Origin of the sequence: Leptospira licerasiae serovar Varillal str. VAR 010, from assembly GCF_000244755.1 — a bacterium.
Taxonomy (GTDB): Bacteria; Spirochaetota; Leptospiria; order Leptospirales; family Leptospiraceae; genus Leptospira_B; species Leptospira_B licerasiae.
Window position 1 is genome coordinate 320686 of record NZ_AHOO02000011.1, and the last position, 55793, is coordinate 376478.

The 55793-nt window shown below is 41.2% G+C and carries 59 protein-coding genes (2 of these 59 only partly in view); 33 read left to right on the forward strand and 26 right to left on the reverse strand.

Features of this window, described 5'->3' with window-relative positions; translation table 11 throughout:
- Window positions 1-324, reverse strand: the 5' end (the start) of a protein-coding gene (locus tag LEP1GSC185_RS13970; protein WP_008593832.1) for a jacalin-like lectin. The gene continues 1092 nt to the left of window position 1, outside the view; the window shows 324 of its 1416 coding nt (coding positions 1-324); it begins with the start codon at window positions 322-324; its stop codon lies beyond the left edge, outside the window.
- A gap of 90 nt (window positions 325-414) precedes the next feature.
- A complete protein-coding gene (locus LEP1GSC185_RS13975; RefSeq protein ID WP_008593898.1) occupies window positions 415-1326 on the reverse strand; it encodes an aldo/keto reductase in 912 nt (303 codons plus the stop codon).
- Between the two features lie 117 nt (window positions 1327-1443).
- On the opposite strand from LEP1GSC185_RS13975, the gene LEP1GSC185_RS13980 reads away from it, so the two are divergent.
- The 3 genes from LEP1GSC185_RS13980 (at window position 1444) to LEP1GSC185_RS13990 (ending at window position 4164) form a co-directional block, all read left to right on the forward strand.
- Window positions 1444-2571: a TauD/TfdA family dioxygenase gene (locus LEP1GSC185_RS13980; RefSeq protein WP_008593552.1), complete on the forward strand. Its 1128-nt coding sequence runs from the start codon at window positions 1444-1446 to the stop codon at window positions 2569-2571.
- A gap of 66 nt (window positions 2572-2637) precedes the next feature.
- Window positions 2638-3537, forward strand: coding sequence for a bile acid:sodium symporter family protein (locus LEP1GSC185_RS13985; RefSeq protein WP_008595035.1), 900 nt, complete (start codon window positions 2638-2640; stop codon window positions 3535-3537).
- A gap of 15 nt (window positions 3538-3552) precedes the next feature.
- Window positions 3553-4164, forward strand: coding sequence for a 2-hydroxychromene-2-carboxylate isomerase (locus tag LEP1GSC185_RS13990; RefSeq protein ID WP_008595693.1), 612 nt, complete (start codon window positions 3553-3555; stop codon window positions 4162-4164).
- On the opposite strand, the gene ygiD is transcribed toward LEP1GSC185_RS13990, so the two are convergent.
- From ygiD to trhO, 3 genes are all read right to left on the reverse strand, one after another.
- Window positions 4161-5036, reverse strand: a complete 876-nt coding sequence (gene ygiD / locus LEP1GSC185_RS13995; protein ID WP_008594249.1) for a 4,5-DOPA-extradiol-dioxygenase — start codon at window positions 5034-5036, stop codon at window positions 4161-4163. The two genes, LEP1GSC185_RS13990 and ygiD, sit on opposite strands and share 4 nt — an antisense overlap.
- Window positions 5037-5038: 2 nt before the next feature.
- Entirely contained in the window at window positions 5039-5479 is a 441-nt protein-coding gene (locus tag LEP1GSC185_RS14000) for a nuclear transport factor 2 family protein (protein WP_008595490.1), read from the reverse strand.
- 95 nt (window positions 5480-5574) lie between these two features.
- A complete protein-coding gene (gene trhO, locus LEP1GSC185_RS14005) occupies window positions 5575-6624 on the reverse strand; it encodes an oxygen-dependent tRNA uridine(34) hydroxylase TrhO (protein WP_008594397.1) in 1050 nt (349 codons plus the stop codon).
- A 137-nt stretch (window positions 6625-6761) separates the two neighbouring features.
- Here trhO and LEP1GSC185_RS14010 point away from each other — a divergent pair, with 137 nt between their 5' ends.
- From LEP1GSC185_RS14010 to LEP1GSC185_RS14020, 3 genes are all read left to right on the forward strand, one after another.
- A complete protein-coding gene (locus LEP1GSC185_RS14010; RefSeq protein ID WP_008593861.1) occupies window positions 6762-7520 on the forward strand; it encodes a DNA alkylation repair protein in 759 nt (252 codons plus the stop codon).
- Between the two features lie 179 nt (window positions 7521-7699).
- Entirely contained in the window at window positions 7700-9238 is a 1539-nt protein-coding gene (locus tag LEP1GSC185_RS14015) for a DEAD/DEAH box helicase (RefSeq protein ID WP_008594951.1), read from the forward strand.
- Between the two features lie 111 nt (window positions 9239-9349).
- On the forward strand, window positions 9350-10702 hold the full coding sequence (locus tag LEP1GSC185_RS14020) for a DNA recombination protein RmuC (protein ID WP_008594356.1): 1353 nt from the start codon (window positions 9350-9352) through the stop codon (window positions 10700-10702).
- Window positions 10703-10711: 9 nt separating this feature from the next.
- On the opposite strand, the gene LEP1GSC185_RS14025 is transcribed toward LEP1GSC185_RS14020, so the two are convergent.
- Complete coding sequence (locus tag LEP1GSC185_RS14025; protein ID WP_008595472.1) at window positions 10712-12793, reverse strand: adenylate/guanylate cyclase domain-containing protein; 2082 nt, start codon at window positions 12791-12793, stop codon at window positions 10712-10714.
- 105 nt (window positions 12794-12898) lie between these two features.
- Between LEP1GSC185_RS14025 and LEP1GSC185_RS14030 the strand changes: the two genes are divergently transcribed.
- Complete coding sequence (locus LEP1GSC185_RS14030; protein WP_008593984.1) at window positions 12899-13867, forward strand: LIC12353 family lipoprotein; 969 nt, start codon at window positions 12899-12901, stop codon at window positions 13865-13867.
- A 64-nt stretch (window positions 13868-13931) separates the two neighbouring features.
- On the opposite strand, the gene LEP1GSC185_RS14035 is transcribed toward LEP1GSC185_RS14030, so the two are convergent.
- The 6 genes from LEP1GSC185_RS14035 to LEP1GSC185_RS14060 form a co-directional block, all read right to left on the reverse strand.
- A complete protein-coding gene (locus LEP1GSC185_RS14035) occupies window positions 13932-14381 on the reverse strand; it encodes a MarR family winged helix-turn-helix transcriptional regulator (protein WP_008594049.1) in 450 nt (149 codons plus the stop codon).
- On the reverse strand, window positions 14350-14796 hold the full coding sequence (locus tag LEP1GSC185_RS14040) for an EVE domain-containing protein (protein ID WP_008594963.1): 447 nt from the start codon (window positions 14794-14796) through the stop codon (window positions 14350-14352). Before LEP1GSC185_RS14040 ends, LEP1GSC185_RS14035 begins: the two co-directional genes overlap by 32 nt.
- Complete coding sequence (locus LEP1GSC185_RS14045; protein ID WP_008593531.1) at window positions 14793-15218, reverse strand: SRPBCC family protein; 426 nt, start codon at window positions 15216-15218, stop codon at window positions 14793-14795. The genes LEP1GSC185_RS14040 and LEP1GSC185_RS14045 overlap by 4 nt, the downstream gene beginning before the upstream one ends.
- A 162-nt stretch (window positions 15219-15380) precedes the next feature.
- Window positions 15381-16301 (reverse strand): esterase/lipase family protein, encoded by a 921-nt coding sequence (locus tag LEP1GSC185_RS14050; RefSeq protein WP_008594555.1) that lies wholly within the window; start codon window positions 16299-16301, stop codon window positions 15381-15383.
- A 439-nt stretch (window positions 16302-16740) separates the two neighbouring features.
- Window positions 16741-18555 (reverse strand): translational GTPase TypA, encoded by a 1815-nt coding sequence (gene typA / locus LEP1GSC185_RS14055; protein WP_008594584.1) that lies wholly within the window; start codon window positions 18553-18555, stop codon window positions 16741-16743.
- A gap of 126 nt (window positions 18556-18681) precedes the next feature.
- Window positions 18682-19539, reverse strand: coding sequence for a pirin family protein (locus LEP1GSC185_RS14060; protein WP_008594882.1), 858 nt, complete (start codon window positions 19537-19539; stop codon window positions 18682-18684).
- 176 nt (window positions 19540-19715) lie between these two features.
- Between LEP1GSC185_RS14060 and rplU the strand changes: the two genes are divergently transcribed.
- The 10 genes from rplU to rsfS all read left to right on the forward strand — a co-directional run bounded on the left by rplU (window position 19716) and on the right by rsfS (window position 26680).
- Window positions 19716-20027 (forward strand): 50S ribosomal protein L21, encoded by a 312-nt coding sequence (gene rplU / locus LEP1GSC185_RS14065; protein WP_008593635.1) that lies wholly within the window; start codon window positions 19716-19718, stop codon window positions 20025-20027.
- Entirely contained in the window at window positions 20024-20344 is a 321-nt protein-coding gene (locus LEP1GSC185_RS14070) for a ribosomal-processing cysteine protease Prp (protein WP_008594538.1), read from the forward strand. Before rplU ends, LEP1GSC185_RS14070 begins: the two co-directional genes overlap by 4 nt.
- 2 nt (window positions 20345-20346) lie before the next feature.
- Window positions 20347-20601 (forward strand): 50S ribosomal protein L27, encoded by a 255-nt coding sequence (rpmA, locus tag LEP1GSC185_RS14075; protein WP_008595779.1) that lies wholly within the window; start codon window positions 20347-20349, stop codon window positions 20599-20601.
- A gap of 97 nt (window positions 20602-20698) precedes the next feature.
- Complete coding sequence (obgE, locus tag LEP1GSC185_RS14080; RefSeq protein ID WP_008594103.1) at window positions 20699-21763, forward strand: GTPase ObgE; 1065 nt, start codon at window positions 20699-20701, stop codon at window positions 21761-21763.
- Window positions 21744-22610, forward strand: coding sequence for a glutamate 5-kinase (proB, locus tag LEP1GSC185_RS14085; RefSeq protein ID WP_024864020.1), 867 nt, complete (start codon window positions 21744-21746; stop codon window positions 22608-22610). Before obgE ends, proB begins: the two co-directional genes overlap by 20 nt.
- Entirely contained in the window at window positions 22607-23869 is a 1263-nt protein-coding gene (locus tag LEP1GSC185_RS14090; protein ID WP_008595073.1) for a glutamate-5-semialdehyde dehydrogenase, read from the forward strand. The genes proB and LEP1GSC185_RS14090 overlap by 4 nt, the downstream gene beginning before the upstream one ends.
- Before the next feature lie 17 nt (window positions 23870-23886).
- Window positions 23887-24495: a nicotinate-nicotinamide nucleotide adenylyltransferase gene (locus LEP1GSC185_RS14095; RefSeq protein ID WP_008593613.1), complete on the forward strand. Its 609-nt coding sequence runs from the start codon at window positions 23887-23889 to the stop codon at window positions 24493-24495.
- Between the two features lie 20 nt (window positions 24496-24515).
- The gene (yqeK, locus tag LEP1GSC185_RS14100; RefSeq protein WP_008594775.1) at window positions 24516-25109 is read left to right on the forward strand and encodes a bis(5'-nucleosyl)-tetraphosphatase (symmetrical) YqeK; all 594 of its coding nucleotides are present in this window, start codon (window positions 24516-24518) and stop codon (window positions 25107-25109) included.
- A gap of 42 nt (window positions 25110-25151) precedes the next feature.
- On the forward strand, window positions 25152-26300 hold the full coding sequence (locus tag LEP1GSC185_RS14105; RefSeq protein ID WP_008594606.1) for an LCP family protein: 1149 nt from the start codon (window positions 25152-25154) through the stop codon (window positions 26298-26300).
- A 2-nt stretch (window positions 26301-26302) separates the two neighbouring features.
- Window positions 26303-26680, forward strand: a complete 378-nt coding sequence (gene rsfS, locus LEP1GSC185_RS14110) for a ribosome silencing factor (RefSeq protein ID WP_010515855.1) — start codon at window positions 26303-26305, stop codon at window positions 26678-26680.
- Here the strand turns inward: rsfS and LEP1GSC185_RS14115 are convergent.
- The gene (locus LEP1GSC185_RS14115) at window positions 26677-28764 is read right to left on the reverse strand and encodes a thioredoxin domain-containing protein (RefSeq protein ID WP_008595736.1); all 2088 of its coding nucleotides are present in this window, start codon (window positions 28762-28764) and stop codon (window positions 26677-26679) included. The genes rsfS and LEP1GSC185_RS14115 overlap by 4 nt on opposite strands.
- Window positions 28765-28859: 95 nt before the next feature.
- On the opposite strand from LEP1GSC185_RS14115, the gene LEP1GSC185_RS14120 reads away from it, so the two are divergent.
- On the forward strand, window positions 28860-30503 hold the full coding sequence (locus LEP1GSC185_RS14120; RefSeq protein WP_008596883.1) for a TolC family protein: 1644 nt from the start codon (window positions 28860-28862) through the stop codon (window positions 30501-30503).
- A gap of 12 nt (window positions 30504-30515) precedes the next feature.
- Here the strand turns inward: LEP1GSC185_RS14120 and LEP1GSC185_RS14125 are convergent, their stop codons facing one another.
- Entirely contained in the window at window positions 30516-31454 is a 939-nt protein-coding gene (locus tag LEP1GSC185_RS14125; protein WP_008594023.1) for a cytochrome-c peroxidase, read from the reverse strand.
- 154 nt (window positions 31455-31608) lie between these two features.
- Here LEP1GSC185_RS14125 and LEP1GSC185_RS14130 point away from each other — a divergent pair, with 154 nt between their 5' ends.
- The 4 genes from LEP1GSC185_RS14130 (at window position 31609) to LEP1GSC185_RS14145 (ending at window position 35639) form a co-directional block, all read left to right on the forward strand.
- Window positions 31609-32796: an NAD(P)/FAD-dependent oxidoreductase gene (locus LEP1GSC185_RS14130; RefSeq protein ID WP_008594589.1), complete on the forward strand. Its 1188-nt coding sequence runs from the start codon at window positions 31609-31611 to the stop codon at window positions 32794-32796.
- The gene (sigJ, locus tag LEP1GSC185_RS14135) at window positions 32793-33788 is read left to right on the forward strand and encodes an RNA polymerase sigma factor SigJ (RefSeq protein ID WP_008595362.1); all 996 of its coding nucleotides are present in this window, start codon (window positions 32793-32795) and stop codon (window positions 33786-33788) included. The genes LEP1GSC185_RS14130 and sigJ overlap by 4 nt, the downstream gene beginning before the upstream one ends.
- 263 nt (window positions 33789-34051) lie before the next feature.
- Window positions 34052-34888 (forward strand): alpha/beta fold hydrolase, encoded by an 837-nt coding sequence (locus LEP1GSC185_RS14140; protein WP_008593743.1) that lies wholly within the window; start codon window positions 34052-34054, stop codon window positions 34886-34888.
- Between the two features lie 160 nt (window positions 34889-35048).
- Window positions 35049-35639, forward strand: a complete 591-nt coding sequence (locus LEP1GSC185_RS14145; protein ID WP_008594062.1) for a Crp/Fnr family transcriptional regulator — start codon at window positions 35049-35051, stop codon at window positions 35637-35639.
- Window positions 35640-35694: 55 nt separating this feature from the next.
- On the opposite strand, the gene LEP1GSC185_RS14150 is transcribed toward LEP1GSC185_RS14145, so the two are convergent.
- From LEP1GSC185_RS14150 to LEP1GSC185_RS14160, 3 genes are all read right to left on the reverse strand, one after another.
- Window positions 35695-36858, reverse strand: coding sequence for an acyl-CoA dehydrogenase family protein (locus LEP1GSC185_RS14150; protein WP_008595031.1), 1164 nt, complete (start codon window positions 36856-36858; stop codon window positions 35695-35697).
- A 201-nt stretch (window positions 36859-37059) separates the two neighbouring features.
- On the reverse strand, window positions 37060-38589 hold the full coding sequence (locus LEP1GSC185_RS14155) for an FAD-dependent monooxygenase (protein ID WP_008593774.1): 1530 nt from the start codon (window positions 38587-38589) through the stop codon (window positions 37060-37062).
- Window positions 38586-39140 (reverse strand): TetR/AcrR family transcriptional regulator, encoded by a 555-nt coding sequence (locus LEP1GSC185_RS14160; RefSeq protein WP_008595128.1) that lies wholly within the window; start codon window positions 39138-39140, stop codon window positions 38586-38588. The genes LEP1GSC185_RS14155 and LEP1GSC185_RS14160 overlap by 4 nt, the downstream gene beginning before the upstream one ends.
- Window positions 39141-39614: 474 nt before the next feature.
- On the opposite strand from LEP1GSC185_RS14160, the gene LEP1GSC185_RS14165 reads away from it, so the two are divergent.
- Window positions 39615-40010 (forward strand): DUF1761 family protein, encoded by a 396-nt coding sequence (locus LEP1GSC185_RS14165; RefSeq protein ID WP_008595131.1) that lies wholly within the window; start codon window positions 39615-39617, stop codon window positions 40008-40010.
- Window positions 40007-40423: a hypothetical protein gene (locus LEP1GSC185_RS14170; RefSeq protein WP_008594757.1), complete on the forward strand. Its 417-nt coding sequence runs from the start codon at window positions 40007-40009 to the stop codon at window positions 40421-40423. The genes LEP1GSC185_RS14165 and LEP1GSC185_RS14170 overlap by 4 nt, the downstream gene beginning before the upstream one ends.
- On the opposite strand, the gene LEP1GSC185_RS14175 is transcribed toward LEP1GSC185_RS14170, so the two are convergent.
- The 4 genes from LEP1GSC185_RS14175 to LEP1GSC185_RS14190 all read right to left on the reverse strand — a co-directional run bounded on the left by LEP1GSC185_RS14175 (window position 40416) and on the right by LEP1GSC185_RS14190 (window position 44162).
- Window positions 40416-41357 carry an MBL fold metallo-hydrolase gene (locus LEP1GSC185_RS14175; RefSeq protein WP_008593702.1) on the reverse strand — a complete coding sequence of 314 codons (942 nt, stop codon included), beginning with the start codon at window positions 41355-41357 and terminating at the stop codon, window positions 40416-40418. The genes LEP1GSC185_RS14170 and LEP1GSC185_RS14175 overlap by 8 nt on opposite strands.
- 65 nt (window positions 41358-41422) lie before the next feature.
- Window positions 41423-42595 (reverse strand): CaiB/BaiF CoA transferase family protein, encoded by a 1173-nt coding sequence (locus LEP1GSC185_RS14180; RefSeq protein ID WP_008594685.1) that lies wholly within the window; start codon window positions 42593-42595, stop codon window positions 41423-41425.
- Window positions 42596-42720: 125 nt separating this feature from the next.
- Window positions 42721-43596 carry a polysaccharide deacetylase family protein gene (locus LEP1GSC185_RS14185; protein ID WP_008596898.1) on the reverse strand — a complete coding sequence of 292 codons (876 nt, stop codon included), beginning with the start codon at window positions 43594-43596 and terminating at the stop codon, window positions 42721-42723.
- A 188-nt stretch (window positions 43597-43784) separates the two neighbouring features.
- Entirely contained in the window at window positions 43785-44162 is a 378-nt protein-coding gene (locus tag LEP1GSC185_RS14190; protein ID WP_008597044.1) for a DMT family transporter, read from the reverse strand.
- A gap of 144 nt (window positions 44163-44306) precedes the next feature.
- On the opposite strand from LEP1GSC185_RS14190, the gene LEP1GSC185_RS14195 reads away from it, so the two are divergent.
- Both LEP1GSC185_RS14195 and LEP1GSC185_RS14200 read left to right on the forward strand, forming a co-directional pair.
- The gene (locus LEP1GSC185_RS14195) at window positions 44307-45134 is read left to right on the forward strand and encodes an alpha/beta fold hydrolase (RefSeq protein WP_008594262.1); all 828 of its coding nucleotides are present in this window, start codon (window positions 44307-44309) and stop codon (window positions 45132-45134) included.
- Window positions 45135-45149: 15 nt separating this feature from the next.
- A complete protein-coding gene (locus LEP1GSC185_RS14200) occupies window positions 45150-45935 on the forward strand; it encodes a helix-turn-helix domain-containing protein (protein WP_008595474.1) in 786 nt (261 codons plus the stop codon).
- A 70-nt stretch (window positions 45936-46005) separates the two neighbouring features.
- Here the strand turns inward: LEP1GSC185_RS14200 and LEP1GSC185_RS14205 are convergent, their stop codons facing one another.
- A complete protein-coding gene (locus tag LEP1GSC185_RS14205; RefSeq protein WP_008594075.1) occupies window positions 46006-46542 on the reverse strand; it encodes an Mpo1 family 2-hydroxy fatty acid dioxygenase in 537 nt (178 codons plus the stop codon).
- 154 nt (window positions 46543-46696) lie between these two features.
- Between LEP1GSC185_RS14205 and LEP1GSC185_RS14210 the strand changes: the two genes are divergently transcribed.
- The 6 genes from LEP1GSC185_RS14210 to LEP1GSC185_RS14235 are packed head-to-tail and all read left to right on the forward strand — an operon-like array spanning window position 46697 to window position 51281.
- Window positions 46697-46876, forward strand: a complete 180-nt coding sequence (locus LEP1GSC185_RS14210; RefSeq protein WP_008595271.1) for a tautomerase family protein — start codon at window positions 46697-46699, stop codon at window positions 46874-46876.
- Window positions 46877-46878: 2 nt separating this feature from the next.
- Window positions 46879-47703, forward strand: coding sequence for a YdcF family protein (locus LEP1GSC185_RS14215; RefSeq protein WP_008593894.1), 825 nt, complete (start codon window positions 46879-46881; stop codon window positions 47701-47703).
- Between the two features lie 8 nt (window positions 47704-47711).
- Window positions 47712-48110 carry a cytochrome c maturation protein CcmE domain-containing protein gene (locus LEP1GSC185_RS14220; protein WP_008594375.1) on the forward strand — a complete coding sequence of 133 codons (399 nt, stop codon included), beginning with the start codon at window positions 47712-47714 and terminating at the stop codon, window positions 48108-48110.
- Window positions 48107-50290: a heme lyase CcmF/NrfE family subunit gene (locus LEP1GSC185_RS14225; protein ID WP_008595454.1), complete on the forward strand. Its 2184-nt coding sequence runs from the start codon at window positions 48107-48109 to the stop codon at window positions 50288-50290. The genes LEP1GSC185_RS14220 and LEP1GSC185_RS14225 overlap by 4 nt, the downstream gene beginning before the upstream one ends.
- 20 nt (window positions 50291-50310) lie before the next feature.
- Window positions 50311-50871: a cytochrome c-type biogenesis protein CcmH gene (locus LEP1GSC185_RS14230; protein WP_232298516.1), complete on the forward strand. Its 561-nt coding sequence runs from the start codon at window positions 50311-50313 to the stop codon at window positions 50869-50871.
- Complete coding sequence (locus LEP1GSC185_RS14235; RefSeq protein WP_008594936.1) at window positions 50871-51281, forward strand: zinc ribbon domain-containing protein; 411 nt, start codon at window positions 50871-50873, stop codon at window positions 51279-51281. The genes LEP1GSC185_RS14230 and LEP1GSC185_RS14235 overlap by 1 nt, the downstream gene beginning before the upstream one ends.
- 8 nt (window positions 51282-51289) lie before the next feature.
- Here the strand turns inward: LEP1GSC185_RS14235 and hisE are convergent, their stop codons facing one another.
- On the reverse strand, window positions 51290-51568 hold the full coding sequence (gene hisE, locus LEP1GSC185_RS14240; RefSeq protein WP_008593771.1) for a phosphoribosyl-ATP diphosphatase: 279 nt from the start codon (window positions 51566-51568) through the stop codon (window positions 51290-51292).
- Between the two features lie 120 nt (window positions 51569-51688).
- On the opposite strand from hisE, the gene LEP1GSC185_RS14245 reads away from it, so the two are divergent.
- Window positions 51689-52510 (forward strand): thioredoxin family protein, encoded by an 822-nt coding sequence (locus LEP1GSC185_RS14245; RefSeq protein ID WP_008594940.1) that lies wholly within the window; start codon window positions 51689-51691, stop codon window positions 52508-52510.
- 73 nt (window positions 52511-52583) lie between these two features.
- On the opposite strand, the gene LEP1GSC185_RS14250 is transcribed toward LEP1GSC185_RS14245, so the two are convergent.
- The 3 genes in view from LEP1GSC185_RS14250 to LEP1GSC185_RS14260 are tightly spaced (at most 42 nt apart) and all read right to left on the reverse strand, a layout consistent with a single transcriptional unit that may run on beyond the window.
- Window positions 52584-53894 carry a UDP-glucose dehydrogenase family protein gene (locus LEP1GSC185_RS14250; protein WP_008594016.1) on the reverse strand — a complete coding sequence of 437 codons (1311 nt, stop codon included), beginning with the start codon at window positions 53892-53894 and terminating at the stop codon, window positions 52584-52586.
- A 42-nt stretch (window positions 53895-53936) separates the two neighbouring features.
- Window positions 53937-55139: an ABC transporter ATP-binding protein gene (locus tag LEP1GSC185_RS14255; RefSeq protein ID WP_008595559.1), complete on the reverse strand. Its 1203-nt coding sequence runs from the start codon at window positions 55137-55139 to the stop codon at window positions 53937-53939.
- Window positions 55136-55793: the 3' portion of an ABC transporter permease gene (locus LEP1GSC185_RS14260; RefSeq protein WP_024864019.1), read on the reverse strand. It continues 98 nt past the right edge of the window; the window shows 658 of its 756 coding nt (coding positions 99-756); its start codon lies beyond the right edge, outside the window; the stop codon is at window positions 55136-55138. The genes LEP1GSC185_RS14255 and LEP1GSC185_RS14260 overlap by 4 nt, the downstream gene beginning before the upstream one ends.

The window sequence follows — 55793 nt, forward strand, 5'->3', positions numbered from 1 at the left end:
ATTAAAATCTTCCTGGACTTGGACCAGATCGAATGGTGTCATCAAAGGTCCTATATAAGGAGTATTCTCACTCGGATTCGAACTGGAAAAAGGTTCCAATAATCCAGCCACATTATAAGCGAGCAGAGAGAATGTTCCGGTTCCATTCACAGTATTAATCACTGTAAGGTCCGAATAGTTTGCGCCAATTTTCGTTTGGTCCGGTTTCTGGATCAATCCCAGTAAACTTTCCGTGTTTATGACCTTTTCCCCGTTACAATTGAATAGGAACCATAAGATCCCTAACAAGAGGGGAATCCTCTTTTTGCCTTGTTCGATTTTCATTTCGATTCTCCGTTTTTTGATATCGAACGGGTAGTATAAATATAAGTATTATATTTTAATTAGAACTATCTTATATGGTCATTTTTTTTATTAGCGAACTCTTTTACCGGTTCCCGATTCCAAAATCCGAAACCATTCCTCTCTTTCTAACTGAACTTGAAATGTTTTAGCCGCTGATCTAATACGATCTATTTCATTGGTCCCTAAAATAGGGACCAATTGTGCAGGATGAAAGAGATACCAAGAAAATAATACCGCATCCATAGTTGTTCCCTTTTCCTTTGCCAGTTCTTCCAATGTTTTATATAAAACAATTTCCTGTTCCGTTTTAGGTTGGAAAACCCGACCGCCGGCAGTCGGAGACCAGATCATCGGTTTAATTCTTAACTCTTGGGCCTGATCAAATACTCCATTCACCAAAGGATCAGAATAAAATGGATGGAATTCCACTTGGTTCGTAACTAAAGGAAAATTCAATCTGGATTGTAAAAGTGAAAATTGAGAAGGAGTAAAATTCGAAACTCCGAAATATAGAACTTTCCCGCTTTCCTTCAAAGTATTGAAGGCCGTCGAAACCTCATCCGCATTCATAAGCGGATCGGGCCTATGGATCAAAAACAGATCTATTTTATCTACATTCAATTTTTTTAATGCATTTTCCGCGGAGTGGATCAGATATTCGCAGGATGTATCGTAATATTTTATCGAAATCCCGGGGCGGTTCGGGCCTGGAAGTTGTATCCCTGCCTTAGTGACTATCTTGATCTTTTCTTTTAGGCTGGGTTTAGACCTCAATACTTCGCCGAATTTTTCTTCGTTTCCATATTCTCCGTACAGGTCCGCATGATCAAATGTGTCTATTCCCGATTCCAGACAAACTTCTATCTTTTCCAAGATCCGATCAGTATTACAACCTTTCGGATCCATATGTAATCTCCAACAACCGTAAACCAGACTGGAAAGACCCGGACCCGCCTTGTATTTATCTTCTTTCTCCGGCATAATACTCATGATATACCTATTTTAGTAGAAGCCGACGAGGCAAGACGGAAATGAAAAGACTTGCCTTTCCGTTCTATAGTTTTATAAAAGTTTTCATTCTCTAACGGGAGAGCTTACATGAAAACAAATACAATTTCCCGATCCGGCAAATCCTCCATTAAGAAAGTTTCCCCTAACAAAACTAAGCCGAAAGGTGTAGGCCGGGTAGAAAGATCTTTTTTCCCGGGAAAGGAACTCCCTAGAATTTACGGCCCGGGTGACACAAACGCTTTAGAGCCCGGATTTTTACCCGCATGGATCTCTAAAAATAAAAAATCCATCGAGGCCGATCTATTAGAATACGGCGCAGTCTTATTCAGAGGTTTTCAAATCTCTTCCCCCCAAGAATTCGAAGACGTTGCTCTTAGCTTGGATAAAAATCTGAAGACTGACTACTTGGGAACTTCTCCCAGAAATAAAGTCACTCAGTTTGTTCATACTGCAAGCGAACTTCCTCCTCATTATCCGATCATGCAACATGCGGAGATGAGCTTCTTAGACAAACCTCCCCGTAAATTAATGTTCTTCTGCGCCGTTGCACCAAAAGAACATGGAGAAACTCCGATTGCCGACCTCAGAAAAATTTACGAAGACCTCGATCCGGACCTTTTAAAAAAGTTCGAATCTAAAGGAGTCAAATACATCCGTAAATACGACGGGCCGAACGCCTCTCGATATAATCTTTGGAAAACAAAACGTTGGGACGAAATGTTCTCGACCAAAGAAAAAAAACAAGTGGAGAAGATCGCAGCACAACAAAGATTCCAAGTAGAATGGCTACCTGAAGACGGATTAAAACTTACAAATAAGCAGGTCGCGGTGCGCAAACACCCTATTACAAAAACTAAAGCTTGGCATAATCATAGCCAGGTATTCCACCAAGACGCGGCCAGATTAGAATATGCAAAAATCCTAAAGCAACAAGGCAATATCCGAAGCCTGATCCTAGCCGGAGTCCTGTATGTTCTCACGTTCTTAAAGAAGAAGTTAGTGGAACCCAAAGACCAGGACACGAATGTGATCTTCGGAGACGATTCCGAGATCAGCGTTTCCGAGATCGGCAAGGTAAGCCAAACATTCTGGAAACATTTGTCCATATTCTCCTGGCAAAAGGGAGACGTTCTTTTGATAGACAATTATTCCGTTTCCCACGGAAGATTACCATTCTCCGGACCAAGGGAAATTTTAGTCACCTGGACGGATTAAAATATAATTTAAAAAATCATAAAATATTAAACAGCAGCGGATTCGAGCCCTGCTGTAGGTAAATACATGCAAGATTACGATTTAGTCAGATTGAATTTCAGTCAGGGAGGGCTCTTTGTCCTGAATATCTGCCTGGGACTTATCATGTACGGGGTCTCCTTAGAATTGACCCTAGCCGATTTTACAAATTTGAGAAAACAACCCAAAGCGGCAATTGTTGGCCTGTTTTCTCAATTGGTTTTATTGCCTGCAATCACGGTAGGATTACTATATATTTTAAAACCGCATCCCGGTTTGGCGCTCGGAATGATCTTAGTGGCAGCATGTCCCGGCGGGAATATGTCCAATTTTATCAGCCTTCTCGCAAAAGGAAATGTTCCTCTTTCTATTTCATTAACCGCAACTACAACGGTTCTTGCCTGGTTCTTTACTCCATTTAACTTTTTCTTTTGGGGAAAATTATATTCTCCCGCCGCGGACAGACTAAAAGAGATCAGCTTAAATCCTATAGACGTATTTCTTTCTATTTTCCTAATATTGGTTTTACCTTTAATTTTAGGCGCTCTTACAAATCGTTTTTTTCCAAGGATCGCTTCTTCTTTAAAAAAACCGATGAGGATCGGATCCACAATTCTACTCGGAGTTTTTATACTCATCGCATTCGTGGGTAACTGGAAGTCATTTGTAGAATTCGGACCTGTTTTGTTTTGGCTAGTCCTTCTTCATAACGGCTCCGCGTTGACGGTGGGATACCTTGCCTCTTGGATTGCAGGTCTTGCTCATAAAGAAAGAAAAACAATCTCTTTAGAAACGGGACTCCAAAACTCTGGATTAGGCCTTATCTTAATTTTTACATTCTTCCAGGGAATAGGATCTATGGCTCTCATCGCTGCTTGGTGGGGAGTATGGCATTTGATTAGCGGGCTTTTATTAGCCGCTATCTGGGGAAGAGAAAAAACAACCTGAGATTTTCGTACACGTATGAGCGAGAAAAGTTCACCGACTATTTCTTTCTGGTTCGAATTTGCGAGCACCTATTCTTATTTAACTGTGGGAAGGATCAGATCCTTGGCAGAAAAAGAAGGTATCCGGATCGAATGGAAACCTTTTCTGTTAGGTCCCATCTTTAAGGACCAAGGGATGTCCGATTCTCCTTTTAATCTCTATCCTACTAAAGGAAAATACATGTGGAAGGATCTGGAAAGAAGATCCGCAAAATATGGACTTCCTTTTCGAAAGCCGGATATTTTTCCTCAAAATGGATTAAAGGCCGCCAGGATAACGATCGCGAATCTGGACAAACCCTGGGTGTACGATTTTATATTAGAAACATATAAAGTGGAATTTTCTAAAAAACAGGACATCTCTGAATCTTTCGTTCTTTTTCAGATATTAAGATCATTAGGCCAAACCCCTGAGAGCATAATCGCCTCTTCCGAATCGGATGAAAACAAAAACAAACTCAGGGAAAATACGGAGCAAGCCAGAAAACTCGGGATTTTCGGAGCTCCTAGCTTTATTGCAAACGGAGAATTATTTTGGGGAGATGATCGTTTAGAAGATGCGATCGAATTCCTAAAAAACGGATCTTAAACGATCTTCATACTAGTTAGAGATACCGAACTCTGGATGATATCGTTATAAAAACGGATCTCTTCTTTGCCATCCGCTAATGCCAAAGCATATAACATAGGAAAATAATGTTCCGGAGTTGGGATGGCAATCTGCACTGCAGTTCCTAATTTTTGATAATTTGCGAGGCTCTTCCAATCTCTCTTTTGGATCAGGTCTTTGAAAGTTTCGTTAGCATCCAATGCCCAGTCGTGCGCTTTATCCTGATTTTTCCAATCGTAGAGACGCAAATTATGGACCAAGTCCCCACTGCCTAAAACCAGAACGCCCTGTTCTCGGAGTTTTGACAAAGACTTTGCAAATTCATAATGCCATTCTCCCGATTTAGTAGCGTCCAAGCTCAACTGGACCACAGGAATATTTGCCTTTGGATACATGTTCCTAAGAACGCTCCAAGTCCCATGATCTAGTCCCCAAGAATCGTCTTGGATCACTTGTGCATCTTTGGATCTGGAAAGTTCTTCCGCAAGTTTTGGATCGCCAGGAGCAGAATATTGTACATCGAATAATTCCTGAGGGAATCCATAAAAATCGTGAATTGTAGGAGGAAATTGATTTGAGGTTACGTAGGTTCCCTTAGTAAACCAATGAGCGGAAATACTTAGAATTGCTTTAGGTTCCGGAAAATCCTTAGTGGATTCCGCCCATGTGTCGGCTAACGGGTTCGGTCCAAGAGCGTTCATTGGACTCCCATGACCTACGAAGAATACTGGTAATTTTTGCATGATCTTTCCTTCCCCTCGTTTATCCTTTAAGAGTTCTTTTAGTCCGATCGCGCCGAATAAAATTCCGCTTGTCGCTAGCAAAAATTCCTTTCGGCCGATCTTTTTCATATTTAAAACATTGTGTTTTCGTTTTTAGGATTTTCCGGAATTTCCTGAATCACATCCCAATGCTCAACTATCTTGTCCTTTTCGACCCTGAAGATATCGACTACCGCCAATCCCCTGGAGGTCTTGTCCAATTTCAGGTGAGAATGGACGACTACCATATTTCCATCGACTAAGGCCCTTTTGATCTCAAAGGAAGTGTCCGGCATATGTTTGAAAAAACCATCGAACGCTTCTTTAAAAGCTTCTTTGCCTGTACCAATGCTAGGGTTATGTTGTCTATAATCATCGCTGAGATATAGGTCCGCTGCTTCCCTATACTTACGATCGACTAAGGCATTTTTAAAGTAGTCTAAGACTAACTTCTTATTTTTTTCCTCTTGTGCGAAATTTCCGCAGCTAAGAAGACTCACAACGGCTAACGAGAGCGCTGCTAATTTTTTCATTTTAAGTTCCTACCTGATTTGGTAAAAGATACTTTTTAGACAACTTGTAATCAAAAAAATTACAAGTTTTTTGATATTTCGTTCGAAATCCGGAATTATTTTCCTTTGTAAAGTTCGAAAACCTTAGGCCTGATCTTGGATTTGGAAAAATGTTGGTTCGAAGCAGCTTTACCTTTTCGTAATTTTTTCTGTTCTTCGGGAGGAAGGGCCGCGATCTTCTGGCATTCTACCGAGCAACAATTATCGAATTTTTCCGCACAAGATTCGCATTGAATGAATAGAATATGACAGGCAGGGTTTGCGCAATTGATATGCCTTGCGGATTTTTGATCGCATTGGTGGCATTCGCTTAGGATCTCTTCTCCGACGGTTTCCTGGAGCCTAGCGTCGAATACGAAATTTTTCCCCTTAAACTTGGATTCCAGTCCCTTCTCTTTAATTTCGGATGCGTAAGAGATAATTCCTCCGTGTAACTGATACACATTCTGGAATCCGTGATGTTTCAGATAAGCAGAGGCCTTTTCGCACCGGATCCCTCCTGTACAATACATTACGATTTCCTTATCCTTTTTATCTTGCAGAAGGTCTACAATCAGAGGTAATTCCTCTCGAAATGTATCGGCTTGCGGAAGTAATGCTCCCTCGAAATGTCCGATCTCCGATTCATAATGATTTCGAACGTCCACCACAACCGTATCGGAGGATTCCAACTTTTTATTAAATTCTTCTGCGCTTAAATGAGTTCCTACATTGGTTACGTCGAAAGCATCATCCGCCAAACCGTCTGCAACGATCTTGTTACGAACTCGTATATCTAATTTTAAGAATGAATAAGACTTTTGTTCCACTGCGATCTTGAATGGAACATCTTTGAATTCTTTTCTCGCGTCTACGGAATCCCTGAACTTTTGAAAATTGAATTCAGGCACGGATAACTGAGCGTTGATCCCTTCTCTAGCGATATAGATCCTTCCGAGTACACCTAAGGACTCCCATTCTCTGTATAGTTCGTTACGGAGAAGGGTCGGATCCTCTAAGATCACATATCTATAAAAGGAAATAGTAATACGTTGAAAATTTTCGGCCTCAATCCTCTTTCTGAGAATATCCTTACTATAAATATTATGAAGGGGTTTATGTTTCATACGAGAGCAGTTCTTTCCTAAAAAATAGGATTTGTTGGACCTCCTAACTGGCAAGCCCAAAAACCGAATTTTGGAACATGACATTTATCCCCCTATAATGCTTGCCCTCCCCCTCTATCAAAAATAAATTTTGTCGCATGCCCAAGCCCAAATCGACTGCTCAAAAGAAATCATTAGGCGGAGAAAATTCCAAGGCGGAAAATGTAATCCAAGAAGTCCGAGAACTTTCCGACCCAAAAGCGGTAGAAATACTCTCCCGATTTTTTAAAACGGGAAAGGGGCAATATGGAGAAGGTGACCTCTTTCTTGGTGTAAAGGTCCCACCTTTGAGAAAAATTTCAAAATCATACAAAGGCCTTCCCTTATCCGAACTACAAAAGATCGTAAAGTCGAAATACCACGAAGAAAGGCTCCTAGGTTTTTTTATACTATGTGAGAAGTTCCAAAAAACTCCGGAAGAAGATCGTAAAGAATTACATCTATTCTATTTAAAAAACTTAAAATATGTGAACAATTGGGATATCGTAGACTTAAGCTCCAGAGATTTGATCGGAGATTATCTTTTGGACAAGAATCGGGATCTCTTATACAAGCTTGTTAAATCGAATAGTTTATGGGAAAGAAGGATAGCGATCATATCGACTTATGCTTTTATCCGCAATGGAGACTTTAAAGATACCTTAAAGATCTCTGAATTACTCCTAACGGACAAAGAGGATCTTATCCATAAGGCTGTAGGTTGGATGCTAAGAGAAGTCGGCAACCGAAGTCTCAAGCCTGAGACGGACTTTTTGGACAAACATGCTCATAAGATGCCCAGAACGATGCTTAGATATGCGATCGAAAAATTTCCAACTAAGTTAAAGTCGAAATATATGAAGGCCGGCAAGGAATAAAAGATCTTTAATGCTATGCCGCCAAAGCTGCTTTGAATTCATGGAAGAAACGATATCTGAGCCTAAATCTTTCCTTTATGTTTAAATAGGACTATTCAATAAAGATCCAAGCTCTTAGCCAGACAGGCACAATCGTAGGGATAACGTAAAAATTTATACGAATATCCCAGGAGCAATCTTTGAAACCCAAAAAAACATTCCATGAACTCGGACTATCCGAGGACGTCTTAAACGCAGTATCCGATCTAGGATTTACGGAACCTTCTTCCATTCAATCCGAATCTATCCCACTTATCCTTTCCGGAAGAGACGTAATCGGTCATTCCCGTACCGGAACAGGTAAAACCGCAGCATTTGCAATTCCAAGTTTAGAAATATTGGAAGAAGGAGAACAATCTCCACAAGTATTAGTGCTTTGTCCCACCAGAGAATTGGTGGTCCAAGTCGCGGAAGAATTCAGAAAATTAGGAAAATATAAAGAAGATTTCCAAGTAGCTGCAATCTACGGTGGGGACGATATCACCAAACAATTCAAGGCATTAAAGAGAAAACCACAAGTGATCGTCGGAACTCCAGGACGGACCATGGATCATATGGACAGAAAGACCTTGGTTCTAAGCGGGATCAAAATGGTGATCCTAGACGAAGCAGACGAAATGTTGGACATGGGTTTTTTAGAGGATATGGAGATCATCCTCGCAAAAGTCCCTGAAGAAAGACAGACCATTCTATTCTCCGCTACTCTTTCCGCAAAGGTAATGGGAATTACCAAAAAGTTCCAAAATTCCCCTAAGATCGTAGACGTCACCGGAGGAAAAGCAGACAGACCTAAGATCCGACAGATCTATTTTGAAATGAGAGAAGGACTCAAACCAGAGGCTCTGATCCGTCTTTTAGAATTCCACACTCCAAAAGCTTCATTAGTATTTTGTAATACTAAAGTCAGAGTGGACGAACTTGTAGAATTTCTGAAATCCAAGGGAATATTCTCAGAAGGATTGCACGGAGATCTTTCCCAAAATCAAAGGAACAAGGTAATGTCCGGATTTCGCTCCGGACTGGTTACAGTTCTTGTAGCAACCGACGTTGCAGGAAGAGGAATCGACGTAAGCGACGTAGAAGCAGTATTCAATTACGATATTCCAAGAGATTCTGAAGACTATGTTCACCGTATCGGCAGAACAGGAAGAGCCGGAAGAAAAGGATTAGCACTCAGTTTTGTTTCCAATAGAGAATTCAAAACATTGCGTAAGATAAAAGAGGATCATGAATTCGAAATGGAACTCGGAAAAGTTCCCGATATTTCAGAACTGACCGAAAAGAAATTTTTAGAATATTCCAATATTGTAAAAGAAGTTTCGGAAGAAGGAGATGTTTCCGAATATTCCAAACTTGTGAAGAAACTTACCTCGGAAGGAATTCCTGCAGAACGTTTAGCGGCTGCACTCTTCAAGTTAGCTCTTGCGGATAAGTCCGAAAAATTCGACTCAAGCCTACGTTTCGACCAGGACCAAAAGGGTTTCCGGGAAAAAGAAAGTTCTTCCCGCAACGACCGCAATGATAGACGTTTTGGTGGAAAATCCAATCAAAAAGGAAAACGGGACCATAAGGATAAAAACCGAAACTCCAATCGATTCCATCGTGGAGGCAGCGGAGGCGGTAAAAAAGGTTCTGGCTCCGGTTCCGGCGGCCCTTCTCGAAAAAAGGTAAAACATTAATTTTTAAATTTTCACAACAGACCCTAGATTTGTCCGGGGTCTCTATAAAATGGAAATTCTATCCTGGAAATAGGTATCCTGAATTGTACCGAATTCCAAAAAGGAGTCAAAATGGAATTTGCAATCGTATTACTCACAGGACTTCTCATAGGTTTTGGCCTGGCTTTTTTCTTGGCCAAAGCTCTTTATTCCAAAGAGTCTGGGATCAATCCAAGTGAGCATGAAAAATTAAAATTAGAAAGAGCGGGACTTCTTACTTCCGAACAAAGATCCAAGGAAAGGATCTTACAGTTAGAAAAAGAGTTCAAAGAGAATTCCGAAAAGACAGAAAAAGCGATCGGCTATTACCAAGCCATGAAAAAGGAATCCGATCTTTTAAAGGAAAGATTGGAGAACCAAAAAAAGGAATTCGAAGAACTTATGTCCAAGCTGGATGAAAAGTTCAAACATGCGGCCAACCAGGCACTCTTGGATAATTCCCAAAAATTCAACCAGCAAACCCACGAAAAGATGACCGATCTACTCCGTCCTTTTAAGGAAGAAATAGAAAAGTTCGGGATCAAAGTAGAACTATCTCATAAAGAGCATAAGGACGATACGGCAAACCTAAAGGCTCAGATCAATAATCTATTAGAAATGAATAAAACACTTTCGGAAGACGCTAAAAGTTTAGCATCCGCTCTGAAAGGGAACTCCAAAACCCAAGGAGATTGGGGAGAAGGGATCCTCGAAAATATACTTCAAAATAGCGGCTTAGTGAAAGGAAGAGAATACACCGCACAAGAATCCGTACAAACAGAAGACGGAAGATTAAGGCCTGATATAGTAGTCAAACTTCCTTCCGGAAAATCGATCGTCATAGACTCCAAGGTTTCCTTGACTGCCTACGTGGAATATGCTTCCGCCGAAACGGAAGAAGTAAAAAAGGCTGCTTTACAAAGGCACCTCAAAAGTTTGTATGAACATGTCTCAGGATTATATAAAAAAAATTACCAATCTTTATATGGGATAGAATCCCTGGACTTTGTGCTGATGTTCCTACCGGTGGAACCTTCTTATTACGAAGCTGTTCGAACAGATCCTAAATTTTTAGAAGATGCATACGCTAAAAATATACTAATCGTTACTCCTTCTACCTTAATGGTTTCCTTAAAGATGGTGGCAAATCTTTGGAGAAAGGAAAAACAAAACAAGAATTCGGAACAGATTGCAGAGGAATCCGGCAAGATGTACGACAAGATCGTAGAGATCGTTACCGCATTAGAAGTCCTTGGCAAATCCATAGATAAATCTAAGGACAATTACGACGCGGTGCTTGGAAAATTAAAATCGGGCAGAGGAAATCTTTTGGGAAGAGCGGAGAATATTCGTAAACTAGGGGCAAAAGTCCGTAAGTCGCTAGATTCAACTTCGGAGGATTCCCAAGATGATGCGGAAGAAACTTTGTTTTTGAATGGAGAATGATCTAAAAATTTAAGCTAGATCCGGACCGGGCTGCACTTTTACTGTAGAAGAATAAATTTGCTCAGTGCAACGTTTTAAGTATAGATTCGCAGCCCTGTCTCCGGAGTAAATCCTCAAGGCCTCCCTGAAAGACTCTCCCGAATCCAAATACTTCCCATAATGAAAAAGTTCCACTCCCCTTTCAAAATTACTTTTGGATTTAAGAAAGGCATCTCTTTCCGTTTTGCTTAAATGATCTCCCAGTTCATAGATCGCTCTATGAGTCTCCTTTCCTCTAAATTTAAGTTGGTCCAATTTACGAAGTAAGAACTTTTCCGGAGACTTCAATTTGGAGTAAGTATCTTCGCTGATCAATATGCTAGAACCGTAATACTTATTTAAAGCTTCCAATTTAGAAGCAAGATGGACAGCATCCGAGATCACAGTGCTTTCCATACGATCTCCGGAACCTACAAGCCCCATCATCAAAGAGCCGGTATGTATCCCGATCCCGACTCCTATTGCACGATTTCCTTGGTCCATTCTTCTCTGGTTATACTCTAAAATACGATTTTGCATGGATATAGCGGCATTCACCGCATCGTCAGAACTTTCAGGAAATAGAGCCATGATCGCATCCCCAAAATACTTATCCACAAAGCCGCGATTGGAATGAATAAGAGGTTCCATCTCCGAAATATAAGAATTTAATAATTCAAAACTTTCCTTGGAATCCAGACTTTCCGAAATTTCGGTAAAGGAACGAATATCCGCGAACAGGATGGTCATTTCCTTTTTGATCTGGTCCCCAGGTCTCATATCCTCCAGCTTTCCTTTTCCTAAAAATTCCAAAAAGCTGATAGGAACGAATCTGCTATAAGTCTCGTTCAAACGTTGCAGGCGATCCGAAAGTTTTTCCTTCTCCCTATATAGATCCCTATATCTGGAAGAAAGGATGAATGTCTGAGTAAGAATTGCCACAAACAATCCGATCGGGATTATAAACCTTGCGAATATAATCTGTCTTGCCGCAAGTATATCGAATATTCCTGCCAGAATCAAAGCTAAGATCGCAAATCCGATAACGAGAGAATATTGTTCTTTGTGGATAATTGCCCGAAAAAGCACTACAATCGCAAATACCACACCGCCTAAAAAGACGAATTGAAAATAAGGTACAGGTATAGAAGGGATGGGAAAAGGAAAGAGTGTGCTTAAAGAAAACGTAAAAGAGATCAGATAAAATAATAACATCCATTTTCTAGGAAAATATGCTGGAAAAGAATGTCTGAGAAAATGCAAACCTAAAGGTAAAGCAGCGTACATAGTGAGATATTCCAAATTCATCGAAAGCGGATAATCCGCCCAAGGAAAATAGAATTGGATCAATTTTTCCTCGGTCACAAACAAACGTAAAAATAAACAAAAGCAGAATAATGCGAAAACCAGAGGAGTACGATCCTGTCTACGTAGAAAGAAAAGACCGAGATGGTAAATGGTGGACATGAAAAAAAGTCCGGATAGAAAAAGATCCCAATCCCTGAGTATTAGAGTTTCTTTATAAAGCTCCCTCGCATCCCCAAAGCGAATATCAAACCAAAGCCCTGTCAACCTATGATGAAAATTAGAAATTTTGAAACTAATATCCACTTCCTTTGCGGGCTCGTCCCATTCATAGTATACCGGCCGATTGTCCGGAGCGCTTGTCTCAAAAGTGGTCCCCGGTTCTCCAGAACTACCTGCAGAAACACCATTGATCAAAATCTCAAAAGCAGTCGCTTGATGTTTGGAATAGATCGCTAAACGCCCATGTTTTTCCGGAAGAAGTATTTTTAATTTAAGAAGAGCATAACCCGTGCCTGGCCAAACTCCAGGGATTTTGCGAAATTCCGGAGACATTCTGGAATTTAGATCAGGTTGGAAAGTATTCGAAAAAAAAGACCAATCTCCCTGTAGATTCATAGTAGGGTTGGATCTATAATCCCAATTGGTTAAATCTAAGATCCCTTTTTGAGCGACCGGTGCATCTGCAGAAGAGCACGAAAGTAAGAAGATACAGAAAATTATAGAAAGTAAATATTGAAATCGGAAAGCTATAGGCTCAGGATCCATTGTTTTAATCGCTCATTGGTCTACAAAAACGACGACTTTGTCAAGATAATATGAATTTCCTTTTTTTTCTTTACCCTTTTCGGCAGAAAAACTAACGTAATTCAAATGTTTCGAAACCGTTTCAAAATATCCGTAATTCTCTTAACCTTGTTTTGTATCTTAATGAACTGCGGAGATAGTTTAAGAGGTAAGCCAACTCCGGCAATCCCGGAACTGGCAGGATTTTATGTAAATGAAAGATCCAAAGAATGGTTTAAAGACGGAAAGATCAAAATACAAACTCTTTGGATCAGGCGTACTGCAAAAGGAGAAATGGAATTCTCACACAATATATTGATTAGGCTCCAATTCAGCATCAGTGAGAACAGAGAAGAATTAAAAGTTAAATCCGGAAAACTATTAACTAGCGACAGAGAACTTTTATTTTTCGAAACCAACGCAAAAGAATTCCATCGCAATTATCACGGCCCAAAAACAAAAGATCCTAAAAGCTGGGCAATCCGTTCCTTCGGACCTTTCATGAAGGTAAAAGATTTCAGCAAATTAATAGGAGAAGGAACCGGAAGATCCGCTGAACTTTCTCAAGACAAAAACTCTATCGTATTTTCCAACGGAGAAGTTTACAGAAGGATAGGCAATCCCCTCTTAGGGAGAATCTCCATCAATTTAGGAAAATTCAAAAAGACCATAGATAATGAGATTGCGGGAGTGGTATTATTTCCTTTGGATGCGGAAGCATTCCCCCAAACGGAAGGAAGGCAAAACTTCTTCGCGTTATTTTCCACTACGGATTCTCTAGCAGTAGGAACTCCGATCAAGATCGCTGAATTTCCCGGCCAGATCCAGGAAGTTTTCGAACATGTGGCTGTAGTCGAATTGAACAAGACAAAACCAGGGATTTCTGCTCCAATAATCCAAAACTTCTCTTCCGTACTTCTAGACGGAATTGTGGATACTAAAACAATCTCTCAAAAAGAAAGTACTGACGAGTTAATCCGAAGATTAAAACAGGATCCGAATGTTTCCAAAGAGGAACTGATCCGGGAACTGGAAAAACTCAAGAACAAAGAGTAATTCCCGCGCAAGTGTCGGTCGATCCTGGGATCCTTTAAAAAAGGCCCTAAAATACTTTTCCGGACTATTTCCGGGAAAGTATTTGTAGTCCACCAACCATTTCTTTTCTTTTCCCTCCTAAAATGGAAAAGAAGTCTTCATCAAAATCTTCCACTACTTTGACCGCTTGTTTTAGGACTTTCTGCCCCTCCGAAGTGGTCTTTACTAATTTCGCACGAGTATCAGTCTCATGAGAGATACGTTTTACTAACTTCTTAGATTCAAGAGTTCTAAGTACGGTAGAAGTAGTCATAGGATCCGTTTTAGCTCTGTCCGCAATCTTGATCTGGGTTGTCTCTTCTTCGTGGAGTTCCAACCAATGTGTTACGGCCAAAAGAACGAATTGAGCATGGGTCAGATCCAGAGGTTCTAAAACCTTTCGGATCTCTCTTTGCCAAAGATTCGTAACCTGCCATAATAAAAATCCGGGACTATCGTCGGATCTATCGTACCTGAATATTTTGTCCTTCGACACTTATGCCCATCCTTTCCGAAATCAGGCCGAAATCTTTCGGTCCGATTTCCAAAAATCCGAAACGAAACGGAAAACCCCAGGACTTTTTATTTGGAATAAAATCCAAAAATGGGACCAAAGGTAAAATATCCGCTTCTTCCGCATGATAGTATGTAACGTTCCTTCGAAACGGACAAAAATCAGGACTCATTTGAAAAGAATACACCGAATCATCCACAATGCGTCCAATCGAAGTGAATTTTTTATATGGAGCTTTTTCTCCGAAATTTTCTTTAGAAGAATAAACCAAGACCCAATCCCCTTTTTTCATTCTAGCTAAAGGAGCCTTTTTACCGTGACAAGCTTGAATAATTCCTTGGGACATTCCGATAAGAGAATGTTCCTTTGAGGCAACTACGATCCAATATCGACTCATCTTACTCCTTCCCGGACCAGTTCGGCAAACCTACTGATCTCTTTCTCCATCCCTTTTGCCTGCTCTTCTCCTAAGATTTTTTTCCAGAGAAATCCTAATGGCCCGGAAATGCTTAGCTCAACTTTGATCTCTGTCCCTTCTTGGCTGGGCTTAAAGAAATGTATAAATTTCATCTTTGCTCCCGGAAGACTGGTTACATCTCCGAATACGAAAGGTTTTTCAGATTCTGTGATCAAAACCTTACAAGCAAATCCTCCCTTTGGCTTCAGAACAAATTCTTTACCGACGGAGACTTCTCCTTCTATCTTAGTCCACTCGATATCTGAATCCCATTTGGACCAATTGGAAACGTCTGATCTGGCCTCCCAAAGTGATTTTGCGTCGATTCCTTTTACAGTTGTTTTATACTCATACTTCCACATCTTATTCCTCCAGATAATAAGCACACTTACTATCTGAATCCCTTATATAATAAGTGCACATATTATGCAAGCAATTTAATAAGCACACTTATTATATAAGGGAATAAAAAAACGCCCCTCAAAAGAGGGGCGCTCCTATTTTACTAGATAGAAACTGGCTTCTTATTGATTACTTTTTGCGTTGGAAGCCATTTTTAAGTAATAACCGTTAGTATCATACCAGGTCTGTCCCAGGTATAATGCATTGGTTGCTTCTAAATGGTCCACACCGGTGGTAAGGATCCCATAAGAAGGACCACCTTTCCAGGTTCCCCATCTTTGAGAATCATCCGGAACCACTCCGTCATTCCAAATACTTTGTCCATAGAAAGGAGCTCCGATGGAACAAATAGGTGCAATCAATCCCATCGCAGGGTGTTGGATCAGATCGTTTCCGATCATATATGATCCATAAGAAAAATACTTAACTCCGGAAGCGTTTGGAACGTTTGCATTGAAAGTGGTAGCTCCGCTTACTGTAAGAAGTTTTAATGCAGCAACAACGTTTTGGCTGGATTGTCCATAAACTACTCCGACCAATGCATTAATAACGGTTCCAACATAAGGAAGAGCCCAACTTGGGATCACAGCTTCTATCACGCTTGCAACAGGACTTCCTTTGTGAGGTGTGTTGATCGTGGTAAGAGTTGCTACTTTACTTGCAAAACTAAGATTCGAAACAAGATAACGAGCGTCTAATCCACCCTGAGAGTGTCCAAGGATATGGACTTTTCCGGTGTAGTTATTTGCTGCCATTGCAGTTTGGATTGCTGTTTTCAACTGAGAAGCTCTAGATGCGGAAGAGTTCGTAGCGGTGACTGTAGGAGTAAGAACAGTGGCCCCTTGGGATTGAAGATAAGCTGCGTTTCCGCCCCAATAGTCAACAATACCAGTAGATTTACCCCAACCGAAAATACCATGAGTCAATACGATCGGATAAGCTCCTGCGAGAGGTTTAGTAGAAGAACCTCCACCAGATGCGCTCACTGCTCCCGCTGCTAGGAATAGAACCCCAGCTACCATTAACTTTGCTCTTTTTAACATTCTCCTTAACCCTCTTCTTTTAAACTATTCTCTCTACGGATCTCACTTCCCGGGCTTTGCCTCTTTAGGAAGGAGTTCTATTTATATATAACAAGCATTCGACTTAAGTTTTTAATTTCGAACGTTCGCTATTTGAACCTTTGTCCACCTCTTCTGTGTCATCGGCCCACAAAGTTGATTATAGAACAGCGTTAAATTGTCAATTGAGAAAATAAGGGAATTATAAGTGAAAAGGAAAAAATAATCTTAAATCGATCGTTCAATCAAAAATAAAATAAAAGAATATTCTAAAATTCTAATGTGTTTTATACCATTTGGTGTAGTCAATGCACTGTAGCATTTGATACAAAGCCTTAAAACAAAACTAGATCACTCTCTATGAGCATAAAAAAGGCCCGCGATTGCGAGCCTTCTTCTTTGATTAGATTAGCAGAAACGACTATTTAGCTGCGCGCTTTCTTGCGTTTGCATCCAAATGTCTTTTGCGAAGACGCATACTCTGAGGAGTTACTTCCAGAAGTTCGTCGTCGTCCAAGAACTCGATGTTCTGCTCTAAGCTGAACTTGCGAGGAGGAACAAGTCTAATTGCTTCGTCCGCCCCAGAAGATCTTACGTTGGTCAATTTTTTCTCTTTTACAGGGTTCACTTCCAAGTCGTTGTCTCTGGAGTGGATACCTATGATCATTCCTGGATATACTGGAGTTTGAGGATCGATGAGTAATTCTCCTCTTTCCTGGATTTTCCAAAGTGCATATCCTGTGGTTTCCCCGGAGTCCATGGAGATGAGCGCACCGTTCTTTCTTCCAGGAATTTCTCCTTTATAGGTGTCGAATCTAAGGAATCGGCTGGATGCCACTCCTTCTCCCTTGGTTTCTGTGACAAAAAAACCTCTGAATCCGATAATACCTCTGGTAGGGATCACGAATTCTACTCTGGTCATTCCGGACGGATGAGCATCCATTAACTGAAGCTCTCCCTTTCTGCGGTTTAACTCTGCAATAATACTTCCGGTGAACTGGTCCGGTAAATCCATTACTAGATACTCATAAGGCTCCAGTTTTTCTCCGTTTTCTCCCTTCTTGATGATTACCTCGGGGCGGGAAACTTGAAGCTCGAAACCTTCTCTTCTCATGGTTTCGATGAGTACGGAAAGATGCAATTCTCCTCGGCCTAAAACCTTGAAGCGGTCTTTATCTTCCGTTTCTTCCAAACGCATTGCTACGTTTGTTTCTAATTCTCTGTCCAGACGTTCGCGGATATTTCTGGTAGTTACGTACTTACCTTCTTTACTCGCAAAAGGAGAATTGTTTACCATAAAATACATGGATACGGTTGGTTCTTCTACTTCGATTGCAGGCATTGGAGCTGCTTTACCAGGTTCACAAACTGTGTCCCCGATAAATACATCGGGTAGTCCTGCGATAGAAACGATATCTCCAGCTTCTGCCTCTTCGATCTCGTTCCTTTTGAGTCCTTCGAAGTTATAAAGTTTAGTGATCTTTAAAACTTGGGTTTCGTCCCTGCCATTTGGCTTAGGGGAAACTTGGATTACGCTCATTCCTTTTTGGAGTTTACCGTTATAGATCTTACCGATCGCGATACGACCTACGTAATCGTTATAATCCAAAGAAGTAACTTGGAATTGTAGAGGCGCCTCTATATTCGCTTTAACAGGAGGTACATGAGAAAGTACAGTATCTAAAAGTGGATCCAAATTGGTTCCGGGAGCATCTTCTAATTTGCTTACTGCCCAACCTTGTTTTGCAGAAGCGTAAACGATAGGAAAATCCAATTGTTCATTGGTAGCTCCTAAATCGCTGAATAGGTCGAAAACCATATCGACTACAGCATCAGGACGAGCTCCATCTCTATCAATTTTATTGATAACTAAAATAGGTCTATGTCCTAATTGTAAGGACTTACCTAATACGAATCTGGTTTGAGGCATGGGTCCGTCGAATGCGTCTACAAGAAGAAGACAGGAATCGGCTGTGGAAAGTACTCGCTCCACCTCTCCTCCAAAGTCCGCGTGACCTGGGGTATCTACTACATTGATACGTGTGCCTTTATAAACAACTGCTGTGTTTTTGGCCTTTATCGTGATCCCTTTTTCTTTTTCGAGATCATTACTATCCATGATTCTTTCACCGTCTTCTTTTGCGGTAACTGCGCCTGTTTGGCGTAAAATACCGTCTAGAAGGGTTGTTTTACCGTGGTCAACGTGTGCGATAATGGCGATATTGCGGATTTCCATGCTATGACCAAAATTTACGTAAGGGCCAGGGTGACAAGGTGGAATTTTAGGAAATTCTTTTCAATGGGATGAAAAAGAACGCATTAAATCGCTATTAATAACCGGTTTTAAACGATCCTAGGATTCTTAATGTTCCGGCAACGGGATCCTTTCAGTCTCCCCTGGCACATGTGCAAATCGATCTTCTTTCCAATCCAATTTTGCTTGTTCAATTCTTTCTAAAGAACTGGATACAAAGTTCCAATACATATGCCTTGGAGTAGAAAGCGGAGTTCCGCCAAGTAGAACAATGCGCGAAGTTTCTTCTGCTCTGAATTTGACCGCTCCGCCCTTTGGATAAATTGCCATATCCCCGATGGAGACTATCTTTCCTTCTGCGTCTGCTTTACCTCTGGCAACATAAATGCCTGCTTCTTGTTCGGATGGGACAGGCAGCTCTACTTCTGCACCGGCCTCCACCTCTAGATCAGCATAGAATAAAGGAGAATATACTTTTACTGGAGAAACTTCCCCCATAAAAGAACCTGCAATTAGTCTGAGCTCCCAACCTCCACCGCTGACTGTGGGCAATTCTTCTCTTTCATGATGGAAAAATTCAGGAGAAGTTTCTTCGAATTCTTTGGGGAGTGCCACCCAGGTTTGGATCCCTTCTAAAATATTAAATTCAGGATCCAGTTTGGATCTTTCGCTATGTACAATCCCGGAACCTGCGGTCATCCAATTCACTTCGAAAGGACGGATATCTTCTACCTTTCCGAGACTATCTCTATGAGTGATCACTCCGTCATAGAGATACGTGACTGTCGCCAAACCGATATGAGGATGAGGGCGGACTACAATTTCTGCCCCTGTCTTGATGGGAAGAGGACCCATATGGTCCAAAAAAACAAAAGGCCCCACCTGCCTGGCGTCGATCTGAGGAAGCACCCTTCGAACAAAAAAACCGTCTCCCAAATCTTTTTTCTTAGCGATCAGATATCTCATAATAGTATAGACTACTAGATCTGATTCCCAGCAATCTAAGCAAGATTTAAAACCCGAATAACGGAGCTGCTTTAGCGAAAGACAATCTTCTTCCTTGCAAATCGTACCCCAAAACCCTTGACACTGGCCTTGACCGATCAAAACTGGTCAAAACTCGAGAAACTAGGCCAGTAATCATGTTCGCGATCATCTCTGTCGGCAACCGACAATTCAAAGTCACTCAGGATCTTGAATTCCTGACTGAAAAAACCGGTAAAAATGCCGGTGATACCTTCGATGCTAAGGTTCTACTATTTGCCGAAAATAATAAGGTACATATTGGATCTCCGGAGCTCAAATCCGCTAAAGTCTCCCTGAAAGTATTGGAAGATGTAAAGGGAGAAAAAGTAAGAGGATACGTTTACAAAAAACGTAAAAACTCTCAGAGAACCTGGGGACACAGACAACAACTGCAAAAAGTTAAGGTAGTTTCTCTTTCGGCAGTTTGATCCGTATTAAGGTACTCCGAAAAGGAGAAGAAATCCTTGGTTTGGAATCCTCCGGGCACGCTTCTAAGATGCACGGATCCAAAGGACAAAATCTTCTCTGCGCCGCTGTCGGAGTACTCGTCCAAACTCTTTACTTGCATTTAAGCAAGAAAGGTTTAGCAGAAGAGGCGGTAATCGGAGACGGACTCTTGGACTTCAAGATCGTCTCCGGAAAAACAACCGATCCAGTGGTTCTTACAGGTTTCGATCTTGTAAAAAGCGGATTGGTCAACTTGAAGGAACAATATCCTTCGGAAATTGAACTCATAGGAGAATAAACATGGCACATAAGAAAGGTGGCGGTTCATCCAAAAACGGACGCGATTCCCAATCCAAACGTCTTGGTGTAAAACGTTTCGGAGGAGAGTTGGTTTTAGCGGGCAATATTCTTGTTCGTCAAAGAGGAACCAGACTGAATCCAGGAAGAAACGTGGGTGTAGGTAAAGATCACACACTTTACTCTCTCGTCGAAGGTCACGTTAAATTTGAGCAAGTTTCCAAAACTAAAATGCAAGTTTCCGTTTACCCGAAATAAGCATTAGATCTCAGATTTAGTGCGTGGAAAAAGAAAGGCCTTCCGGGGAGTTTTTCCTCGAGCCTTTCTTTTTTTATTTTTAGGGCCTTAAGTTCACATGGAAAAGTTTTTAGATGAAGTTTTGATCGAAGTTACCGCCGGACATGGTGGAGCCGGATCCATGCATTTCAGAAGAGAGAAATATGTGGAATTCGGAGGACCCGATGGCGGTGACGGAGGAATTGGCGGCAATATTATTATGCGCGCTAACCTTTCCATGGTTACCCTAGATCGTTATCTTACCAAAAGAAGATTTAGAGCACAAGATGGTTTTCCCGGAGAAGGTAACGAAAGATCCGGCAAAAAGGGAGAAGATCTGATTCTTTTTGTTCCATTGGGAACTCAAGTATTCGACGAAGAAAGCGGAGAACTACTTTACGATTTTGTAAAGGACGACGGAGAATTTCTGGTTGTCAAAGGAGGAAGAGGAGGAAAAGGAAACACCCATTTCAAATCTTCTACCCACCAAACTCCTAAATTTTCTCAACCTGGAGAAGATGGAGAATATAAACATCTACGTTTAAGCCTCAAACTTTTGGCAGACGTTGGAATTGTAGGACTTCCTAATGCAGGCAAGTCCACCCTACTTTCTAAAATTACGGAAGCCCACCCTAAGATCGCAGGATATGCATTCACTACTCTTGCTCCCAACCTAGGCGTTGTGAAAAGAAAGGGAGATATCTACCGCTATACTATGGCGGATATTCCCGGGATTATAGAAGGCGCGAGTAAAGGTGTGGGCCTTGGGCTTTCCTTTTTAAGACATATAGAAAGAGTAAAAGGTATATTATACGTTTTTGATGCAGCCGCATTAGATATTATAGAAGATTTCAAAATGCTCCAAGCAGAGTTGAGATCATATAATCCGGAACTTCTGAACCGACCACATTTGATCGTTTTAAATAAAATAGATATCTGGGAAGACCAGAGTTTTACGGAAGAATTACTCAAGTCAGTTTCTTCTTTGGGCAGAGTGATCCCCATTTCCGCTCAAAACGAGACCAACTTAGAAGAATTACTTTCCGTAATGGACTCCACATTCTTCCAAAAAGAACTGGAAGAATTACATTTTAACGAAGAAAAAAAAGAAGAACACCGGGAAGATTCGGATGAACAGAAATGATCTGAACGAGAGAATCAAAACATCCAACAAAATAGTAATTAAAATAGGTTCCGCAAGACTTTCAGGCTCCGAAGAGGAAGTGAACGATTTCCTTTTCAGTTTAGTTTCGGACATACGGCATTTAAGGGACCTTGGAAAACAAGTGATCCTAGTTTCCTCCGGAGCGATCGCGAGAGGGAGAAAACTTTTATCCACACTTCCGAATTCCGCCGAAGCCGGAGAATCTCTTCCGGAAAAGCAAGCTCTGGCTGCCATGGGCCAAAACCGCTTGGTGAACTTATACGATAGTTTTTTTTCCAAGGTAAATCTTCCGATCGCTCAGATACTTTTCGGTGTTCTCGATATGGAGAATCCGGAAGGATTTAAAAATCTGAAAAACACCTTCGGGCAACTTCTGAATTGGGGCATTTTACCGATCGTAAACGAGAACGACTCTGTCGCCACCGAAGAAGTAAAATTCGGAGATAACGACGTTCTTTCCGCGATAGTAAGTCTAATCGTAGAAGCGGATCTTCTGATCATACTCACAGGTGTGGAAGGCTTTTTGAAAGACGGGAAACTTCTCCCTTTCTTGGAAGAAGTAGGAAAGTCCGAACTTTCCCAAGCGGGAGGTCCGAGCGGTCCCGGTACCGGAGGAATGTATACAAAACTTAAGGCAGCTTCTATCTCCAGCGAGGCAGGAATTCCTTGCGGGATCATAGACGGGAATCTCAAAAATTGCGTGCGTGAGTTTATAGAAAAGAATACACTCGGGACATTGGTTGTCTCTAACGGTAAGAAGAAACATTTTACGGAGGATGAAATTAAATCCATTCTCCGAGCCAAACGTAACGGAGGCCAGGAATGATCCAAAGATCCGCAGAATCCATCTACGTGGACGAACTTTGTAAATCCGCGAAAGATGCTTATAGGCAAATTCGATCCATCAACACTTCCAAAAAGAATAAGGTTTTGGAAAAACTCAGCGAAGCTTTGATCTCCAGAAAATCCGAAATTTTAAAAGAGAATGCAAAAGACCTGGAAGCGGGAAAATCTAAAGGACTATCTTCCGCACTCTTAGACAGATTAACTTTGGACGAAAAAAGGATCCAAGGCCTCGCTAACGCAGTTTTAGAGATCAAAGCGCTTCCGGATCCTGTCGGAGAAACAGTAAGAGGGGCTACTCTTCCAAATGGAATTCGATTAAACACTAAAAGAGTTCCGCTGGGCGTAGTCATGGTGATCTACGAATCTAGGCCAAATGTTACCATCGATGTGGGAGCTTTATCTTTCAAATCGGGAAACGCCTGTATTTTGCGCGGAGGTTCGGAAGCGATCCACTCGAATACGATCCTCGCTAAAATTTTCCAAGATTGTTTAAAAGAAGAAGGTTTACCTTCCAATGCTGTAACCTTCGTAGATAGAACGGAGAGAGAATATATGATCCCTTTCCTGAAACAAACTTCTTATATAGATATAGTGGTTCCAAGAGGAGGAGAAGGTCTCATCCGTTTTGTTTCGGAAAATTCTTTGATCCCTGTGGTAAAACATGATAAGGGAGTGGTGAATCTTTATATAGATAAGTCCGCGGATCCTAAAAAAGTTTTACCGATTGCAGTAAATTCCAAAGTACAAAGACCCGGAGTTTGTAATGCTGCGGAAAACTTAATTATACATTCCGAATATCCTTATATTAAAGAACTTTTGGAAGAACTCGCATCAAAAGGTGTACAACTTCTTTTAGATCCGAGATCACTTGCCATTTTTCCAAAAGGACAAGCAGTCAAGGAAGAAGATTACTTAGAGGAATTTTTAGATCTAAGATTCTCCGTAAAAACTGTGGATAAGATAGAAGAAGCGATCGAATTCATAGAGTCAACCAGCTCGGGTCACACGGAAGCAATCGTAACGGAAGATCTAAGTGCGGCGAATTTTTTCAGCCGTTCCTTGGATTCCGCCGCGATCTTTGTGAATATCTCTACTCGTTTTCATGACGGAGGAGAATTCGGACTTGGGGCCGAAGTTGGAATTTCAACTGGAAAACTGCATGTAAGAGGTCCGATGGGATTAGTACATCTTACAACCACTACTACTTATGCGGAAGGAGAAGGACAGGTCCGAGGATAAGGGACCTTTTCCATCTCATGAACTCTTCCGGTCTGGTCGGAGTTTTTGGCGGGAGTTTTGACCCTCCTCATCTAGGTCATGCTGAAGTTGCGTCCAGCTTTTGGGAAAATTTTCCGAACGCGAAAGAACTTCTGATCGTTCCGAACCACACTTCTCCTTGGAAACTGAATAAAAAAACTTCGCCGGATATTATCTTAGATCTGGTTCGGACACAGTTCCGAAATTTTCCGAATACGAGAGTCTGGGATTGGGAGATCAAAAGGGACACTCCCAGTTACACAGAAGAAACTATTTTAGAACTTTTGAAAGTTCAACCTGGCGCAAAACTTTCCCTGTTGATCGGAGAGGACAATTATTCAGAATTCCATAGGTGGAAAAACTGGGAGAATATCCTGCACAATGTCTATTCTATTTTAGTTTTTAGAAGATTTTCAGAATCTATTCCTCCAAATAAGCACCTACAAAAGTTCCAAAATAAGATCGTGTTTTTACAAAACAGAATTATAGAAGCTGCTTCCGTAAATTTAAGAGAAGAACTTCCTAAATGTATTTTGGAAAATAGGAAACCGATTGCATTGTCGGATGAAGTATGGGATATCATACTTAAAAATAGATCTTACATTTGAACGACCGATCATACTTGCAGATGCTTCCAAACACTACTCCAGAACAGATTGAATTTTTTTCAAATATCGTTCCAAAAGAGATCACTAAAACTCGCTGGGAACATAGTCTTAAGGTAGCCGAGATCGCAGAAGAACTCGCAACTGTTCATTCTCCGAATGAAACTAAAGAAGCATATTTGGCAGGTGTAGTTCACGATATCACTAAACAAAAGACCAAAGAATTCCATCTGGAACTTTTCGCAAAATTAGGCGACTTAGAATCTCCCAAACTTCCGGAAGCGGCCTGGCATTCCAGATCCGCTGTATACTATCTGGAAACGGAATACGGTTTAAAAACAAGATCCGTTTTAGATGCGGTCAAACACCATACACTCGGCGGAGAGGATCTCAATCTTTTAGATCATATATTATATGCAGCCGATTTTTTAGGTTCCGAGTTTGCAGAAAGGCAAAAGGAATATTCGGAATGGAGAAACAAGGCCAAAGAGAATCTTTACTTTGCCGTTTTAAATAAGGCGATCCATACGATGCAAAACCTTTTGGATCACAAAAAGGAAATCCATAAAAGAACGATCTCTATGTATCATTTCGCCTTGGGAAAATTATCCAATTGACAGGGTTATTTTTTCTTTCTGAATGGAATCCGAGGCTTTGATTTGAGTCCTAACAAACCGATTCGACCTTTTAATCTTTTTCCATTATGGATCGCCGCAGGCTTTCTATTTTTGGCATTGTTATTTTTTCTATTCCGTAATTTCAGAAGGACGGGCCTGGACGAAAAGATCAGTTCAGGTAAGCCGATCCATATTCTTTTCCATGCGGTTGGGAACGATGATATATACGAATTCGGATTTTTAGCCACAATCTTTCCTTCCCAAGAAAGAGTAGCTTTATTCTTCTTTCATCCGATCACTACGTTCGAAGATCCGGAAGATACTTTAGAACAAATTAAATCCAAGGCTACGTCGGCAGTAAAAGATGCAGTCCAAGATATTTTAGGCTCCAAGCCCAATTACACCGTAAAAATAAACGCTTCTTCCTTTATTAAGATCGTGGATATCTTAGGCGGAGTGAATTTATACACAGATAATCGTACAAATAGGGTTTCTCCTTCTTACGTGAGAGAACCGGGTTTGTATTCTTATTCAGGCGAAGATGCTTACGATTATGTTTCCTATATGGATAAAAAGGAAACATTGGACTACTTGGATCGTATCAGCAGGCAAGAAAGTGCCGTTCTATCCATTTACGAAACTTTATACGAAAACAAAGAACTTCTGAATTCATTTTGGTCTGAAATGGTTTTCAGCTTGATAGATTCCGATTTTTCCAAAGAGGATTTTTACACTCTTCTTAAATTTGCGACTTCTCATAGACTCGCATTCGGGATCACTGAACTTCCCGGAGAGCCCGCATTAGATCCGAAGACTAGACGTTTGTTCTTAACTGCAGATCCAGCGAGGGCGTCAGTCGCCGTCCGAAAATTCCACAAAGACGTATCTGCCGAAATTTTTACAGACGGGGAATACGCCAGAACGGAAGTATTAAACGGGACGGATGTTGCCGGTCTTGCAAAAGACGTGAGAACTACTTTAGCGGATAAAAGGATCAAGGTCCTTTCTGTAGACAATGCCTGGACAAAAGATATCAAAAAAACTGTTATCTTAGATCGTTCCGGAAACACTGCAGTTGCGGATAAAATTTCGTCCATATTAGAAAAAACGAAAGTATATCATGTATTAAGAAAGGATCTAGGGCTGGACTCTACCGTGCTCTTAGGATCCGATATAGAGCCTAAAAAATAATTATGAGTCCTTCTCCCAAAAATACACCGGAAAACACGATGGAAATCCTGAAAACTATCTATAAGATCATGCAGGATAAAAAATGCGAAGAGATCGCGATCTTAAACCTGGAATCAGTACATTCATACTTAAGTTTCTTTCTGATCTGCACTGTGAACTCCGCTGTACAAGCAAACGCTGTGGCAAGAGAGATCAAAAAAGCATTAAAAAGTTTTAAATTACCTCATAAGGAAACGGACAAAACAGGAACATCCGCTTCCTCGGGGTGGACTTTATTGGACTACGGTGAATTTATAGTCCATATTATGACCCCGGAAAAAAGAGAATACTATAACCTGGACAGACTTTGGAGAGACGCAGAGAGAATAGAACTCTCTTAATCTTCCACCAATCTTGCTCGTAAACTAGGCCAGTCAGATACGGGAAGTTCGCAATGAAATCCTACGCAAACGTATGCTTTCACCCCTCCACCCGAATTTCTGTTCTTTAGAAGTAGGAATTTTTCTCCGTTCTCTTCTGCTTCCTTATCATTCGCCCAAACGAGTACCGTTTCAGGTAAGAATAACGAACCGACACCTTTCCAAAAGGGCAATAATTCTTCTTGGGAAGAATATACTACCGCAAGTTCTCTGCCTGGAGATTTCCTTAGCCATAAAGCGGAAAGCATATACGGATAACTCATCGGGTATGCTTCCAATTCAGGTTTAAAATAAGAGAAGATTGAGTCCGCATATTGCAAATATTTTTCCGAATCCACCACACCTAACTTGGAAAGCAGAACAAATGCTGTCGCAAAGGAACTATTGGCCGAGGGCTCCACTCCATCGTATCCATCTACAGTTCTTCTGAGCAATGCCTCTCCGTCTATACCGGAATCAAAGAATACTCCGGCAGGACTCCTGAAAAGTCGGATCGCTTCTTCAGTGTATCTGATCGAATTTTCCAAATATCTGAAACCTTTTCCGGCTTGGAATAGGTATAAAGAGGCCAAAACAAATTCAGCATAATCAGTGCTATATGCTAAAATTTTTGCTTCTCCTTCTCTAAATCTTCTGAGCAGCCTTCCGTCTTCTCTGATCAGGTTTTTTTCTAAGAACTTATATGTTTCTTCCGCTTCTCTTAATAGATCTCCGTCTCCGAATGCCATTGCCGCTTTCGTGAGTGCCTTGATGTATAAGCAGTTCCATGAGAATAGAATTTTATCGTCCCTAAGCGGTCTGATACGCGTAGAACGTTTTTCTAAAAGTTTTTTTCTGTTTCTGGAAACGATCTCTTCCAACTCGGAAGGTTCCAACCCATGCAATCTGGAAAAATTCATTCTGAACGATTCGTGCAGGATATTTTTCTCTTCGAAATTTCCCTTTTCAGTAATATTCCAAAATTCATCCAAGAGAGAAGAGTCTTGTCCGCAAACTTCCCTTACTTCCTCTTTTGTCCAAAGATAGAATAATCCCTCTTCTCCTTCCGAATCCGCGTCTTCCGCGCTTGCAATCCCACCGCCAGGCAATCTCATATCGCGATGGAGATATTCGATCACGTCGTAAGCATAGTCTTTATATTTTTCCTCGCCAACCGCTTGATAACATTCCACCAAGGCTTCCAAAAAGAGAGAATTATCGTATAACATCTTTTCGAAATGAGGGACTAACCAATGGTGATCCGTAGAATATCTACAAAGTCCTCCGCCGATCTGGTCGTAGATCCCACCCTTCTTCATCGCGGTTAATGTCTCTTCTACCATTTCAAGAGCCTTAGGTTCTCCGGTAGATTTATGATAACGTAGCAAAAAACTAAGTCCCATACTTGGTGGAAATTTATTTACAGAATTGGATTTGAAACCTGCGTATTCCGGATCGTACAATCTATCATATAATAGAAAACCGTTCTCGAATACTTCAGATCCCGGAGAAGATATGTCGGCTGTTCCAGCAAGAGCTCTAGTTTCTTCCGATTCTTTCAAGTGTTTGGTGAGATCTTCCGAAGCCTCGAGTAACTCTTCTTTTTTATCCTTCCATAATCCGGTTAAAATTCCTAAAACTTCGGTAAAACTTTTTCTACCATACTTAGGAACCGGAGGAAAATAAGTACCTCCTGTAATCGGTTTACCTTCAGGTGTTAAGAACATATTCAAAGGCCAACCGCCCTGCTGTCCCATAGCATGTAACGCATCCATATAGATACGATCCACATCCGGTCTTTCTTCCCGATCTACCTTAATGGAAACGTAATCCCTGTTTAAGACTTCTGCAGTCGTTTCATCCTCAAACGATTCCTTCTCCATTACATGGCACCAATGACAGGTAGCGTAACCTATGGATAAGAAGATCATTTTATTCTCGGATTTTGCCTTTACAAATGCCTCTTCGGACCAAGGAAACCAGTCGACTGGATTGGCGGAATGTTGGAGTAGATAAGGACTTTTTTCAGACGCGAGTCGGTTCAATTTTTTATCTGGAGTTTTCATCGATTTTAAGCTGTCTAGACTTTTACTTTAGATTTTTCGATTTGGCAAATTCTTCCGAACCAAAAACCATGCTCCGTAGGAAGACCAACGACACTATGCTTAGGCCTGCAAATATTCCTTCGTTAAGGAAATTTTATCTGCGACTCTTGCTTGTCGGAGCTTTCGGTCTTCCAGCATCCCAGTTCGCCCAAGAGTTAGACCCTTCCCTTCAAAATCGGCCTAGAGTTCTTAAAATCACTTTGAAAGAAGCTGTCAATTATGTCCTAGCGAATAATATCACAGTTAGAAACGCTGGGATGGAATTCGTGAAAGCGGATACTGCCGAGTTAAAAAATCTATCTCAATATGCATGGACGCTGGTCGGCGGTTTTTCGAAAACAAAAACTACTCTTCCTCTGAATAATAATAACGTTCTCTCCGGAACAAAGATCTCAAACGATCGGGTAAACGTAGGTATCCAAAAGAACTTCGAAACCCAGACTTATTTTAGTTTAGAGCTAAGCCATACTAGATTCGACTCGGACGCTTTCGAGACACAGGCGGCAGCTGCCAGATTGGGCTCAGTGGGTTCCTATTTAGCTGCCCCTCCTCAATACACGGATGCTCTGACTGTAACTCTAGGTCAGGAACTTTTAAAGTATTCTTTCGGGCAGACTGAAAAGGAAAAACAAAAAGTTTTAAAACAAAATGCAGTCGTTCGAAGAGACGAGCTTGTAGATATTCTTGCACAGCTTGTAGTAAAAACTCTGGTGGATTATTGGAGCTTAAGTGTTTACGATTCTCAGGTAGAGACATTCGATAGACTACAAAAGAATACCAAAAATATCCGGGATCTTACGGTCCGAAAACGTAATCTTGGCCTTTCCGAAGGATTCGAGGTCAATCAATGGAATAGCGCCCTCACTCAAACTGAAAATAGTTTAGAAAGAGCAAAACTTTCCAGGTCGGAAGCAGAACGGAATTTGATCCGAGTCTTGAACGTAGATCCAAGTTCTAAAATTTCCGGAATTACGGATCTTCAAGAAAAAGTTCCGAACGATATCAATCCTTCTAAAGATTACCAGTATGCCTTGGATCATAGGATCGATCTCAAAAATTTGATCCGCCAGAGACAGATTGCAGAGTTGGAACTGAAGATCAAAAATGCGGAGGATATGCCTTCTTTAAAGATTACAGGAAGTTATTCTACAAGAGGCCAGACATTCTTAAACCCGCAGACGAACTATGTAAACCCTGAAACCGGGATGATGTCTTTTAAGTATCCTGAAAAAACTTTAAACTTCGCTTTATCTTATCCTTTATTCGATACCGGTATCCAAACAGATATCAGAGACGCAAAACTCAAAGTCGATATCTTGGCGAAACAAGAAACCGAACTCAGAACTCTGATCAAAGAAGAGTTGGACAATAGATATTATGCGATCGTCGCGGGACAGGAACTTTTAGAAACCGCGAACACTCGTAAAGAAGAGGCCGAGAAGTTTTATAGAGGCGTCCAAGCGCGCTTCAATCAGGGAAGATTCACCGCAGTATTAGTAAAATCAGCCTTGGACGGTTTGATCCAAGCTGAGTTACAAGTTGCCCAAGCAAGGATCAACTTTAACGTAGACATCATTCGTTACGAATTGGCCAGAAACTCGGTTTTCGAGAAGTTCGGAGTAAATGTGGATGAGATCGTAGACACGATCATCAAAAACGAAGTGGAGAGAGCGCGACAAGCTACTCCTTCCACTAACTAATCTAAGACTATATTAAGCTTTTGGAATAGAGGGGATTTCCCATTGGATAGGCTCCCCTTCCAATGCTTTTAGGAATTCGATCAAATCCTTCTTATCCTGATCCGAAAGTTCGGCAGGTTTTAACATCGGATCATGTACCGCTTTGGAATGACCACCTTCCGCAAAATGGTTCACAGTATCTTCAATCGATCCGAAAACTCCATTGTGCATGAATGTTTTCTTTTTAGTAACATCTCTTAATGTAGGAGTTCTAACCTTATCCTTGATCCCTGCAAGACCGGTAGTATGTAATTCGGAATCGGAGAAGTTAGGGCCTTGGTGGCACTGTATACATTTTGCCTTGTTCTGGAAAACGTTCCAACCTCGGATCTGCGCAGGAGTGAGCGCAGTATCTTCCCCCATAACGAATTTATCAAAGTTAGAATTCTTGCTTACAATCGTCCTTTGGAAAGTAGAAAGAGCTAATACTATCCGCTCTCCTGAAATTTCAGGATCCCCGTAAGCCTTCTCAAAAAGTTCCTTATAACCTTGGATAGAAGAGATCCTTTGTACAAGCCTTGCTTCATTTTGGAACATTAGCTTAGAGTGAGTTTTGTCTTTTACAAGATCTTCCAACTCTTTTGCTTCCGGATCTTTGAACACATCTTTATACAACGCGACGTTAGTGAGAGAAGGAGCAGGATTATGGATCTTAGTGCGGGGGAAACCTTCGGATAAAGAAGGAGAATTATGGCAACTTGCGCAACTTACGTCTTGGTTGAAAGAAAGTCTGGAATCGAAATATAAAGTCTTACCCAGCTCCACCTTTTCCTGATTGAACGGGTTATTGCTCGGATGAATTACGTTTTTAACTACGAATCCTTCCAATTCAGGGATGGGCTTTTTTTCCTTACACGTAATCAATCCTAAGATCGAAAACAAGAATAGTATCAGGAAAAAAATACGCTTCATAATTCCTTATCCAGAATGCTCAAAAGAATGCCTCTGTCAATCTCCTAATCAGAACCCTTCTAAAAGTCGTCTGAGACCACTTCTCAAAGAAAATCGGAAACGATGTCACAATCATTGGCTCGGACGCGTCTTGACTTTAGGACCGGAGGCAAGTATGTCAAAGAAGAAGGTATTGATCATAGGCGGAGGTTATGCAGGGATTGCAGCGGCAAACAGACTAGCACGCAAAAATCCCGAGGTAGAAATTACCCTAATCACTGCAGAACCGATCTTTAGAGAAAAGATCAGGAACCACCAAGTAATCGCGGGTACCAAAGGAAAAGATTTCCAGATCCGAAATTTATTGAATCCTAAGATAAGACTCATCATCCAAAGAGTAGAAAAAATATTTCCGAAAGAAAACAAAGTTCTACTAAACGACGGGACTTATTTCGAATACGATTACCTGGGTTATACTGCGGGAATGAGAGCAGGAGATCCGGGAAGTAAAGGGATCAACTATTTTTCAATAGCAAGTTTCCAGGATTCAGAACGACTCAAAAAAGAGTTAAACAATTGCCCTGATGCAAGAGTTACAGTATTAGGCGGAGGGCTTTCAGGGATAGAAGTAGCAACTGAGCTTGCGGAAAATTATCCAAATGCAAAAATAACACTTTTGGATTCGGATAAGATCGGAAAAAACTTCTCTTCTGGCGCAGTTCTTTATATGAAAGAAGTCCTGAAAAATCTGAAAGTTGATCTGATCGAAGGGGAAAGAGGAGAATATCTATTGGAAGATAAGATCAAAACTTCCAGTGGAACACAGGTCCCTCACGATTATTGTGTGATCTCCGCCGGGCTTGTCGCCTCCGATCTAGGAAAAAACTCTGGGCTGGAGTCCAATAAGATCGGCCAGGTATATTTGAATGAATACATGCAAATTCCTGAATATTCGAATATTATAGGAGCTGGAGACGCAGTAAAACTCCCCGGAGAAGAGTATTCCTATCTGAGAATGGCCTGTGCCACAGCACTGCCGATGGGAATTTATATGGCGGAAAGGATCTCTAATCTTTTGGGAGAAAAATCAAAAATTGGCCAAAAACCTTTCGAATTAGCGTATGTTGGACGTTGTGTTAGTTTGGGGAGAAAAGAAGGACTCTTTCAATTCTTAAACTATGACGACAGTCCTAAAGAAAAATTTTGGACCGGAAGATTGGGAGCGTTCGTGAAAGAACTTATTTGTAAATTCACAGTCTTCTCATTTAAAGCCGAAAAATATTTCGATTTTTATGCGATTCCCCGACCTAAAGAAAAAACTTTAGTAAAAGAGAACGAAAGGTTAGCGACGGCAGAAAAATGAACACCCAAGAAAGGCTAGATCAATTTATAGAAAACAAAGGTTTGGTCTTTGGAATCGCCTATAAGATGACAGGTAGCGTGGTGGAAGCAGAGGATATAGTGCAGGAAACTTTTCTCCGATGGGAAAGATCCAAGGAAGAAAAGATCAGATCTCCAAAAGCATTCTTGTCCACAGTTGCGGCCAGACTATCCCTGGACTCCTTAAGGAAAGCAAAAAGAAAAAGGGAAACCTATATAGGTCCCTGGTTACCGGAGCCATTGGCTCCGGAGCCTATGGATGAAGAGCCGGATCAGGAAACATTGGATCTGGCATTTTTGCATCTATTAGAAAAATTGAATCCTATCGAGAGAGCGGTTTTCTTACTCAGAGAAAGTTTTGAGATGGATTACGATTCCATTTCCAAGGTAGTCGGTAAAAATCACGAGAATTGCAGGCAAATCCTAAAACGGGCTAAAGAATCACTAAAATCGGATCGCAAAAAGTATGACGCACCTTCCGAAAAAAGAAAAAAAATCTTCCGTGATTTTTTGTTGGCGTCGTCAAAAGGAAAGCCGGAACTACTTGTACCTTTTTTGAAGGAGGAAATAATCCTTTGGTCGGACGGCGGTGGAAAAGTAAATGCCGCAAGGATACCGATCATCGGAAAAGAAAGAGCTTCTCATTTCTATATTCGGACAGGAAGCAACAGACTGAAATTCAGTTTGGATTTCTATTTCGGAATGGTGAACGGAACGGAAACATTGATCGGCTATTACAATGACCAACCCGCATATCTACAAAGTTTCCTGATAGATGAAGACGGGATCTCTAAAATTTACTCGGTCTTAAATCCGGATAAATTGAAATCGATGGAGAACAAACATAAACTGATCGAAGAAGGATTGATCTTTCCTTTAGAGAACTTCTTATTATTCCCTCATACCTATCGCAAAAAAGTCGCAAAATGGTTAAACCCGGTGGCCAAATTAGTAAAATGGGCCATAGTAAGATAGTCGCTTCGCTCCTGAAACCCGCGGGACGGATTATAGTCGCTTCGCTCCTGAAACCCGTGGGACGGATTATAGTCGCTTCGCTCCTGAAATTTTTAGGATTACTACGAAAAACGATTAACATAGGATAATCCATTTATCCGCTGATCGATTTCTCCTTTCTTGACTTGGATCCTTCTTTAAGAGAAGATCCGAGTATGAAACGAACACTAACTGCAAGCCTGTTATTCGGTTTGTTACTCATTCAATGCAGTGGGGGAGAAAAGATGAAAACAGTTTTAGAAAATAAAAAGCTGTCACCAAAATTGCCCAGCGGATATTATACTTCTAAAATAGGAAAGATCGCCTATTGGATAGAAGGAAAAGGAAAGCCCGTCTTTTTACTCCATTCTGCAGGACATGATCATAACGATTTCGAATCCATTCTACCGAGTTTATCAGAAAAATATAAAGTGATTTCTCTGGATTGGCCGGGACACGGATTATCCGAGAATCCACAACCTACAACATCCGCTTCCGCCGTGGAGTATGCGGGAATATTGCCTGACTTGGTCTCACAATTGGCTCCGGAAGGTGCAACCTTTATAGGAAATTCACTCGGAGGATTCGCCTCAATGAATCTCGCCGTCCAAAGACCGGAACTGGTAAAAGGACTCGTGATAGTGGACTCCGGTGGATTAAACGATCCGGATTGGATCACAAAAAGTTTCGCAGGATTAAAATCCAAGGTTTGGTTTACGGGACTGGTTTGGAACGTATTCCCGAATCACTATATAAAGATCAGGAACAAATATACTGAATCTATTCTCGCCGGTATCAAAGAAAGGGAAAATGTGGAAGGTGCAAAAGAAGTGAATGCTTCTATCTGGAAAAGCTTTTTAGATGAAAGACATGACCTAAGAGAAAAAGTCTCCCAGATCCAAGCGCCAACATTGATCATATGGGGAGAATATGATCCTGTTATAGATCCGAAACTCGCGCTTAGGCTTCATGAAAAAGTAAAAGGATCCAAACTCGCCTACTTAAAAACGGGGCATGTACCTTTTGCGGAAAATCCAAAAGAATTCTTAAAAGTCACTCTGCCATTTCTGGATTCTTTATAAGAGCCAGTTCGGAACTTTAAGATTGCGACCTAACAATACTTGTTCCCTGCGTGGAACCTGCAACGCGGGTGATACGGTATTTTTGGATTTCCCCGGTAATTAGATTTGTAAAATTTCCATTTACGGACTTTCTTAATAGAAATCCGTAAACAGGAATTCTATGGATCAGAAAGAACATCCTTGGGAAAAAATTTATCAAACCGTGAATCGGATCTCCCCCATTCCAAAAGAAATCTGGAAAAAATCGGAAGCACTATATACGATCCGTAGATTAGAATACGGAGATTTTCTGATCAAACAAGGCATTCAACCCACTGAGTTTGCATTCGTATTCTCGGGCGTATTGAGAGAATATTATCTAACAGACCAAGGAAACGAATACATCAAAAGTTTCAATTTCCCTGGAGACTTCACAGGGTCTTATTTCGATCTACTTACGGAACAACCTTCTACTTGTAGTATTCGAGCGATCACCGATTGTGAACTAGCGGTCGCAAAATTCTCTGAATTCAGAAAACTTTTCTCTCAAGATATAGCTTGGGAAAGACTCGGAAGAATATTCGCAGAGAACTTATTCTTAAAAAAAGCAAGAAGAGAATACGAACTCTTAGCTTTAAGCGCAGAAGAAAGATACTATCTACTTTTACAATCCAGACCGGATATAGAAGAACTTATTCCGCAATATCATATTGCTTCTTATTTGGGGATCACACCTGTTTCCTTGAGTAGGATCCGAGCGAAGAGAAAATAAAAAAGGCGCCGGGGAAACCGACGCCTTCTTAAAGCTTTGCAATATTTGAAAATTCTTATTTTGCGGAAGCTGCTTCACGGATCACATAAGCTGCGATCTCGTTTTTCTGAATTTGAGTGGTTCCTTCGAAGATACAAAGGATTTTCGCGTCTCTCATCAGTTTTTCAACAGGATACTCTTTAGTGTAACCGTATCCGCCGAAGATTTGAACCGCGTCAGTAGCCGCTTTCATTGCAGTCTCAGAGCAATAAGCTTTTGCGATTGCAGAATATTTCGGAAGACGAGGATCCTCAGCATCAGACATACGAGCAGAAAGATAGCAGATCTGACGTGCAGTTTCTACACCGATAGACATATCCGCAAGCATGTGTTGAACAGCTTGGAAGCTGGAAATTTTAGAACCGAACTGCTCTCTTTGACGAGCGTATTTAGAAGCGTGATCTAAAGCAGCTTGAGCAACACCCACTCCCATAGCAGCGACGTATGGACGAGATGCGTTCAGAGTTTGAAGAGCGTATATGAACCCTAGATTTTCTTTTCCGATCATGTTAACTTCTTCGACTGCACAATCTTCGAAGATGATCTGGCGAGTATCGGATGCACGAATACCAAGTTTATCTTCTTTTTTACCAACGATCAGACCTGGGGTATCACGTTTAACGTAGAAACAGGAAACTCCGCGAGTTCCACGGCCTTTATCAGTGTAAGCAAAAACGGTATAAGCTCCGGCACTTCCACCGCCGGTGATCCACTGTTTAGTTCCGTTGATGACCCATTTGTCACCTTTTTTAACTGCAGTAGTGCTCATACCAGGAACGTCTGAACCTGCACCAGGCTCGGAAAGACAGAAAGAAACTCCGTATTCTCCGTCAACAACCGGTTGAAGCCATTTTTTCTTTTGTTCGTGGCTTGCACCTTTCATGATCGGAAGGATACCAAGACCGGTATAACCGAAACAAAGGCTGATTCCGAGACATCCTCTAGAAAGTTCTTCGGTTACCAAACACTGCTCTACTGAACCAAGACCCCATCCGCCGTATTCTTCGGGGATAGTGAGTCCATTGACCCCTAACTCGGTTCTCATTCTATTGATAAGTTCTTCTGGATGCTTATTTGCTTCGTCCCAATGGATAGCAACTTCGTGGGTGATCTCTTTCTTAACGAAAGAACGAATCGTGTCCCTAATCTCGATCTGCTGCTCAGTCAGTTCCTGATACATTTTTTCCCTTCTTGCGAGAGTTTCTAGTCCTAATTTTTCGCCATAGTCGAATCGATCAAGAAAAACATGGCTGATTAAACGTTCATTTTAGCCCTAATGGGACAGAATTCCGGGAAATCTCGTTATTTTCGCAGATTTTGGCGATCTGAAAGCATATAAAAAACAGAACGTTCGTTCTGTTAATGTCACGGCGAATCATTTTCAGGAAATAAATTGAGTAAACCATCGAGAAGCTTCCTGTCTGATAGATTGTATATCAGGTTTTATATCGGAAGCCCAGGCAATAATTCCATCAGGACGTATCAGTACGGAATTCAACCCTAACTGCTCTTTCGCTCTACCGGAAATGTATTTTATTCGGTCTCCGTATTCATTTGCAAAGGTTTTAAGGGAAGAATTCGAATCGAAATCGAGAAGTATTCCTTGGCCACCTTGCATAAGTTCGCTGGTCCTTCTACCATCCTCAAACTCGAAGTTCGGGACACTATAACCCACTAAAGGATGTGCATCGCCTAGATCGTAGTGCGCAAAAATTCCCCACACCCTAGCCGCCATATAAGTCGCCACATCCCGAGTTTCCATAAGATCTCTAAAAATCGAGTTTAATGCACGGGCCTCTGGGTTTGGCTTCATGATATGGACTTGAGCCCGCGACCAGTCCAGGACCTGTGCACCGATCGGATGTCGCTCCCTTTGATAACTATCTAATAAACCTTCCGGAGCTTTGTTATGGATGGTCGCGGCAAGTTTCCATCCGAGGTTCATCGCATCACCCAATCCAAGGTTCAGTCCTTGCCCTCCCAAAGGAGAATGAATATGAGCTGCATCTCCAGCTAAAAGAATTCGTCCATTAAGATAACTTGATACTTGTCTCGCTCTGTCCGTCCAAGTAGTTGCAAAATGAAGAGCACTGATAGTTACATCAGTGTTCGAGATACGACGCAGGACTTCCTGCACATGTTCCAATGTGATTTGTTTTTCAGAACTATGAAATGCACCTCGATCAAAATCCTGCATCACAATAAAACCCGGTTGAGACTGCAAATACATACCTCTTTCGGTCAGATTCCTTCCCGGCTTCAGTTTCTCCGGATCTGCCAGATCGATCTTCGTAGAATAGCCGGTAAACTCCGGTTCCGTACCTATAAATTCGAAACCTCCCAATTTGCGAACCGCGCTGCGAGCTCCATCACAACCCACAAGCCACTGTCCTTGAAAAGATTGGTCTACCGATTGAACGATTACCCCATCTTCAGTCTGAGAAAAGGAAGTTAATGCAAGACCGCGCTTAATTTCTACGCCTAAGGATACTGCACGAAGAGTAAGTATTGTTTCAATCTCTTCCATTACCGATATCAAATTGGTTTCGGTAGAACTTTTCAGCCGATGTTTCCATTGTGAAGTATCAATATTACCTTCGTGAAATGGAATACCAGCAAAATGCCCTACCTGGCGACGCGGACCTTGTTGCACTGCATTAGCGTGAGGATTTTTAAGATGTTTATGGATCTCAAGTTCGCCTAATAATCCTCTTCGATCGAAAGATTCGATGCTAGGAGCGGAAAGCCCCCGTATCCCAAAAGGAAGTTGTTTGAAAGGTGAATAAGGATTATCCGATTTTTCTAATATTAGAACGGAACATTTTGCAAGAGCGAGCTCGCATGCTAAAAAAAGTCCGACCGGGCCAGCCCCGGAAATAATAACATCATAATTGGGCTGGTTATGCTTCATTTATTCCATCCATTTTTCAAAACTCTGAACGTGAGAGTTAATACATCCTTGGGAGACGTCGAATTACATGCAAAGCTCACGCCTTCAAGGATCAGCTTTGCAACACACTCCGCTTCTATTTTACTCACACCGGAATCGTTTTGGATCTCTTTGGCTAAAGTATTTTCATAACGGGCCCATAACCCGCGTAGATAGGAAGTAAGTTCAGGCGAAGATCTGATGAGCTTTCCAAATCCGGAGAAAGTTTTTTTATCGGGCGGATTGAATAACTTGCTCGAAAAAAAATATCGATAGAGAGCATCCAGAATGGATTGCCCCTTCTTTCGTTCTTTAATCGCCTTCAAGATATCTGTATCTATCTCATCCTCAAGATCGAAAATGAGGGACTCTTTTGTCGGAAAATAATTAAAAAGTGTAGTAACGGCAACTTCCGCTTTTTCGGCTATTTCAGCAATTGTAACGGTATCGTATCCTTTCTCTATAAAAAGGTCACGAGCAATATCAGATATGAGTTTTCGAGTTTTGGCTTTTTTTATTTCCCGCAATCCCATCCGAAATCTCTCCTATGTGCGATCAGATTCGAGAATTACAAATCAAAAACCAATATCAAGTATAAAATTGTAGTTACTTCATTTTTATACTTGATGCAATAATATTGGAACGACAAAAAACAGCCCTTTAGGGGTAATTGGGCGACTTCTCGCTTTGCTCGAAACGCGCTGCTTCGGGCTTCGGTCTCTTCGAGACTAAACCCTGCGCATCGCTGTCGCGACGAAATGGGGATGTGACTTTGGTTGTGGGCCTTGGGTTGTAAAAGGGAGGCCCCACCCTACTCTGGGTGGGGGCCGGTGCGGTGGTACACGAATAATCGCCTTAGCACATTTCCCTCTGATTGGCGAGGATAATTTCTCCTTCACTTCCATGTTGGAATTCCAACATTGGAATCAATATTCAGAAATTTGTTTACTTCCACCAATATAGATGAATAAATATTTGTCTTAGCTAGTTTCATCTGGAGAGACTTCATGATTCAAAGTATCGTAGCGCCAATCGTTGCCGGAATAGCTGGGTTTATTTGCGCCTTTCTTTTTAGTGGTCCTCTCTATTTCGGCCTTTCAAAATTTCTAAATTTACCCACTCAGGAAGAAAAAAAGGATCTTGGGGTCCGAATATTTTTGAACTTCTGCGTTTTTGTGGCTACGGCATTTTCTCTCTCATTGATCTTACAATATATCAGTCTACAAAATAAAGCCCAAGGTCAATCCATCGCTTTCATTCTTTGGTTCGGGTTGATATTCACATCTAGTTCTATCGATGTAATCTGGAAAGGTAAACATCTGAAACTTTGGATCTTTGAGTCTATCTCTTCCCTTATCACAATCCAAGTTTTAATGTTTGTTCTATTACTATTTTATAAATGAAACAAGCTCGATTCTTTCTAACATTAGATTCTTCCGGTGCGTTAATCGTAGGATTATTCGTCCTTCTTTTCTCTTCTTTCCTCGCAAACTTAACCGGCTGGACCGAAAGTTTCACTCACATGGAAGGTTTTGCAAATTTAATATATGGTTCTTATTCCGGAACACTTCTATTACGTTTAAAAAAAGGAAATCTTCAGCGTGTATTTGTTTTCATACTAATTATAGCAAATTCATTTTGGGGTTTGCAATGTTTTGCACAAGCATGGAGATTAAAGGAAGATGCCACCAGCATCGGGACAGCGATACTATTACTTGAAGGTGTTTATTTAGTAGCGCTATCCTATTTTGAAGCGAGATTCGTTTTACCTCAATGTGTTTCTCGCTCTTCTCAAATATCAAAAAAATCTATTTAGTGGGAGCAGGAATACTTTGATGTCCTGGATGGATCTGAATTTTTGGGAATTTAGCTGCAACGGTTTGTAGCAAATCTAGACTCACTTTATTCCTTTCTATATCCTTAGTAAAATCTCCTGGAGTTACATTATTCAGCCAACCCCAGCTAGTATGACAAGTATCTCCAGTAATCAGCTGGACCCCGTTAGTAGATTTTATTAAAAATGCAATGCTACCTTCCGTATGTCCAGGAACCGAGACTACATAAAGAGATTGGTCACCGAAAAAATCTAGAAATCTAATTGGAGCAGCTTCTTTTCTAAAGAAGTTTAATTCGGAAAGAACAGTATCAGGTCCGAGTATCTTGTCCGTACTTCCTTGCACAAAAAGATGAAGGAATCGAGTATCCCCAGGTTCGTTCTGACCAGTATATACTGAAGTCCCAATTGGAAAATCTTGAGTACCCAAAATATGATCTAAATGCAAATGAGTAATAAAGATACCTTCTACTTTTTTTGGCTCTTTTTGCAGCCACTCTTTAATCGTTGTATGAATCTTCAAAGCTCCCAAATTCATCTGAGAAGCGACTATTCCGGAAACAGGCCATTCTTTTGTCTCCTTACGAAATACGTCCCCGAGCCCGGTATCCACCACATATCTTCCAAATTTAGGATGATCTATTACGTAAAAATAAATTTGAATCGGTTCCTGACCGGACTGCAAACCTGCAGTAATTGCTTTTTGATCCTTTAAATTGATCAGACCAGCACGTTCCGTTGCCCAGTCCGCTGCGATAATCTTTTTAAAAACAATCGGACCTTTATCTGAAGGATTGATATCTTTGATATCGACTGGAGTTCCTTTATTCACTAGAACAGAGCGATTGGAAGTAACTGCGCAAGCGGTTAAAATTCCGATCGCGACTAATAATATAATGATTCGTTGGATTTTCACGAAGAATAGACCTTATACCTTTAAGATAGTTCGAAAAGAATTCTGAATTCTAAATAATCTTTCAATTAAATTACTTTATCTTTTTTCAACTCTTCTATCTCTGAATCGCTATAGCCTAAAGACTTTAAGATTTCCTGATTATGCTCTCCGTGATCAGGCGGGTCCATCCTGTATGTCACCTTACTTTCCGAAAAAGGAAAAGGAGATCCGAATTGTATATAATCCCCGTATTGTTTATGTTTACGATCCAGGATCAGTCCTTTTTCTCGGAGCACCGGATCTTTAGAAACCTCGTCCAGGGTTTTGACAGGAGTAAGACAAGAATCAGGATTTTGGAATATAGGCTCCAGGTCTGCAAGAGTTTTAGAGGAGAAGTATTCAGTGAGGATTTTTTTCCATTCTGCAAAATGTGTTTCTGCGATCGGGGTTTTTTCCAAATGCACATCGAGCCCGGATTGTCTTAAGAATGTTTTAAAGAACATTTCTTCCAACGCGCCTAATGCTACCCAACGGCCTTCTTTAGTTTTGTAAGTGGAATAATTCGGGAGTTTTCCTGATAATAATTCGTTTCCACCTTCCGGATTTTTACCCGTTGCGGAATAGATCCCTCCATATAATGAGATAAATTGGAGAGAAGCTTCCATCATAGAGATTGCAATCTTTTGGCCTCGACCCGTTTTTTCCCGATAATACAGAGCCGCCAAAATTGAAGAAAGAGCAGTTAACGTTCCGCCTCCTATATCCGCCAATTGGAATCCCGGAGCCTGGGGATTTTTTCCGGTTTGGTCTAATACTCCCGATAGAGAAAGATAATTTAAGTCATGCCCAGCAAAGTCCTTATATGCGCCGGAATCTCCATATCCGTAAATCCCGCAATAGATCAGTCTAGGAAATTTTTCTTTTAGATCCTCGTAACCGAGTCCCATTTTAGAAAGTCCGTCCGGGCGAAATCCTTCCAACAATATATCAGCATCTTCTAATAGTTTAAATAATATCTCTTTGGATTTTTCCCTCTTAAGATTGAGTGTGATCGCTTTCTTATTTCTGTTCAACATCAGATACAAAGAAGGCGCACCGTTTTCTTTTTTGAACATCACTCTAGTTGCGTCCATTGCTCTCGGATTTTCTACCTTGATGATCTCGGCTCCCATATCTCCCAGATACATGGAGCATAACGGACCTGGTAGCAATAAGCTTAAATCTACTACCTTAACTCCTGAAAGTGGACCTTTGTTCATTTTTTTTTAATTCCCTGTATATAGTCTCTCTACTCCTGAAGCCCAAGCGGAGGACTAAAAACTTTGAACCTGTTTAGATCCGGAATGTAGGAAGAAAAGTGTTTTTTGTTTTAAAAAAACGGCGTTCAATCCGGCTCTTCTTCACTCAACTCTTTGCTAGTTTTTCCCCAACGCCATTTGGTATAATCTTCCGCCGTAGCAAAAGTATATCCTTCCGATCTCAATTTTTCTATGATAAACGGTAGGACTTCTTTGGTGGTTGGATGTGTATCGTGAAATAAGATCACAACACCTTGCCCTTCCGTTTTGGATACTGACGAGTTATAGATACGATCCATTTTCCTTCTGAATTTTTCGTTATCCGGATCTATCCTTGGTCCTTTTTCGTACCATTCTCCTTTTACCCATTCTTTGGAATCAGTGGAATCGAATTCTTTAGTCCACATGAATACGAGACCTTTACCTTGGAGCGCGGAACTTACTCTTTTCCGGACTGTTTCGTTACTAATTTTGATATAAGGTGAACCGAAGGGAGGCCTGATCCATATTAATTTTCCAGAATATTCTCCCAATTCATTCCGGTATAATTTTTGGTTTTCGGACAGTTGGCTCTCTATTCTTTTCGGGGACATGTACGCGAAATTCTGGTGACCAAGCGTGTGATTTCCGATTGTATGACCTTCTTCTTTCATACGGATCAGCACTGTTTTATATTTTCTGAAACTATTCCCTCTAGTGCTCGCCTTAGGCAACCAGGCGCCACATACAAAGAAGGTAGCTTTTACATTTTCTTTTTTGAGTATATCCAGTACGTCGTTAGTCCAATCGGAGGGACCGTCATCGAACGTTAGAAAAGCGGTTTTAGGAGGAAGGGGATCTCCTTCATAATATCCGATGGGGCCTTCTTTGTGATCGATTGGAATATGTATAGAAGTCCCGAAACTGGAACAGTAGATCAGGAACAATAAAGAAAAGGATAAGGCGGTCTTCATAAAACTCATACCATCCTATAAAGTTAAAAACTTTAAGCTTGGATCGGTTTGAATTTTTAGCTTATAGTCCGGCTACCCGGGCTTCAGGAGCGAAGCGACTATCCTCTTATAATTTAGACTCCGGGAGTAACGATCTCGGCCACAACTTTGCTTCAAGATCACTACCCTATTCGGTTTATTATTTATTACTTTATGACTTAGGCGAACATTTCGGCAGAGGTCAACCATACCCCTGCAAGTATCAAACCGATCCCTGTCCATTGGGTCCAGTTCAGTTCTTCCTTAAAAAATATCGCGGAAGCTACGAGTACTATAATAAATCCAGCAGATGTGAAGAGAGGGTATGCTAAGGATAATTTTAATCCGTTACCCAATACCCATCTATAACCTAATAACGCGATCCCGAAAGAAGCTAGTCCTGCAAAGAATACCGGATGTAAAAATGCTTTGATCAATCCTTCAATTCCGGAAGCAGTATTTGTTTTATCTCCTAATGAACTTGCCTTGATCAAAATGTTTGCCAAAGCATTGAAGAATAATGCGACTATGAAAATGATTATCACCGTTAATTTCATCTATCTCTCTCAAGAATTCGATTATTGTTTTCTTGTAATCTCCCCTTAGGAAGAGTGTATTATCCCTCTTTTGGGAATCGGTCGAAACTCCGAATTCCTGTCCATCGAAAGCAAAGGGAAAGAAATGGCAAGGGCAAATCTTGAATGGATAGAAAAACATTTAACTTCCGCGGGATCAAACTTTCTTACATCGATTCCGGCAATAAATCCTTGGAGCCGATACTGATAGCTCATGCTAACGGATTTTCTGCAGGTTGTTATTCTTATTTAATACATAAACTTTCCGAAACACATAGAGTTCTTGCTTTGGATTTTTGCGGTCATGGCGAATCGGAACCGAACATGGAATGGAATGATTGGTTTTTCTTTAGAGATCAAGTTTTGGCGCTCATTGAAAATGAAGGTTTGAAGAATGTTGTGGGAGTTGGGCATTCGTTAGGAGGAGCTAGTCTTCTTATTTCGTCTTATAAGAGACCTGATCACTTTCGAAAAATTTTTGCAATGGATCCGGTAGTCTTAAATCTTGCTTACCTTCTTCTTGCATTGGCTTTCGATACTCCGTTGGCAAAGGGTGCGATAAAAAGAAGAAGAGAATTTAAAGATCTAACACTGGTCAAAAAAGCGTTCAGAAAAACTCCCACCTTTGCAAATTGGTCCGACGAAGTTTTCGAAGATTATCTGAGTTCTTGTTTCAAGAAAGAAGGAGATAAATGGGTCTTATGTTGTCCTCCGGAATTAGAGGCTAAAATTTTCAACTCGGTCAGCTTTCTAAGTTTACTACAATATAGAAGGATTAAGACGGAAACTCATATCACAATCCCCAGAAAATACGAAGTATGTTCTCCTTCTGCCGCAAAAAGGATCATCAAAGGAAATCCGAATTCGAGCTTAGAGTTATGGGATGATATTTCCCACTTTTTTCCGTTTGAACGTCCTGAAAAAACCCTGGAAAGAATCATTCAAAAATTATAATCCGGTATTCGGAAAATGGAAGAATCTCAAATCGGAACACTATTCTATTTTGGGGCCAGGGTATTCCTTGCTCAGAAAGGACTAACCACAGATCCTCACTCTCACTATGCTGTTTCCATTTTGATCTCTTTAACTTCTAAGTTCAAAGTGATCGAAGAATCAGGCCTTGTGTTAGAATTCCAGGCAGTCGTATTAGCTCCGAATACATATCATACTCTTTCCGCGGAAAATTCGGATCTAATCGTTTTACAGATCGATCCTTACGGTATCGACTACGCTTCCATCGCAGCTCGGTTCGGAAGAAAGGGAATCTCAGAGATCCCTTTCGAAAACTTAGAACCCGTTCTTTCCAGATGCAAAAATCTATTTCATGAAAAAGTGAATTGCCATACAGCTAAAGAGCTTTTCGAAGATATTCTTACTTGTGTAGGTACTGAAAAACCTTCCAGAGTTTCTTTGGATCCAAGGGTCCTATCTGCAACGCTTAGAATGAAATCGGCTCTTCCCGGTTCCGTCTCCGTCCCGGAACTTGCAAAGGAAGCTGGGTTTTCCGAAACTAGGTTTATGCACGTTTTTAAATTACAAATGGGTTTACCCGTGCGGCAATACCAACTTTGGCTGAGACTTCACGAGGCGGCTAAACTTTTGAAAGAAGGTGGAAATCTTACGGAAGCGTCTCATGCTGCAGGTTTTGCAGACCAAGCACACCTAAGTCGGACTTTTAAAAGAATGTTCGGAGTACAACCTTCTAAGTTTTTAGGCGCAAACACGAACGTCGCTGTCCATTTTTGCGTTCAATAAATATTTAATATTCCAAAAAGAAGAGCGCCCGCTTAAGCTTGCGGGCGTTTGATTAAAGTAAAAGAGAATGTTAATGAGCAGTGCTGAAGTTTTTGAGTTTTCCTTGCGCCGCTAATTCTTTACGAACCGCTTCTTGCACATCTTTTCTATATCCCAATTCGAAGAAAACGTCCGCAATCACGAAGATAGGAGCGGATACTATCGCTTGGAATAAATTGTCGAACAATGCAGGACGGCTTTTTTCAAAGATAAAATGTCCGTAGAACTGAGCTCCCCAACCTACCAATTGAGCGACCGCAAAGATGCTCCATGCAGTGGTAGCTGTCAATGACAACGTAATGTATTGAGCCAGAAACATCAAAGATCCGAATACTACGGTAGTCGCAAGAGCGAAAATAAGATCCAAGGTGAAATAGTATGCAAGCACTACGATCCCGAATACTGTTGCAGCGGTTACGGTATAACCGAAAACATTAACTAACTCTAATCTATTAAGCACCAAAAATAAGGTGAAGGTGATGGTAGGAACTCCTAATACGTGGATCCACACGTTTCTTTTTTCTTGGTGGTACGCGGAATAGAAGGCCATTTCCTTAGCGAATTTCATGGATAAAACTCCTCACAATTTCAGATTCAGTATATACCCGAATCCTCGATTTCCGCTTGAACGAACCTGCCATTTTTAGAAAAAAAATCCGTTGCGTAATACCCGTTCGAAATAAACCATTGAGTCACTTTAAACCTTTTCAAACCAGGGATTTATGCCTTACATTAACTTAAAAGTAGCCGGACCTCTTACCAAAGAGCAAAAACAGCAGATATCTAAAGAATTCTCCGAAACTCTTGCAAAAGTAGCAGCAAAACCTCCCGAATCCACCTATATCGTGATCGATGAAGTTTCCAGAGAGAATTGGGCTGTAGGTGGAAAACTCTTAGAATAAAAATGGATACCATCTTTTTTGCGGCCTCCAAGCTCGCGGGGGCCTTCTTATTTCCGTTACCTGCTTCCTTACTTCTGCTGGTATTTTTTGCCCTCAGACTTCCCAAATTCAAACATAAGGTTTGGATTTTAGTCCCTACACTCCTCCTATGGATTGCCTCCACGGATAGTTTTTCCCAATGGCTGATCAAAGGCCTGGAAGAAAAACATCCTCCGGTCCGTATAGAAACTTTAGAAAATTCGGATGCGATTTTAGTTTTAGGCGGAGCCGTAGATAACTTGGCCTTATACGACGGGCAGGTGCAGTTGACTTCCGCAGCGGAACGAATGACTGACGCTGTGTTATTATTCCAAAAAAGAAAGGCTCCACGTATCGTTTTCACAGGAGGTTCCGGAAATTTATTCTTCCAAACCAGGAAAGAATCGGACTTTGCTCTTCAATTTTTTCAATCGTTCGGAGTTCCGGGCAAGGCAGTTTTTCTGGAGAATGAGAGCAGGAACACTAAAGAGAATGCGGAAAAAACGGCGGAACTTTTCCGTAAAAACAAATGGAAATCTGCGATCCTAATTACTTCCGCATTTCATATGGAAAGATCTTTGTTGGTATTTGCAAATACCGGAATTAAGATACATCCTTGGCCGACAGATTATAGGTCCAGGGTAAAAATACTGACCATAGACGATTTTATACCTTCTTCTCAAAGTTTAGAAAATACAAGTATCGCCTGGAAGGAAAGAATAGGCCTATTCGTTTACGGGTTGAGAGAGAGTATTTCCACTTTTCTTCCCCTCCGTATCAGATATCCTTGGTCTAAGGACTGGAATTAAATAGATATATGAACGTGAAATTTACCGTACTTGCGAGTATCATCGCACTTTCCTTAGGAACGATCGCATTTTTCTCTTCTAAAGAAACCTCTTATACTCTACTGGATGCTTCGGATTTAGCTGCGAATACCACAAAATACGAAGCGGACGATCTTTTAAGAGTAAGAGGATTCGTAAAATTAGGTTCATTAGTCCGCGAAGGAAAAACTGCCAAGTTTGTTCTCCAACTAAACGAAAAAGAAGTGCCTGTTTATTTTACAGGAGCTACATTATTACCTGACGCATTTAAAGAAGGTGCCAGGGCAAGAGTGGACGGAGTTTGGAAAAACGGAGTTCTAGTCGCCGATAAGGTAGAAGCGAAATGTGCATCCAAATACGAAGCAGGATATAAAGAAGAAGAACAATGAATGATTTAGGCGCAGTTTGTCTCATCTCCTCCTTCTCCATATTATTATTTTCCATTATCCAAACCAGTTACGGAATTTTTAAAAACGATTCCAGAGCGTTAGAATTAGGCCGTTACACTTTGATGGCTAATTTTGCCGTCATTCTGCTGGCTTTCATTGTGTTGGTTGTCCAACTTATGAGAACGGATCTATCCAACTATTATGTTGCGATGCATTCCAGTGAACATCTCCCGCTATTCTATAAAATAACATCGGTTTGGTCAGGATCTTCCGGTTCCCTTCTATTCTGGAATTTGCTGCTCTCCGGATTCACGTTCATAGTTCTTTGGCAAACAAAAGATCTTTTGAACGAAAGAATTCCGGTTATGCATCTCTCTTTGGCAGTGATCGCATGCTTCTTCTCTTTTTTGGCGATCTTTTTTCCGGACGCGCAACCTTTCCGCGAATTCCAGCCCGCCGCAGTCGCAGGTAGAGGACTAAATCCTCTTTTACAACATTGGGCGATGATCATTCATCCACCGATTTTATATATAGGTTATGTGAGTTTTGCAATTCCGTTCGCGATCGCCTCATCTGCTTTAATCACAGGACAATTGTCCGAGAATTGGTTTAGGTTTGTAAGAAGATGGAGTATCTTCTCCTGGTTCTTCCTCGGAACTGGAATACTCTTAGGTTCCAAATGGGCTTACGAAGAATTAGGCTGGGGCGGTTATTGGGCCTGGGACCCTGTTGAAAACGCAAGCTTAATGCCTTGGCTTTTATCCACTGCGTTCTTACATTCGATGATCATCCAAGAAAGAAGGGGAATGTTAAAATTTTGGAATATGCTTTTGATCATCCTAGCGTTCCATTTTTGTCTACTCGGCACTTGGATCACTCGAAGCGGAGTTTTAGAAGGTCCCCACTCTTTCTCTAAATCGAGTATCGGAACTCCATTTATCGTTTTTATAGGCGTAAGCTTCTTCTTCTATCTTGGGATCTTAATATACAGAAAAGACAAGCTCAAGCCGGAGAGAAACTTAGAAGCAATCACTTCCAAAGAGGGAAGTTTTTTACTGAACAATTTCCTTTTGGTGATCGCAACTCTTTCCATTCTATTAGGAGTATTCTCTCCTCTATTGTCCGGAGTAGAATATAAGGCGCCTTGGTTCAATTCCTGGGGAGTGCCTGCGGGAATTCTTCTCATTCTGCTTATGGGAGCCGCTCCGTTACTTGCTTGGAGAAAAGGCGCAGACCAAATATTTTTCACCACATTATTAAAACCGCTGATAGCAGGATTCATCGGAGCAGGGATCTATATTCTGTATTACAGAAATAACTTCTCCATCAGTGATTACAGTTTAGGCGATGTTTTGGGAGAAGTTTACAGTGTTCTTACGGTAGGACTCGGGATCTTTACCATAGCCGGGATCGTACAAGAGTATCACAACGGTATCCAAGCAAGAAGGTCAGCTATCCAGGGAGAAAATTATTTCCAAGCCGGCTTCAGAATGCTTCTTAAGAATAAAAGAAGATACGGCGGATATTTAGTTCACCTTTCTATGGTGATACTGTTCATCGGTCTGGCCGGAAACGCATTCAAACAAAACACATCGGTCAAATTTTTCTATTTTCTGAGATTTTCCCCGACAAACGAGCTTGTATATACAAGCGACGACACTGCGATCTTAGGAGATTATACGATTGGTGCAACCACTCTTAAGATCAAACCGATCGTAAACGGAGATCCGGAAGTGGGACTCAATCATAGAAACGTAATCGTTTCTCACGAGGCTACCTTCGAAGTAAAAAAACAACTAAAAAGTTTCGATACTATGGTGACTGAAAGAAGGTACTATCCCCAAATCTCTCACTTAAGCGGAGACTTCGAGACACATATTCCGACGAGTGAACCATCTATAGCTTCCACTCCTAAAGAAGATCTTTATATCCAATTGGGAGCGATAGAACACGCGGATCTTTCGGATGAAAATCCGGATCTACCGGGAATGTTCTTGGACTTCTTCTTTACGAGAGATCCAGCAATCAAGGCCGCAAAATATCTGAAATTCCCGAACCAGATCGTAGCAAATCTAGAAGTCTGGATCAATCCGATGGTAAAATTCATATGGGCAGGATCCTTAATGTTCTTCTTATCCGGACTATTGATCCTATTGCCAATAGGAGAAGATAAAAAGTGAAAATTTTGATCCCTTCTAATATATATAAGAAAATTCTAATTTCTCTTTTCGGATTCTTTATTTGGACGAGCGCAGCTTATGCCGATTCCACTTTTACAAATCTGACCGATCAGGAGCAGATCCGTACTTTTCATAATGTAACGGAAAGGATCCGATGTATTTGTATCCCTTCTATCGCGATCAAAAGTTGTTCCTTCAATAACTGTACCGTTTCCGCCAAACTCAAACTTTTCATAGAGAACAGAATCAGAGCTGGGGAGTCCGCAGATGTGATCGTAGACAAAATGATCCACGGTTTCGGCCAGGATGTGGTCTCGGATCCCATCATTGCAAAATTTATTGAAACGGGGAATCAGGGGATGGCGCAAGGAGTCATCATGGGTTTTGGTCCGGATATTCTGGCAAAGCCTGATTCTTCTTGGATCGATCTCAGCATCGCTGCCGCTGCAGCATTCGGGATATTATTGATCTATTTGTATTTAAAAAGAAGGACCGCTCCGAAAGCTGCAATCGCGACAGAATCGGGCAATCATTCCTCTTTCGACAAATATATCTCCGAAATAGAGGAGAAACAGAAATAATGGATTTTCTATTAATTTTCTTTTATATAGTTTTGGTCGCGATCATTTCAGCCCCTTTCGTTTACGTAAGCATGTTCGCAAAACATATCCCTTACAAAACGGATCCTAAAAGTTCCGAGTTATTTGATAGAAGGGATGTTCTTTTGGATAACTTAAAAGATCTGAAAATCGAATTCGATACGGGAAAATTAACCGAGACAGAATTCAAGTCCATCTCCTCCGGCTTGGTAAAAGAATTAGAAGAGCAGGACAAAAGGATCAGCCTAGGTGATGCAGGCTCAACCGTTCCTAAATCGGAAAACTCCGCCAAACCTCAACTTGGCGGAAAGTTCTGTCATAACTGTGGATTTAAAATAGAAATTTTCGGAGCTAAGTTCTGCCCTGAATGCGGGACAAAAATCCAGGTTTGAACCGATTATTAAGAATGTCTTTTTTTAAGTTCTTCTACTATGTCGGAAAGAGAAAGACCTCTTTCCACAAGTAGAACCTGTAAATGAAAGAGTAAATCCGCAGATTCGTGAGTGAGTTCTTTTTTGTCGGCGTTTTTTGCCGCGATAATCACCTCTCCGGCTTCTTCCCCTACTTTTTTCAGGATACGATCCACGCCTCCTCGAAAGAGGTCCGCAGTATAGGATTTTTCGGGAAGTTCTTCTTTTCTTTTTTTAAGGATTTGCTCTAACTGAAGCAGGAAGTCCATCATTACCACCGGAGATACTTCGAATATCCGGACCTGTTCTTGACGGTAAACAAAAAATTCCGTATTTCTGCGTTTCCTTAAAAACGAAACGGAGAAAAAAAGGTCGAAGAGATGAGACCCATGCTTCTTTTTTCAAAAATCCGATCCATCCTGCTCCTGATCTGCCTCACACTCTCTTCACAAGTCCATTCCGAGGTTTGGGAGACTTCTGTCGAGGCCGCTTTTAATAAAGCAAAGAAAGAAGGAAAACCAATCTTTATAGATGTGTACGCGGATTGGTGCGGATACTGCAAGACCCTAAAAAAGGAAATTTATCCCAGAAAAGAAGTGAAACAAGAATTATCCAGGTTCGTACTTCTTTCTCTGGACGGGGACAGGTTTCCTAACTTAAAGAAAAAATACGATGTCACTGGCTATCCTACCCTTCTATTTTTAGACAAGAACGGAAGCCTAACTGAAAAGATCGCAGGAATGCCGGATCATAAAATGGTGATCAAAACCTTAAGGTCTGCCTATTCAAAAAGAGATAAAGAAGTTAGTCTACTTGCCGACCTGGAAAAAGATCCGGAAAACAACCTTCTTCTTTTAAAAGTAGGAGAATATTACTTCGAAGCTAAAGAATATAAAAAAGCGGCGGACCACTTTTATAGATCGTTCGCATCCGAAGATCCTAGAATGCCCGAAAACAAACATAAGGCTCTGTTCAATTTGGGACTCAGCTTTTCGGAATTGAAAAACTGGGAGAAAACGATTAAAACGTTTTCTTTATATTTGGACAAATTCCCAACGGGCCATTCCAAGGCGGCATTATATTATAGAGGGGGAGCTTATGCTTCTCTCGGCAAAAAACCGGAAGCGAAAGAAGATCTGAGAAAAGCCCTGGAACTCAGTTCCGATCCGGAGGAAAAGAAAGAGATCCAGGACTTATTAAATCGGCTTTAGTTGCGTTCGTTGTTCCTAAAGCCAAACAAAACTTCTGAAATTTAACGAATAATCCCAAAAGGCCTGACTACGGTCAGACCGATTGTTTACCGATGGAGAAGTATTTGAATCCTTCTTTTTTCATATGATCCGGACGATATTGATTTCTACCGTCAAAGATAACATGACCCTTCATTAATTTCTTAATTCTGGAAAAATCAGGTTCTCTAAACTCTCTCCATTCGGTAAGAAGAAGAAGCGCATCCGCACCTTCCAGCGCGTCATACGCGTCTTTAGCGTATTCTATCTTACCTTTGAAGTAATATTCCGATGTTTCTTTTGACACCGGATCGAACGCTTTGATCTTAGCGCCTTCTTCATGCAATTTTAATAATAGAGGAATGGAAGGAGCCTCTCTCATGTCGTCTGTGCCCGGCTTGAATGCAAGTCCCCAAACTGCCAGAGTTTTCCCTTTGATCTGACCTTTTCCGAAAAAGTTCTCTATCTTAGTGTATAGACGGACCTTTTGGTCTTCGTTCACTCTTTCTACTTCTCTAATGATACGAAGAGAAGAGGAAAAATTTTCGGAAGTGCGGATCAATGCGCGAACATCCTTAGGAAAACAAGAACCACCGTAACCGATACCTGCATATAAGAATTGGCGACCGATCCTAGAGTCCGTTCCCATTCCTTTTCTTACATCTTCGTAATCAGCACCTACAGTTTCGCATAAGTTTGCGATCTCATTCGCAAAAGAGATCTTAGTAGCTAAGAATGCGTTACATGCGTATTTGGTCAGCTCCGCAGAAACGGTTCCCATTTTGATAATTGGATTTCCGTTTAATACGAACGGAGCATAAAGTTGAGCGACAAGTGCTCCTGCTCTTTCGCTGTCCGCGCCGATCACAACTCTTTCGGGTTTCATAAAGTCGTCGATCGCAGCACCTTCTTTCAAAAATTCAGGGTTAGATACCACATCGAATTCATGTTTGGTATTTTTGGAGATAATCTCTTTAACTTTAGCCGCGGTTCCTACAGGAACGGTGGATTTGTCCACAATCACTTTGTAACCGTTGATCGATTTTCCGATCTGTTCCGCCACTGCAAAAACGGCGCTTAGATCCGCTGATCCATCGTCCGATGTAGGAGTTCCAACAGCAATAAAAATGATTTCTGAGCCTTCTACTCCTTCCTGGATGGAAGTACTGAAACCCAGTCGATTCTCCTTATGGTTGTTTAAAACCAATTCGGATAGACCAGGTTCATAAATAGGTATGATTCCTTTTTTCAGGTCCTCTATTTTTTTAGAGTCCTTATCCACGCAGATCACATGATTTCCATATTCCGCGAAGCAAGCTCCGGCCACAAGGCCCACATAACCGCTTCCAATTACGCAAACTTTCATACGAAAACCAGAATCCTTTCAAAGAGGAGGCTGGGAAGGAATTTATCCGGAAAAATCCCCTTTTTTCGTCTCCACTTTGACCGGTATCCAAGCGGCGCCTTCAAATTTAGGGACATCCAATCTTTCTAGCTCGAATTGCAAGACCCCGTCCTTCCATAGATAGGAACCTTCCGCATGACTTTCACCGGAATGTAATGCGATCCCCAAAGAGTATTTTCCGGGAGAAAGATTCATCGGAAAACGAAAATCGATCCGAACAGGTTCTTTCGGTTTTAGGTCTTTTTGGCGACCGCCAATATGGAATGTGTTTGTTCCGAAAACTCGTATCCCGCGATGATCATCGATATGAAAACCGACGGTTAGATCTTCCAGAGAAGAGCGAAATGATGCGGCTACTCTTAATAAAACTTCCGCGCCTACAGGTAAAATCGAAGGATTGGATTTACCCCCGTATTCGATCTCAACATCTAAAGATTCCACCAAAGAATCCTTATCTTGGATCTTAGTGTTTCCTTCCAAAGAGGAAGATGCAATGATCTGCATATATTCTCTGAAGCCGTTTATCGGATCTCCATCAAATACTAATTTTCCTTTTTCTAAAACGAGAAGTCGGGTGCAGACAGATTTTAAAAGTTCTAGATCATGGCTGACGATCAGAGTCAGAGTTCCTTCTTCCGAAAATTTGCGAAATCGGTTTAAACTTTTCTGTTGGAAGCTCGCGTCTCCTACGGCTAAGGCCTCGTCCACGATCAAGATATCTGGGCGTTTTGCAGTAGCTAACGCAAAACCCAATCTCATAGTCATTCCGGAGGAATAATTTTTTAAAGGACTCTTACGGAATTCGGACAAACCTGAAAAACTAAAAATTTCTTCCGAAGATTGGATCAACTCTTCCGGATCCAAACCCCAAACCAAACCGTTATAGTATAAGTTTTCCTCGCCCGAAAGTTCCGGATTAAAGCCCACTCCCAATTCCAAGATAGAGCGGACAGTCCCCTTCTTCTCTAATTTACCGGCGTCCTCTTTGGAAACTCCGGTAAGCAATTTAAGCAAAGTGGATTTTCCGGCACCGTTACGACCGATGATACCGATCACTTCTCCCTTCTCCGCAGAAAAGGAAATCCCGTCTAATGCTTTGTATTTTACGTCCAAGCCGAAATAACCGAAGGTCAAAGCGCTTAAGAGTCTATTCCAAGGTTTGCTGTAACCTTGGTAGGTCTTGGAAATATTCTCTATCTTGATCAAAGGTGATCCAACACTATCTGATTTAATTTAGTACGGCTTAAAAAAAATACGCCTAAGAAAATCCCAAGAAAAGGAAGAAAGTCCCAAATTCGAGCCTGAGGAATATATCCCACAAGCAAAGCGGATCTAAAAACCTCTAAAGGAAAGAAGAACGGGTTGAATACATTCAATTTTCCTAAAATACCTTTGGACTCGTAAAGGATCGGCAATCCCCAAAACAAAAACTGGGACAATAATCTTACTAAAGGAGAAATATCTCTTAGAATGATATTTACACGAGCCAAATAACTTTGAAGACACGCTAAGAATAATCCGGTGCAGAACATGGAAATAAAAGAAAGAGGTAAACTCCAAATCCCAAGCTTACCCGCCCAGGCCAAAAAGACGAAGATCGGGATAGAAGTCACAAACCAATGTAGCAAAAACTGCACGAATGGGATCCAAAGAAAAATTTCAGGGCCCAATGGAGATCTTTTGATCAACTGCCTATTATCCGTGAGAATTCCAGTGCCTCTGATCAGATATTCCTGAAGCGGTATCCAGAACAAAAGCCCGCTGAGTACATTAGAAAAATATTCTATGGAGTTTTCTCCCTGGGATCTGATACCAATAAAATAGAATACGATAGTATAGATCAGGATCAAACTTACGTTT

Excerpts from the sequence above, each read along its gene's own strand:
- LEP1GSC185_RS13975 (WP_008593898.1), bottom strand. The coding sequence starts at position 1,326 with ATGCCGGAGAAAGAAGATAAATACAAGGCGGGTCCGGGTCTTTCCAGT.
- LEP1GSC185_RS13980 (WP_008593552.1), top strand. The coding sequence starts at position 1,444 with ATGAAAACAAATACAATTTCCCGATCCGGCAAATCCTCCATTAAGAAA.
- LEP1GSC185_RS13985 (WP_008595035.1), top strand. The coding sequence starts at position 2,638 with ATGCAAGATTACGATTTAGTCAGATTGAATTTCAGTCAGGGAGGGCTC.
- LEP1GSC185_RS13990 (WP_008595693.1), top strand. The coding sequence starts at position 3,553 with ATGAGCGAGAAAAGTTCACCGACTATTTCTTTCTGGTTCGAATTTGCG.
- ygiD (WP_008594249.1), bottom strand. The coding sequence starts at position 5,036 with ATGAAAAAGATCGGCCGAAAGGAATTTTTGCTAGCGACAAGCGGAATT.
- LEP1GSC185_RS14000 (WP_008595490.1), bottom strand. The coding sequence starts at position 5,479 with ATGAAAAAATTAGCAGCGCTCTCGTTAGCCGTTGTGAGTCTTCTTAGC.
- trhO (WP_008594397.1), bottom strand. The coding sequence starts at position 6,624 with ATGAAACATAAACCCCTTCATAATATTTATAGTAAGGATATTCTCAGA.
- LEP1GSC185_RS14010 (WP_008593861.1), top strand. The coding sequence starts at position 6,762 with ATGCCCAAGCCCAAATCGACTGCTCAAAAGAAATCATTAGGCGGAGAA.
- LEP1GSC185_RS14020 (WP_008594356.1), top strand. The coding sequence starts at position 9,350 with ATGGAATTTGCAATCGTATTACTCACAGGACTTCTCATAGGTTTTGGC.
- LEP1GSC185_RS14025 (WP_008595472.1), bottom strand. The coding sequence starts at position 12,793 with ATGGATCCTGAGCCTATAGCTTTCCGATTTCAATATTTACTTTCTATA.
- LEP1GSC185_RS14030 (WP_008593984.1), top strand. The coding sequence starts at position 12,899 with ATGTTTCGAAACCGTTTCAAAATATCCGTAATTCTCTTAACCTTGTTT.
- LEP1GSC185_RS14040 (WP_008594963.1), bottom strand. The coding sequence starts at position 14,796 with ATGAGTCGATATTGGATCGTAGTTGCCTCAAAGGAACATTCTCTTATC.
- LEP1GSC185_RS14045 (WP_008593531.1), bottom strand. The coding sequence starts at position 15,218 with ATGTGGAAGTATGAGTATAAAACAACTGTAAAAGGAATCGACGCAAAA.
- LEP1GSC185_RS14050 (WP_008594555.1), bottom strand. The coding sequence starts at position 16,301 with ATGTTAAAAAGAGCAAAGTTAATGGTAGCTGGGGTTCTATTCCTAGCA.
- typA (WP_008594584.1), bottom strand. The coding sequence starts at position 18,555 with ATGGAAATCCGCAATATCGCCATTATCGCACACGTTGACCACGGTAAA.
- LEP1GSC185_RS14060 (WP_008594882.1), bottom strand. The coding sequence starts at position 19,539 with ATGAGATATCTGATCGCTAAGAAAAAAGATTTGGGAGACGGTTTTTTT.
- rplU (WP_008593635.1), top strand. The coding sequence starts at position 19,716 with ATGTTCGCGATCATCTCTGTCGGCAACCGACAATTCAAAGTCACTCAG.
- rpmA (WP_008595779.1), top strand. The coding sequence starts at position 20,347 with ATGGCACATAAGAAAGGTGGCGGTTCATCCAAAAACGGACGCGATTCC.
- obgE (WP_008594103.1), top strand. The coding sequence starts at position 20,699 with ATGGAAAAGTTTTTAGATGAAGTTTTGATCGAAGTTACCGCCGGACAT.
- LEP1GSC185_RS14090 (WP_008595073.1), top strand. The coding sequence starts at position 22,607 with ATGATCCAAAGATCCGCAGAATCCATCTACGTGGACGAACTTTGTAAA.
- LEP1GSC185_RS14095 (WP_008593613.1), top strand. The coding sequence starts at position 23,887 with ATGAACTCTTCCGGTCTGGTCGGAGTTTTTGGCGGGAGTTTTGACCCT.
- yqeK (WP_008594775.1), top strand. The coding sequence starts at position 24,516 with ATGCTTCCAAACACTACTCCAGAACAGATTGAATTTTTTTCAAATATC.
- rsfS (WP_010515855.1), top strand. The coding sequence starts at position 26,303 with ATGAGTCCTTCTCCCAAAAATACACCGGAAAACACGATGGAAATCCTG.
- LEP1GSC185_RS14115 (WP_008595736.1), bottom strand. The coding sequence starts at position 28,764 with ATGAAAACTCCAGATAAAAAATTGAACCGACTCGCGTCTGAAAAAAGT.
- LEP1GSC185_RS14120 (WP_008596883.1), top strand. The coding sequence starts at position 28,860 with ATGCTTAGGCCTGCAAATATTCCTTCGTTAAGGAAATTTTATCTGCGA.
- LEP1GSC185_RS14125 (WP_008594023.1), bottom strand. The coding sequence starts at position 31,454 with ATGAAGCGTATTTTTTTCCTGATACTATTCTTGTTTTCGATCTTAGGA.
- LEP1GSC185_RS14130 (WP_008594589.1), top strand. The coding sequence starts at position 31,609 with ATGTCAAAGAAGAAGGTATTGATCATAGGCGGAGGTTATGCAGGGATT.
- sigJ (WP_008595362.1), top strand. The coding sequence starts at position 32,793 with ATGAACACCCAAGAAAGGCTAGATCAATTTATAGAAAACAAAGGTTTG.
- LEP1GSC185_RS14140 (WP_008593743.1), top strand. The coding sequence starts at position 34,052 with ATGAAAACAGTTTTAGAAAATAAAAAGCTGTCACCAAAATTGCCCAGC.
- LEP1GSC185_RS14145 (WP_008594062.1), top strand. The coding sequence starts at position 35,049 with ATGGATCAGAAAGAACATCCTTGGGAAAAAATTTATCAAACCGTGAAT.
- LEP1GSC185_RS14150 (WP_008595031.1), bottom strand. The coding sequence starts at position 36,858 with ATGTATCAGGAACTGACTGAGCAGCAGATCGAGATTAGGGACACGATT.
- LEP1GSC185_RS14155 (WP_008593774.1), bottom strand. The coding sequence starts at position 38,589 with ATGAAGCATAACCAGCCCAATTATGATGTTATTATTTCCGGGGCTGGC.
- LEP1GSC185_RS14160 (WP_008595128.1), bottom strand. The coding sequence starts at position 39,140 with ATGGGATTGCGGGAAATAAAAAAAGCCAAAACTCGAAAACTCATATCT.
- LEP1GSC185_RS14165 (WP_008595131.1), top strand. The coding sequence starts at position 39,615 with ATGATTCAAAGTATCGTAGCGCCAATCGTTGCCGGAATAGCTGGGTTT.
- LEP1GSC185_RS14170 (WP_008594757.1), top strand. The coding sequence starts at position 40,007 with ATGAAACAAGCTCGATTCTTTCTAACATTAGATTCTTCCGGTGCGTTA.
- LEP1GSC185_RS14180 (WP_008594685.1), bottom strand. The coding sequence starts at position 42,595 with ATGAACAAAGGTCCACTTTCAGGAGTTAAGGTAGTAGATTTAAGCTTA.
- LEP1GSC185_RS14185 (WP_008596898.1), bottom strand. The coding sequence starts at position 43,596 with ATGAGTTTTATGAAGACCGCCTTATCCTTTTCTTTATTGTTCCTGATC.
- LEP1GSC185_RS14190 (WP_008597044.1), bottom strand. The coding sequence starts at position 44,162 with ATGAAATTAACGGTGATAATCATTTTCATAGTCGCATTATTCTTCAAT.
- LEP1GSC185_RS14195 (WP_008594262.1), top strand. The coding sequence starts at position 44,307 with ATGGATAGAAAAACATTTAACTTCCGCGGGATCAAACTTTCTTACATC.
- LEP1GSC185_RS14200 (WP_008595474.1), top strand. The coding sequence starts at position 45,150 with ATGGAAGAATCTCAAATCGGAACACTATTCTATTTTGGGGCCAGGGTA.
- LEP1GSC185_RS14205 (WP_008594075.1), bottom strand. The coding sequence starts at position 46,542 with ATGAAATTCGCTAAGGAAATGGCCTTCTATTCCGCGTACCACCAAGAA.
- LEP1GSC185_RS14210 (WP_008595271.1), top strand. The coding sequence starts at position 46,697 with ATGCCTTACATTAACTTAAAAGTAGCCGGACCTCTTACCAAAGAGCAA.
- LEP1GSC185_RS14215 (WP_008593894.1), top strand. The coding sequence starts at position 46,879 with ATGGATACCATCTTTTTTGCGGCCTCCAAGCTCGCGGGGGCCTTCTTA.
- LEP1GSC185_RS14220 (WP_008594375.1), top strand. The coding sequence starts at position 47,712 with ATGAACGTGAAATTTACCGTACTTGCGAGTATCATCGCACTTTCCTTA.
- LEP1GSC185_RS14225 (WP_008595454.1), top strand. The coding sequence starts at position 48,107 with ATGAATGATTTAGGCGCAGTTTGTCTCATCTCCTCCTTCTCCATATTA.
- LEP1GSC185_RS14235 (WP_008594936.1), top strand. The coding sequence starts at position 50,871 with ATGGATTTTCTATTAATTTTCTTTTATATAGTTTTGGTCGCGATCATT.
- hisE (WP_008593771.1), bottom strand. The coding sequence starts at position 51,568 with ATGGACTTCCTGCTTCAGTTAGAGCAAATCCTTAAAAAAAGAAAAGAA.
- LEP1GSC185_RS14245 (WP_008594940.1), top strand. The coding sequence starts at position 51,689 with ATGCTTCTTTTTTCAAAAATCCGATCCATCCTGCTCCTGATCTGCCTC.
- LEP1GSC185_RS14250 (WP_008594016.1), bottom strand. The coding sequence starts at position 53,894 with ATGAAAGTTTGCGTAATTGGAAGCGGTTATGTGGGCCTTGTGGCCGGA.